The following is a 56638-nucleotide window of genomic DNA, read 5'->3' as shown; positions in this document are numbered from 1 at the left end:
CCGCTGCCGCTGTTGCGCTATCTGGAGCGGCCTCGCGTCTACTATGCGGGAATCGAGCTGGTAGTCGATTCAGACCTCACCAGCGGTTCAGACACTTATTTGCTTGACCATGTTTTCTACGGCGAGCCACTCTTGCCAGGAGTAATGGGACTGGAGGCTATGGCTCAAGCAGCTATGGCCGTTACTGGAGCGGCGAGATTGCCGACGTTCGAAGATGTGCATTTTGAGCAGCCATTGGCAATCAAAACCGGGACGCGGGTTACGCTCCGGGCCGCCGCGTTGGTTCGCGATGATGGATCAGTAGAAGTGGTGCTCCGGAGTTCCCAGACGTCTTTTGCGATGGACCATTTCAGGTGCATCTGCCGTTTCGCGGATGGCCCTGATATGGCAGCAGACGCCATTGCCGTGTCTGCATCGCGCATTGCAGTGGACCCGGAGCGGGACCTGTATGGCTCTTTGCTGTTTCAGGACGGGCGCTTTCGACGCTTGAGCGGCTATCATAGTCTGAGCGCCCGGCATTCGTGGGCCGAGATTACACCTGCCCGGAACCAGACGTGGTTCAGCCCATATCTGCCGGGCACGCTCATGCTGGGTGACGCTGGAGCGCGTGACGCCGGCCTACATTCCATCCAGGCTTGCGTGCCACACGTGTTATTGCTTCCAGTGGGGATCGACCGTGTGCTGCCGGGCTATCTTGAGGCAAGTGAACCGCTACTGGCGCGCTCGCGCGAGAGATGGCAGCAAGGCAACACGTACTGCTACGACCTTGAATTTCGCGACTCGGCCGGCGTGTTACGCGAATCCTGGATCGGATTGAGATTGCATAAGGTTGCCGATGCTCCGGGACACGCATGGCCAGATGCCTTGGTAGCTGCTTCCCTGGAATGGCGTGTTCATGAGATGGGTGCGACCACTGAACTGGCGGCGGTTTTCGACAGAGACCAAAGTACGGACCGCAAGCGCCGCAGCGACCGCGCGATCCAGAAGGCGTTGAAGTCGCCGCTACCGGTGGAGCGGCGCGCCGATGGAAAACCGGAAGTTCAAGCCGCAGTGTCTGTCTCCGCGGCGCACATGAATGGCCTTACTCTTGCGGTAGCCGGACACGGACGGTTGGCATGCGATCTGGAGGCGATTTCGGCGCGAACCGATGAGGTCTGGCGTGATCTTTTGGGATGGCAACGCTGGCCCCTGGTGGAGTTGATCGCCAAGCAAACTGGAGAAGATTTGCACACAGCGGCTACGCGCGTTTGGACTGCGATCGAATGCTTGAAGAAGGCGGGCGCTCCGGAGGACAGTCACCTCGTCTTTCATGCCTGTTCCCTCCAGGAACCGAGCTGTGTTTCCCTTGCCATGGACAACCTGAAAATCGTGACTGCTGTAGTCCGTTTTCGTGACGACCCGATGCCCGCAGCAGTTTCCATTCTCACGGGGAGCTAATAAATGCGTTTCTACGAATACCGGCACTGTGTTTGCTTTGAAGAAACCAATATAGTCGGCAACGTCTATTATGCGCATTACGTGCGCTGGCAGGGCCGTTGTCGGGAAATGTTTATACGCGATCACGTGCCCCAGTTGACTCAAGAGTTTGCCCAAGGCCTAACCCTGGCCACCACTCGCGTTTCCTGCTCTTATTACCAGGAGCTTTCGGCCTTTGATGAGGTTTTGATCCGCATGAGCGCAGCGGCCATGAGCCCCGGTCGCCTCACCATGTTGTTCCAATTCTTCCGTGTCCTGGCCGACGGCGGGGAGACCCTGGTAGCAGAAGGTGAGCAAGAGGTAGCGTGTGTTCAACGATCGGGTGTGCATCTGCAGCCCGCCCCCCTCCCCTCCGCCCTGTGCCATGCGGTGAAGAAGTACATTACCCCGAAAGAGCCAGCCGCAAGCAATTGATTTCAGGACACCAAGGTGGACACCTAGCCGCTAAGTTATTGAGAAGAAAAAGTTGGTGCCGAAGAAGGGACTCGAACCCCCACACCCTTGCGGGTACATGGACCTGAACCATGCGCGTCTGCCAATTCCGCCACTTCGGCAATGGGATGCGCCAGTAGTCATACCGGCGCGGGCGACGGGAACAACTCTTCTATTGTAGCGGGTCTGCTGAGGCTGTCAAACGCGACGGTCGGGCGTCTGCAGGTTGGCGATTCGCTCACTGAATTTGGTAATTGAGTAACTTCGTAATCGGGTAATTTGAAAACCCTCAAGACAGAAGCTCAAGCAGACGAGGCTTTCTCCCATCTCTAAGGTTTGCGTTGGAACAATTACCAAACTACCAATTGCCGAATGCTCTCAGCGTTTTGGTGCCCCGCTGGAGCCAGATTCACCGCTGGTGTTCGCCGCGACGGCCCCGCTCTTGGTGGGAGTATTGAGCAGTTGTGCCTGGGAGTAATTCGGCCCCAGGCCCAGTTTGATCAGGGCGCGGGAATCGGGGGTGACTTTGGATTGCCATCCGTTGTCGGCTTGATAGCGGGTCATGGCGGCTTGGGTGCGCGCGTCCCATTTGCCGCTGGGTTCGCCGGTCAAGTATTTCTCGCGGATGAGGGCTTCCTGGATTTCAGTCACGCGTTCCGGCTTGATCGCCTGTTGTCCTTTGCGTTTCCAGGCGCCGCGGCGGGAGCCTTTGCCCTTTTTGCGCGAGCCTGTCTTTCCCTTCGTGGACGCCGGTTTGCTCGCCGACGGACTGGCCGCAGCTTTGGGAGCCGCCGTCTGGGCTTGGCTGACGCCGGCCAGGGCGTAAGCTAACACGCTGATGATAAACAACTTCCAGCTTGGAAAACGCAAAAACCTTCACCTCAAGTACAGAAGTAGCGCTCGCGACATCATGCCATGTTTCGGCAATCCGGCGCTAGGGGATATTTGTAGGGCCCGGGTTACGGAAGAGTACCGGAAACAAAGATGTTACCGCCACCCGCGTTGCGTGGCAGGCGTACGAAGAAGACCACATCCTGCCCGCTTTTGAGCTGCGAAGTGATTTTCTTGAACTCTTCTTCGTTACTCACCGACTGGCGGTTGACCTTCAGGACGACCATACCTTGCCGCAGGCCAATGTCGTCGGCAAAGGAGTCAGGCTTGACCTCCGTGACCATGACCCCGCGAGTCGAAGTCACCCCCATTTGCTCGGCTTGCTCGTCGCTGAGCGAATGGACGGTCACACCCAGCTTGGAGGAAACCGGCTTAGGCTCTTCAGCGGAGACGTCTTGCGCGGCATCCGCGCTGTCAATGAACAGCTTGGCGCGGTCAGCCACGCCAACGTTGGCGTGTTTTTCCTGGCCGTTGCGGACGTAATCCACGGCGATCTTGGTGCCTGGCTTGATGGCGGAAATCACACCCACCAGCTCGTCGCCGGACTTGACCGGCTTACCGTCAACTTGCGTGATGGTGTCTTCCGGTTGCAGGCCGGCTTTCTCCGCGGGGCCTCCAGCAGTGACGCCGGAGATGGTGACGCCTTTGGCGCCGTACATCCGCGCCAGCGCCGGAGTGGCCTGGTTGAACACCACGCCGATGGAACCGCGCTCCACGCGGTGTTCCTTGCCTTCTTTCAACTGGTGATAGACGTTATTGACCACGTTGGAAGGCAGAGCAAAGCCCACGCCCTGGTAGCCATAACCTTGGGTGTAAATGGCGGTGTTAATGCCGATGACTTCGCCGGCCATGTTCACCAGCGGTCCGCCGGAATTGCCGGGATTGATGGCAGCGTCCGTCTGTATAAACGACTGGAATTGGCGTCCGCCGCGCAAGTTGCGTCCTTTGGCGGAGACGATGCCCGCGGTCACGGTTTCCTCCAGATCAAAGGGGCTGCCCACGGCCAGCACCCAATCGCCCACGCCCATGGCGTCAGAGTTGCCCAGGCTGGCTTTGGCCAGCGGCTTGTCCTTGGGAGGATCAATCTTGATGACCGCCAGATCGGTCTCGGTGTCGGAGCCGATGACTTTAGCGTCATGCAGTACGCCCGGCGGATCGTCCATCAGCTTGACGCGGATGCGGTCGGCTTTGTCCACCACGTGCAAGTTGGTGATGATGTAGCCGTCGCTGTCCAGGATCACGCCCGAGCCCAGCGATCGCTGGCGGCTGCCGGGACCGTCAGGAGAGACAAAGGGATTCTGATCATCGTCGCTGCTGCCGTTGCCGCCGCCTTGGCCGCCGCCGAAAAAGCGGTCAAAAAAATCCTGGAAAGGATCGTTGCCGTCCTGGCTGCGGTTGTTGCCGCGCGCGCGGCGCCGCGGCCGGGGATTGGATTCCGTGCTGATGTTCACCACCGCCGGTTCAATCTGCTTGGCCACCTGGCCAAAGGTGTTGCTCAACTGCTGCGGGGACTGCATCGGCATGAATGCCGTCCCTGCTTTGGAAGAGTATCCCTTTACGCCGCCCCGGCTCAGCACGGTCCCAATCAGGATTCCCACAGTCAACGTCAGCAGAACTACCAATGTGGAAAGCGCCTGCTGGTTCTTCATCCGGGCAATCAAAGCGGCAAAACGAGAATTCATACTGGGTTCTTCCTCCGGGCAATGGCACCACTAAAATTATAGAATGGAAACTTGTCGTGGCGACGCTCTTGTTTCAGGTGAGTGCAAACTATTAGACGCAGAACTTGCGGTTTGCGTTATCCGCCCAGGCCAGCGCCGCCGGGGCCGTTCGCGGGCTCCGGGCCCCGTTCCGGATCAGGAACGGCGACGTCTGGACGGGAAACCGCGCCCAGCAGTTCAGACACCAGAACACCACTGAGAATCAGCAGCGCCCCGGCCCCGCCGCGAAGCCCAAGTCGTTCTTTTAGATAGAGATAGGACGTGACCCAGGCAAACACCGGCTCCAAAGTGAAAATCAGTGCGGTATGGGTGGCCGGCGTGAATTGCTGCGCCCAAGCTTGTACGGTAAACGCCACGGCCGTACCCAGAACTCCGGTAATGAGGATGGCGTACAGCACCGTCGGCGAAAAGTGAATGTGCGGCCGCTCCAAAAACGGGGACGCCACGCTCATCAGCAGCGCAGCCACAGCGATCTGCAAAACCGCCATCTGCTCGAAAGGGAAACGCTGGGTTGAGCGTCCCAGAAAGATGATCTGGAAAGCGAAGCCGAACGCGCAGCCGATGGTCAGCACGTCGCCGAAATTCACGTGGGCAAAGTCGGCCAGTCCCTGGCGCCCGCCGGGGACGGTCATCAGGAAGAGTCCGCACAGCGCCAGCGCAATTCCCACCACGCGCCACGGATGAATCCTCGCCCGCCAGAATGTGACCAGCAGCAACGGCACCAGCACCGTGGAAACGCCGGTCAGAAATGCCGACTTGGAAGGTGTTGTGTGTTGCAACCCAGTGGTCTGCAGTGCGTAACCCAGAAAAAGGAACATGCCGACGACGCAGCCGGCAAGAATGGCCGGGCGGTCCACCTTGGCCAGGTCGCGCCGGTAATACCCGGCCAGCACCACCGCCGCCAGCGACATGCGCACCGCGTTGAGCAGCAGCGGAGACGATTCCGCCAGCGCCTGCTTCACCAGCACAAAGGTGCTGCCCCAGACCAGGGTGATCAATACCAGCAGAAGATGGGCTTTGAGGGAACGCGGCACGTTGGGCGAAGATCTTATCTTCGCCGACTATCTTAACCGGGCCGCGCTGCTTCTGGCCACGCAGCTTGCACTGCGCAGCTTCTTATCGCGCGGCTTCTTGCCACACAGCTTGTTACCGAAAACTAGCATCCTCGAATCGTGGCGTTGTGGATTCTAAGGCGAGTGATCTCTGTAAAAAGAACGCGGCGCTGTGCAAGAATTGTTTCGCCGGAAGAGCAAGGGGTATCGCCATGACCAGGGTCGCGGGAGAAAAATTGCTCAGTCAAGTGGTCCAGGAACGCCGCGCCACGCCAAGCTTTGAAGCAGTCCCCATTCACAGCGCCGACCTGGAGAAGATCATTCGCGCCGGACTGGCCGCGCCCAGCGCTTACAATCTGCAGCCCTGGCGATTCGTGGTGGTGCGCGATCGCGAACAGAAAAAGAAATTGCGCCAGGCGGCGTTTGGCCAGAAGAAAGTGGAGGAAGCCAGCGCGGTGATCGTCGCCTGCGGCGATCCCGAAGGCTGGAAGAATGGCGACCTGGAAGAATCCTTGCGCCTGGGACGTGAGCACGGCTATGGCGACGACGCCAAGCGCGACAAAGACCGCGCGTCGGTGCAGAGATTTTTGGGCGGGAATCCGGGTACGTCCGGCGGGCTGGCCCCCAGCGTGGACCTGTGGGTGAACCGCCATGTGATGATCGCCTTCACCACCATGATGTGGACGGCGGAAACGCTGGGCTACGACACCGCTCCCATGGAAGGTTTTGAAGAAGACAAGGTCAAGGCCCTGTTGAAGATTCCCGCTCGCATTCGCGTGGTGGCGTTTCTGGCCATTGGCCACAGAAACGGTGCGGACAAAGGTTTTGCCGGCCGCTTTGAACCCGCGCGGACCGTCTTCGCCGACGAGTGGGGCAAGAGCCTGGACTTTTAGCGGCATAAGCTCTGGCGTTGCTAATACGGCCGCAGCAAGATAGATGAATACACAAGAGGAGACGAGCATGGAGTATCCATCCGTCAGGCATCTCAAACTCAGCGACGCGCTCAACGCCATTCCCAGCCGGGAAGGGAACCTGTTCGCCCAGATGTTTCGCTACGGCACCCTGCAAGTGGAGATCTACACTCCCCGCGGCGTGGACACCCAGGAACCCCACACGCGCGACGAACTCTATGTTGTGGTTTCCGGCAGCGGCTGGTTTTTCAACGAAGGCCAGCGCGTGCAGTTCACTCCTGGCGACGTGCTCTTTGCCGCCGCCGGTGAAGCCCATCGCTTTGAAGATTTCTCCAGCGACTTGGCGGTCTGGGTCATGTTCTACGGGCCAGAAGGCGGAGAACGTGAAAGATAGAAATATTTCTGAAGCCGGCAGAACGAAACTGTTGAAGGTCTCTTTCGCCCCTCCGGCTTTAGCACCTGCGCTGTTCGCCTTCACGCTGATTGTCACCGCGTCGTTGCCGATGTTCGCCCAGAACAAAGACAAAGACAAAAGCACAGCCTCGGACAACGACATTGCCCGCATCGCGTCCCACCTCCTCCGCCAAATTCGCGAAGGCCTTGAAGGCCGCAGCCCAAAGAAAATGCTGGCCGCCTTTGACCTGGCCAAAATGGAAAACGGCCAGAACTTCAAACAACAAATCGCCGGCTTGTTCACCCGCACCGAAGCCATCCGCGTGCATTTGAATCTGGTCGAAGCCGTCGGCGAAGAGCAACACGCAACCATCCTGGTGGATGCCGAGATGGAAGCCGAGCCCCGCGACAACTCCCTTCTCGCACGCAAGCACGCTCGCCTCACGTTGACCGCGGAGAAGACCGCCGCAGGATGGAAGTTCACCAGCGTCGAGCCGCGCTCTTTTTTTTCGCTTGAGCCATGAGCGCGAGGCAACCAACGTGAGCGTGAGCGAAACAGAAGAATGATCAAGCGCGAATATCCTGAGTTGCCCATCGTCGGCGCGGGCGCCGTCATCGTGGACCAAGGCCGCGTCCTGCTGGTCAAGCGCGGACGCCCGCCGCTGCTGGGCGAATGGTCGCTGCCCGGCGGCGTAGTGGAAGCCGGAGAAACCTTGCGCCAAGCCGTTGAGCGCGAGGCAAAAGAGGAAACCGGACTCATCGTCACCGCCGGCGAGGTGCTGGAAGTTCTGGACCGCATCATCCGCGACGCTGAAGGCCGCGCCCACTATCACTACGTGTTGATTGATTTTCTCTGCCGCGTGACCGGCGGCGAACTATGCGCCGGGGGCGACGCCGCCGCCGTGGAATGGGCGCGCGAAGACGAACTGGATAAGTTCAACCTGGAGAAGCCGGCAATCGAGGTAATCCGGAACGCCTTCACCGCGGAGGCACGGAGACACGGAGAAGACTAAGGATCCGGATAAGAGTAGCAGCCAACATTTCGAAGGGGAGCAACGATTGTCTTGACCGGGATCGAATATGTCGGCCCGCGCATGGCCCTTTTGACGTTTCGCGTGATGTTATCCCGTGTCCACATGCCCCACAGAGGATCAATAAGTTCAACCTTATCCGGCCTGATCACAAACCCGGCATTGTTATCGAGATGGAACTCCACCTTCCCTTTGGCGTATTCACGTGAATAGACCAGGATGTCGCCTTCTGTCGCCGACTTGTACAGAACAATGAAGAATTCATCCACATAGGGCTCAGTACGTACTTTGTGCGCCCATGCTACCCGAAGTATGCCGTCCGGCTTTGCGACTGGCTGCAGCAAGCCGAATTTGTCCGTTTCGGCGCAATGCAATATTTGCAGCAATACTTTGGGCGGCTTGGCTTGAGGAACAGCCAACGGCGCCAAGAAGAGAAATCCCAGAAGGAATAAGCCCCGTGTTGCTCTCATTTGACTTTCTCCGTGTCTCCGTGCCTCCGTGGTGAAAATCTTTTGCACGAAAAGTCACTTTCCCCACACGTACGCATCTTTCTGCGGCAGTCCGATAAACTTGAGCACGCGGCACGCGAACTGATGGGCCATGGCGTCAAAATTCTTGGGATGGTTGTACAACGTGGGGATCAGCGGATAAATCGTCGCGCCGGTTTCCGCCGCGGCTGCCATGTTGCGGATATGGATCAGGTTGAGCGGCGTTTCGCGCACGCACAGCAGCAGCGGCCGTTTTTCTTTCAGGCAAACGTCGGCCGCGCGCTGGATCAAGTTGGCCGCCATGCCGTGGGCGATCCCGGCGAGCGTCCCCATGCTGCACGGCAGGATGATCATGGCGTCGGTGGGATAGGATCCGCTGGCGACGTTGGCCCCGATGTCGTCGTTGTTCTGCTGATGAATCTTGGCCGGCTTCCTGCCGAGCAACTGCTGCACCAGGTGGGCGCGCCCCTTGATCTTGAGTTCTTCGGCAAACACCCGCAGAGCATTATCGGACGCAATGAAGTTGACTGCCGCGACGCGCGCGTCCCGCTCCGCCGCCAGCAACAGCGCGCGCGTAAAGATCGCGCCGCTCGCGCCAGTGGCGGCGATGGTGAGGGTCTGCCCGGTGAGTGGCGGATTTGCCATGAGCTAACAGCTTACAAGAACTAGGTACGGATTGAGTAATTTGGTAATTTGGTAATTGGGTAATTTGAATACGGAACGGTTTGCACTTACCCGATTACCAAATTAAATCAATCACCAATCTCCAACATGGACGCCACCTCGCTCAAAAAACTCTTCGCCCAGGTCCGCGCCGGCGCGCTTTCGCCCGACGAAGCGGTGGCCCGCCTGCGTCACATGCCTTTTGAAGATTTGGGCTTCGCCAAAGTTGACCATCATCGCCGCTTGCGCGCGGGCATGCCGGAAGTGATTTTCTCGCGCGGCAAGACGCCCCAACAAGTCGCGCAGATTTTCAAGAAGCTCGCGGCCCACGGCGGCAACGTGCTTGCTACCAAGGCTGACCGTGAGCATTTTCGCGCCGTCAAGAAACTCACGCCGAAAGCGGAATATCACGAGCTGGCGCAAGCCATCGTCCTCAATTGCGATAAGACGGTTTACGGCAAGGGGACCATCGTGGTGGTTTCCGCCGGAACCAGCGACATTCCAGTGGCGGAAGAAGCCCTGGTCACCGCCGAAGTCATGGGCAACCAGGTCGCGCACCTTTACGACGTGGGCGTCGCCGGCATCCATCGGCTGCTATCGAACAGGAACGTGCTGGACCAGGCCCGGGTGGTGATTGTGTGCGCAGGGATGGAAGGCGCGCTGCCCAGCGTGGTGGGCGGGCTGCTGAGCGTGCCGGTGATCGCTGTGCCCACCAGCATCGGCTACGGGGCCTCATTCAACGGCCTGGCGGCGCTGCTGGGGATGTTGAACTCCTGCGCGTCCAACGTGAGCGTGGTCAACATTGATAACGGCTTCGGCGCAGGATATGTGGCCGCCATGATCAATCGCAGCTAGGGTTCAAGCGAACAGACCATCGCACCGCTCGGACCTTGGCAGATTCATGTTCCGTAATCACCTTCACCCGACGCCTTTCCCCGTCGTCCGCTAGCACTTCAATGGCCGCTCAAGCCCTTTACAGTTCACAATATTCTTCGCGATGCAAGCAGTCTTAAGTACATCGGTAACTTATTTTTCTGAGCAACGTTGAATTCGCCAAAAGCGTCTTAGTGGCAGGTGTACAATTTGCGCAAGCATTGAGGGCCTACGGACCTTCTGGTGGGATTGACTCCCAACGCCGAGGCACACATGAACGTTCATTTGAGCTACAAGGCAAGCAAGACTCCTGAAGTCGAACGCGAATTCCAGCACCAGATAGAAAAACTGCAAAAACGTCTGCACGTCTTCAAGCCTGACCTCATTCATTTGCACGCCATTATTGAGCCGGTGAACGGACGTAGCACCGTGGTGTCGTTGAACCTGCGCTTGCCCTCCGGACAAATGACCGCCCAGAAGCCGGGCGAAAGGCCGTTGACCGCGGTGAAGGGCGCATTTGCCGACCTGGTGGCCCAGCTCACCAAACACAAGGAGCTGCTGCGCGGCCAGTGGACGGGCAAATCGCGCCGCTCGGCGCGCGAGCAGGGCGCCGCCAACGCCGCCGCTGCGCCCGCTGTTTTCGCTGTGCCGGCCCCCGAGGCATCTCGCGTCCCGGCTGGGCCTGAAGCGCCGGGCGATGTGGCGCACTGGGTCAGCGCCGACTGGGTCAGCGCCAACATGGAGCGGGTGCAGCGTTTCGTGACGCACGAGCTGCGGACCCGCGTGCTTGCCGGACAGATTCGCGAAGACCAGATCAGCGCGGAAGAAGTGATTGACGAGGTCATGGTCAGCGCCTTGTCCCAGGACCAGGAACAGGACGCGCGCGCCGATTGGCTGCCGCGCGAAAGCTGGTTCCACCGGCTGGCCATGCTGGCCATCCGCCGGCTGGTCCATTCCAATGCCGATACGGCCGCTGTTTCTCTCGACTCCTCCGCCGGGACCCAGAACGTGACCGGCAGTGACGAGAACAGCTTGCAATTCCACCAGCCGGATGACAGCACTTCCGAAGAAAGCGTGATCCGCGACCGCAGCGCGCGCACGCCGGAAGAAATCTTTGCCAGTGAAGAAATGGTGGCCCAGTTGAACCTGGTGCTGCTAGGGCTGGGCCCGCAGGACCGCGAGGCCTTCGTCCTGTACACGCTGGAAGGTTTCACCGTGGACGAAATCGCCCGCTTGTCGGACCGCGCTCCGGACCTGGTCCGACAATCCATCCACCACGCGCGCGAACGGGTGCAGCGGAAATTACCGGAGCAAAATGAGTTCCGCCGCAGCCTGCTGGGCCGCTCGCGCGTCGCCTGACCCCGCAGTTTCCCCCGCTAGTCAACAGTGTCCGCAGACCAGGAGGAAAGCAAATGATCTCGCGTGAAGAACTTCTTCAACTTGCTCAAGTTGAATCCAAAGAAGGATGTGCTGTTAGTTTTTATTTCCAGCCGCAGACGCCGCAGGACAGATCGCACCGTGAAGAGGCCATCCTGGTAAAAGACCTGGTGCGCGAAGCCCTGCGCAAGGACGAGCGCAATGGCAATCATCCGTCGTTAAAAGAAGACTTGCAGAAGATTTTGCAGGCCGCTGAAGGCCTGCACGGCAACCACTCACGCGGCAAAGTGATTTTCGCCTGCCGCGAGCAGGGGCTGTGGCGCGAACTTGACGTCCCGGCGCGGCTGGGCCGCTCGGAGATCACCGTGAATTCCCGCTTCCATCTCAAGCCGCTGGTGGCCGCGCAATCCGGAGTGCCCCATACCTGCGTCGCCCTGGTAGACCGCAAGAAGGCGCGCATCTTTGAGCTGGCGCAGGACGTGTTGAAGCAGAAGTCGGACCTGGAGTTTGGTCCGCTGCCCAAAGCCGGCCGCAGTGACGGCTACATGGGTTACGACGCCGGACATCGCGAGCGGCGCATGGACAAGGAAGTGAGCGACCACAACCGCATGCTCGCCGAATCGCTGCAATCGCTCATGAATCGCGACAAGCTGGAAATCCTGCTGGTGGGCTGCCGCGAGGACGCCTGGGCGGAGATGGAGCCGCACCTGAAGATTTATCTGAAAGGCCGGCTGGCCGGACGCTTCCTGCTGGATCCTATCGCCGCCACGCCGGATGAAGTCCGCGAGTTTGCTCTGCGCATCCTGGAAAAGCGGAAGATCGCCGAGCAGCAGGAGATGATTCGGGAAGTGGTTGGCGAAGCCCAGCGCAACGCCCGCGGCGCCGTAGGGTTGCGCCACGTGCTCACCGCCCTGGAACGCCAGGAGGTGCAGACGCTGCTGGTCAGCCGCGACTTCACCGCGGAAGCCGTGGAGTGCGGCAATTGCCGCCATCTGGACACTCGCATGGTCGCCCAGTGCGCCGTCTGCGGCCAGGCAACGCACCCGCTCGCTGACGTCTCTGACACGCTGGTCGGTTTGGCGCTGCGCAACGGCGCGGAAATCCGCTTCATTGACAGCGACCCGGAACTCGAAAAAGCCGGACGCGTCGCCGCACTGCTGCGTTTCCGCGGCGACCAAAGCACACCGGGGAAATTGGCGGTGTAGCTCTAGTCATTCACCGCAATGGACGCAAAGGACGCGACGCAAATTCGGCCATTGAACGATTTCGGAATCTTACTGCACGCGATCGCTGGCTAGGTTCTTGCCGACTAGCCTAGTCTGCGCCCCAACTCCTTTGCGCTCTTTGCGACCTTCGCGGTAAATCTGCTCTACATTCTCCCGGCTGAGTGTTATCCTTCTGCGTTTCCTCGCTTTCAAGAAAACGGAGGCTCCATGAAGCGCAGAGATTTTCTTTCCGGACTGGCCGTCACGTCCGCCACGCTGGCCGCCGGCCAGACCGCCAAGCCGGGCGAGCCCGTGCACATGCCCAACCCCAGCAAGCAAGTCCCGCGCATGGACCGCCCCAAAAACATCATGATTTCAGCGGCCAACGGAATCACGTCGCGGGGCAATCATCTTGAAGCCGGTTACAAGAAGCTTCTCGCCGGCGCGGACACGCTGGAAGCGGCCATCACCACGGTCTCCGGTCCGGAGAACGATCCTGAAGATGACAGCGTTGGACTCGGCGGCCTGCCCAACGAGGATTGCGTGGTCGAACTGGATTCGTGCTGCATGCACGGGCCCACGCGGCGCGCGGGCTCGGTGGGCGGCGTGCGCGACATCAAGAACGTCGCCTCCCTGGCGCGCACAGTCATGGAACACACCGGCCACGTAATGCTGGTGGGCCAGGGCGCCACGCGATTCGCCGAGCTGATGGGTTTCCCCAAAGAAAACCTGCTGACTGAGCATTCGCGCAAGATATGGCAGTTGTGGAAGGAGTACCACTCTGACCGCGACTGGTGGGGCCCAGGGCTGGCCGATCCAAATCTGAAATTGCCGGCCAACCTGGAGACCAGTTCGCTGGCAGACCAGCCGCAGCCCGTCCAGCGGCTGTACGCGCTGGCCGCCGAGATCGGCATTCCGGAAGCAAGCCGGCTGGACGCCATCCAGAAAGTCCTCTACCCGCCCACCGGCACCATCAACTGCTCCGCGTTGAACGAAAAAGGCGAGATGTCCAGCGTGACCACCACCAGCGGCCTGGCCTGGAAGCTGGCAGGACGGTGCGGTGATTCGCCCATCATCGGCGCGGGCTGCTATTGCGACCAGGACATAGGCGCGGCCGGGGCAACGGGCAGCGGTGAAGAGAACATCAAGGTCGCCGGAGCCCACACCATCGTGGAGAACATGCGCCACGGCATGTCACCCGAGGAAGCCGGCATGGACGCCCTGAAACGCGTGGTGCGGAATTACAACGGCGACATGTCCAAGCTGGTTTACGTCAGCATGCACTTCTACATCCTGCGCAAGGACGGCGCCTACGCCGGCGTTTCCTTGTGGTCGGGTCCGGCGGAGCATCCCGCCAGCTTTGCCATCGCCGACGGCAACGGCCCGGCCCGCCACGAGACGGCCAAAGCGTTGTTCCAGGGCAATGCCAGGAACTGGCCGCCCATGCCGCGAGGGCCAAGATAAAGAGAACACTGAGAACTACTAATTTAATGAACCGTCATCCCGACGGACGTTAGACGAGCGCGCGTTTTTGCCAGCGCGCGAGTAGGCCGGAGGGACCTTGTGCTTCACGAGAGAAGAAGACGATTCTCACGTGCCCTCTCCAAACCCCTTGAAGCCGGTGGTCTCGGGTGAGGAGCCGGTTTCAGTCGCGCCGAAAAGTTTGTACAGCCCTACTTCCGCGCTGGCCGGGGTCAATGAGAAAATATCAACCGTAAGGGACGCGTCGGCGCCCAGTGCTCGATCCTGGCCCCCCGGCCGATCGCATATTATTGGAGGAGATCCATGAGAGCGCACGACGCACAGCACAGCCTTGCCTCTATTTCGTCAAAAAAGATTCAAGCACGCAGCATAACCGGCCTGAGCGTATCCCTTCTGTTGCTTTTCCTGGCGCCCGTCGCGGCCCAGGCCCAGTACACGGGCTCTTTCGGCATCAATTACACCAACCCGGTGGCCGCTTCCATTTCCAACAGCACCTGGAGCAACTGGGTTGTCTATCAAGCCCAGCAGAAAAAGGCCCAGGGGGCCCAGGGCTCTGGGGCCGCCGCTTCGTCGTCCGCGTCCGCGCCGTCACAGAGAAGCATCCAGACCACGGAAGCGGCGTTGCGGTTCCATCCAACCGGCACGCGACTGCTGGCCCCCAAACTGGTGGACACGCTGGGAAAAACGCAGCAACAAAAAGACCAGGTTTCCGCCATCTTGACCACGCTTTTTCAGGAGTTCGACAAGCAGGCCGTGAAGCTGGGCAAACCCAACGACCTGGCCTTTGCCCTGAGCTATTTCCTGGCCCAGAACGCCACGGTGTATCGCGGCAAGCCGGACCCCAAGGACGAACAGTTCGTGCAGTTGCGGGAAACCATCGTCTTCGCCATGGCGCAAAACCAGAGCTTCGCCAAAATGACAGACCGGCAAAAGCAGGAGATGCATGAGATGCTGGTGTCTTACACCGGACTGGTCTATCTGACCTACCAGGACGCGAAGAAGCGAGGCGACGCGGAGAATGCCAAGGCCATGCGCGAACTGGCCGGGCTCAACCTGAAAGCTATCACCCATATTGATCCTGCGCGGATCAATTTCACCGAACAAGGCTTTACCATCAAGCCGCAGTGAGAGGGCCGCGATCAGAAGAAGTCAGCCGCGAATTTCCGCGCAAAAAAAGCGAATTGAGCTTTGGATTTTATGATTCGGGTTCATTGATGGGATTCGCGGCTGAATTGCCCGACTTTCATCGCCGTCAAAATCGGCGCGGTCATGAATGTTGTCGCCAGGGCCATCATTACCATCATGGTGAATAGCGCCGGAGAGAGAGCACCCAACTCCAGCCCTGCATTCAGTACCACCAACTCCACCAACCCTCGCGTGTTCATCAATACTCCCAGCGCGATGGAGTCTTTCCATGCCATTCCTGAAACGCGCGCGGTGAGGGCCGCTCCCGCCAGCTTACCCAGGATGGCAATGGCGATAATCGCCAGGGCGTAGCCCCACATGCGTCCACCGGCGAGCAGATCAAGCCGCGTGCGCAGGCCGGTGAGTGCAAAGAACAGGGGCAGAAGCAGGGAAAGAGTGAGGAATTCGATTCTTTCCGTGGTTTCGGCAATCAGCCGTTTGTTCTTGGGCACGATCAGGCCGGCGACAAAAGCCCCGAACAGCGCATGCACGCCCAGCCTCTCGGAGGTCCAGCTTGAAGCCAGCATGATCAGAAGAAGAATGGAGAAGAACCCGACGCCCGCACCGCGCCGTTCATACATCGTTTCCAGATAGACGGCCGCGCGCCGGACCGGGAGCAGCATCACAGTCACAAACCCGAGCAGTCCAAGCAGAGTCAGCACCAGATGATGCCAGCTCTGCGCGGAGTGGACCATGGCGGTAAGAATGGCCAGCAGCAGCCAGGCGCTCACATCGTCAATGGCGGCGCAGGAGATGGCCACAGTCCCCAGATCGGTCCCCAGCAGGTTGCGTTCTTGCAGTATCCGGGCCAGTACCGGAAAGGCGGTGATGCTCATGGCGACTCCCATGAACAGGGCAAAGGAAGAAAACGACGCGTGCTCTCCAGCAAGTTCCGGGTAAACGGCGGTAGCCAGTCCGATTCCGAGTAGGAGCGGCAGAAGAATGCTGGCGTTGCTGGTCAGAACTACTAGACGGCGCCGCTGCAGGATTCGTTTGAAGTCAACTTCCAGGCCGACCACGAACATGAACAGCACAAGCCCAACCTGGCTCAGGGCAGTGAGCACCGGCACCGATCCGGAAGGAAAAACATAGGCAAATGCAGCAGGGAAGAAGCGTCCCAGAAGAGATGGGCCTAGAGCGATGCCCGCTGCCATCTCGCCCACCACCCGCGGCTGCCCCAGGCATTGGAAGATCCAGCCCAGCAGGCGCGCGGCCAGCAGGATGGCGCCAACCGAAAGTATCAGTTGGTCAATGCTCACGCGTGGAGCGCCTCTTTTCCAAGCCGCCTTTGCCCCAGTAAACCATGCGCAAGCCGGCGAACACCAGGTTGATGCCTACAATCATGGGAACGAGAAACGTTCCGTGCGAGTGCCACTCGATCCAGAAACAAGGCAAGCTCAAGGCCACCAGGCCCCAGCCCAACAGCGCCCGCTTGTTGTCCGCCTTCTCGTGGACTTTATTTACATAGGTCAGCATCGGCCGCTTGGATTTGCCGGTGTGGTCGTAGATATCACAGCGCAAATTGGAAATCTCATTGACCTTGGCTTCGCAATAGGCCTCAGCTTCAGAAAGGGAGTCGAAGACCAGGCAGGTGCTGTCCTCGCCGGCGGCGAGAAAGTGGCCGTCCGCCTTCTTCTCAATGTCGCTGCGCACGTCGGAATGAAAGACGGCGTATTGACCTTCATGAACCAGCCCGGTCCATTCGTTGGGACGCCGGTCGGGATCGCAGAGTCGAAGTTCCTGCATGATCGAGCAATGCGTCGAAAAAGCAGTTAGCGGAGGCCAGTTGGTAGCAGCGTTCTCGGTTGGGCCAATTGCCAATGAGAGCAGTTGCTTCTTTTAAAACCTGACCTTCACATCCGGCCGCTTGGCCAGGTGAATGCTCTCCACGAAGCGGACTTTGCCGCTGTGCCGCGTCATCACGATGGATGAAGTGCGCGTACCTTCGCCAAAGAAGCGTACGCCTTTCATCAGCGCGCCATCGGTGACGCCGGTGGCGGCGAACACCAGGTGGTCGCCGGGCGCAAGCTCTTTGGAGTTGTAGACCTTCTTCTTGTCGGCGATGCCCATCTTTTTGATGCGCTCTTCAAGTTCGGGAGTGTTGATGACCAGGCGGGCCAGAATTTCTCCGTTCAGGCAGCGCATGGCCGCGGCGGTGATGACGCCTTCCGGCGCGCCTCCGCTGCCCATCACCGCATGCACGCCGGTCCCGACCACGGCCGCTGCGATGCCGGCGGAAAGGTCGCCGTCACCGATGAGCTGTATGCGCGCTCCGGCGGCGCGAATTTCTCCGATCAGTTTCTGATGGCGCGGGCGCTCCAGCACTACCACTACCAGATCGCTCACGTCGCGATCCAGCCGCCGCGCCATGGCTTTCAGGTTGTCGGCCACCGGCGCGTCCAGGTCCACCACGTCTTTGCACGTCGGGCCGACCACCAGCTTTTCCATGTAGCAATCCGGCGCGTTAAGCAGGCCGCCCTTCTCGGAAGCCGCCAGCACGGTGATGGCGCCGGGCGCTCCGGTGGCGCACAGGTTGGTGCCCTCCAGCGGGTCCACGGCGATGTCTACTTTCGGGAACCTGGAGCCTTCCTTCCAGCCCGCGCCCACTTGCTCGCCGATGTACAGCATGGGAGCTTCGTCGCGCTCACCTTCGCCGATCACGATGGTCCCGCGCATGGGGACCTTCTCCATGGTGGCGCGCATGGTCTCGGTGGCCACGTGGTCGGCCTTGTGGCGGTCTCCCAGGCCCATGGTGTGCGCCGACGCAATGGCCGCGTCTTCTACCACGCGGACAAATTCCAGCGCCAGCTCAAATTCCATGATGTTTTCCAGGTTGTTTGCGGCTGTGGTCTTCTCTGCTGCGTGGCTCGCCATATGCGCCTCCAAATTCCTTTGAGCAAATACCATCTCTGAGATTGTCATCCCGAGCGAGTCCCAGTTCCGCTTCTGGGATTGTCATCCTGAGCAAGTCCGAGTTCCGCTGCGCGGAACGAGGGCGAGTCGAAGGACCCCGAGGATGCTTCCCCTACAATGCCGCTGCGGGATTTCTACCCAGATTTCGGACTCTTGATCTATTTCACGAGCGCTCGGTATCCACGAACGCCAACATTCTAGAACCAATAGCTAAGAGCCAATGGCTAACGGCTAACGGCCGCTTTTCTAGAAGGCCCCGATCCCCGTGATGTGCTCGCCCAGGATCAGCGCGTGAATGTCGTGCGTGCCTTCGTACGTCTTCACCGACTCCAAATTCATCATGTGGCGCATCACCGGATAATCGTCGGCAATGCCGTTGCCGCCCAGGATGTCGCGCGCCATGCGCGCGCACTCCAGGGCCATCCATACATTATTGCGCTTGGCCATGGAGATATGCTGGTGACCCGCCTTTTCCGCGTCCTTGAGCCGCCCCACTTGCAGCGCCAGAAGCTGCGCTTTGGTGATCTCGCTGATCATCCACACCAGTTTTTCCTGCACCAGTTGGTGTGAGGCAATGGGCTGGTCGCGGAACTGCTTGCGGATTTTCGCATATTGCAGCGCTGTGTCATAGCAGGACATGGCCGCGCCAATCGCGCCCCAGGCGATCCCGTAGCGGGCCTGGTTCAAGCAGGCGAGAGGGCCTTTGAGGCCGTCGGCCCCGGGGAGCATGTTTTCTTCCGGAATGCGCACGTCCTGCAGCGACAACCCCGACGTCACCGACGCCCGCAGTGACCACTTGCCGTGCACGTTGTCCGCCTTGAAGCCGGGACGGTTGGTTTCCACCAGGAAGCCGCGAATCCGGTTGTTGTGTTCCTCTGACTTGGCCCACACCACGGCCACGTCGGCGATGGTGCCGGAGGTGATCCACATCTTTTCGCCGTTCAGGACGTATTCCTTGCCGGCCTTCTTGGCCTTGGTCCGCATGCCACTGGGGTTGGAGCCGAAGTCCGGCTCGGTGAGTCCGAAGCAGCCCAGCTTTTCTCCCTTGGCCATGGCCGGCAGCCACTGTTCTTTCTGCGCCTCGCTGCCAAAGGCGTAAATCGGATACATGCACAGTGACGATTGCACGCTGCAGAACGAACGTATGCCGCTGTCGCCGCGTTCCAGTTCCTGCATGATCAGCCCGTAATCAATGTTCGACATTCCGGCGCAGCCGTAACCTTTCAGGTTGGGTCCGAAGAAACCCAGTTCAGCCATGGGTTGGACAAGTTCACGGGGAAAGCGGCCGTCGCGGTTGCACTGCTCGATGATGGGAACGACGTTCTCTTCGACGAAGCGGCGCGTGGTCTCGCGCACCAAGCGTTCGTCTTCACTCAGCATGGAGTCGAATTCGATGAAATCCACGCCCTTGAATTTGAAAACGGGCATAAAGCTCTCTTTCTTCTGATGAACCCTTCATTCACCGCAAAGGGCGCGGAGGACGCAAAGGGAAGTTAGCGGTTACGGGGGCCAAACCCTACAAGCTAGCAGAGCGGGACGGAGGGGTCAAACGAGCCGCCGGGTTCGGTTTTCTGGTCCCCGCGCGATGCCGTCGATGACTGCGACCTCGTGTGGCGTCGCCGCCCGCGGGCGGTGCGATTTCCCGCCCACTGATTAACCGTATCGCCATCAACCTTTTGATTAACCCCCACTCCCACCCCTCCCCAAACACGTTTGTTGCAAACAAAGGCATTTGCGCCATTCGACCCAACGGTCACCCAACTGTTAACTAACTGATAAAATTCCATCCTAACCATCTGATTCTTTACGATTTTAGAGTCCCTTGAGATAAATCCGATGTTTTGCGGGTTTTGCTTTTGGCTGACTGCTGAATGCTGGTTTCTGACAGCTTCTTCCAAAGATCTCTGCCAGGCACTTCGCCGCACCTGGTCGCCACTTTGGCGATAACGAAAATACATCTATAATAACCTATTTTGTTCGCCATAGCAAGCAGGAAAGAGGACATTGGCTAAAGATCCTGCGGACCACAGGCAGCCAAAATCTGCGCGTAGAGACGTAGCATGCTACGTCTCCGTTCCTGAGAATGAGAGACTACCCGCCTATCCACACTCCAGCCCCACCAGGGGCGGTTGATAGTAGCCCAGTACGTTCCCGATGCGAGGTTGCGAGCTGAGGGATAAGTGCTGGGTAAGCGAAGAAAGAATTTGAAACCTTGCGCCGCAGGCCGGAGCGCAGCCGCAGGCGGAGCGACATCAGACTTTGATCCCGTACCTTTTAAGGATCGCCTTCCCTCCAGGCGTCAGAGAACCAAGGCTGGCGCCTCTGGTCAACCCACCCTCATATGGCACGATGTTCCGTGACTTACTCTCGCCCAAACCCCACACTTTAGACTGTCGCGTGACAATAATGGTGACATCACCCTTTTTGGCCCGAGGGGCGAGTTCGGCTTGGGCGAATCGTCGTGCTTGGTTAATCGATGGCAGATCCTTCAGTAATCCGTGATCTCGAAATGAAATGGAATGATACGGTATGAGTTCTACAGCCGCCACGCGATGAGCTAAATCTCGAAGCGCGTCGAGATATCGGCCACCAAACTTCTCGGCTGCGATCTTTGTGGCCACATCGCGAAACTTCTTTTCCCACCAAACAAACCCACCATGCCAACAGAACTCCGGGTCAAGATAAAGGAAGGGGAACTCAATTCCGTCAAATTCTTGCCGGAGGTTCTGTTTGATCCGCTGCCTAAACTCGAGGACGCGCGACTCACCATAGTAGTCCACGAAATCGAACCCCGGATTCAGCAACAGGATGAAAATGTCGGCTTTCGCCAGATTCCCGGCGTAGGGCACGGGGACCAGAGAGAGATGGAATCGATGATCTTCGAACGCTCCAAATCGCGTACTTCTCACGAAGCCATCAAAGTCATATTTCGCCAGGTCACTACCTTGGCGTTTGTGGCGTTCTATCGCCGGCTTGTCATCGGGGTGGATAAAGGGAGGATGGTTAAGCCCGAGTTTGTCCCAAAACTTTACAATTTCCATCGTGCTATTCAGTTATCTGGGATTTACAAAGGCCGGACAAGTCTTAACCCATCCGGCCTCGCTTGCAGAATTATTACGGTTGCAGATCAATCTTGGTCACCGTCATGCTGTCGCCCGTGACCGCGCCGGTCACGGTGACTTTGACGTCTTTCTTTTTGTCGGGCAGGCCGGCGATGAACTTCTTGGCCGCGGCATTGCCGGCGGCATCAAACGCGATGACTTTCTTGTCGGGGGTCATCACACCGTACCCGGACTTCTCACATTCCTCCATCTGCAGGCAGCCCTTGCTGTGCTTGGCGGGGAAGTCGGCTTTGGCGCCGTCTTCCCGGGCGCAGGCCAAATCAACCAGATGGCCCTTCACAGTGGTGTCGGCGGCGAAAGCGCTTATGGCCAGGGCGGCGAACAAAATCATGACGAATTTTTTCATGGAGCTCCTCGGGAGAAATTTAGAGTTTTCTTACCCAACATGCATTGAGTGATTTCAGCCTTATCAGGTTACATGCAATGCGCAGGAATTTAAAGCCGCGGGCGGCGGCAACAGTACAAGCACCTTGGGTAGACGTTCATCGCTCAACCTGCTGGCGGCTCATCGGCGCTACTCGCCCACCTCGAGTCCAATGGACTTCATCAGCTCCAGGCCATTGCTGGTGGTGACCACGCCTGGGCGCAGAAGGTAGTCGAATGAAAGCTTTCCCGCCGCCAGCTTTTCCTGGAAATGTACGTTTACCATTTTGTCGGGGAACTTTTCGGCCAGTTCGGTCAGCGCCAGATCGTGGGTGGTGACCAGCCCCAGCGCGCCGTTTTCCAGCAGGGTATGCAACACGCCTTGCGCGCCGATCTTGCGGTCGTGGGAATTGGTGCCCTGCAGGATTTCATCGAACAAGAAGAGCGACGGCCCTTGCGATGACAGCTCCACCACCTGCCGTATCCGCTGGATCTCCGCATAGAAGTGCGAAACGCCCTGCTGCAGCGAATCAGAAACGCGCATGGAGGCGCCCACCGCCAGCGGCGAAAGGTGAAGGCTCTGCGCCCGCACCGGCGCGCCCGCCATCGCCAGCACTGTGTTGATCCCGACGACGCGCAGCAGCGTGCTCTTGCCGGACATGTTGGAGCCGCTCACCAGCAGGATCTGGCTGGCCGAGCCCAGGGCCACATCATTGCGGACACATTTCTCCGCCGGCAGCAAAGGATGCCCCAGCGCTCGTCCGTGAAACTCAGCGCCGTGCAGGCCTGCGGGTTGTTGAGCTGCGGAAAATTCCGGAAATACGTCTTGGGGATGTTCGTAGCTGTAAGTGGCGACGGAGATCAGCGCTTCCATTTCCCCCACCGTCTGCACCCAGCGGGCAACGTTGGCGCCGTACTTGGCCCGCCAGCGCTGCAGGGCCAGCGCCACTTGTACGGAATACATCACCGGCAGGTCAATCAGCCGGACCATCATGTTGTGGCGCGAGTCGGCCAGGTCGGTGACCGTGTCCAGCCGGGCAATGCACTCTGAGGCTTTCAGTCCGCTGAGGAACAAAGCCTGCTGCAAAGCGCGCAGGCGCGGGCTGGAAAAAGCTTCCGCTTCCAGGCGGCGAAGGAAGTCAGCGAGGGAATCCAGGTTGTGGCTTGCTTGGTCCAGCCCGTTAAGCAGCTGTTCCAGCCGGTGACGCAGCACATACATCACGCTGCCGTTGATGATCAGCGTCAGCAGGAAGGGAGTCCACAGCGCGCTGCCTCGCAGGGCCAAAGTGGTTAGCGCATAGCTCAGCGCGCTTACACTCAGCGCCGCCAGGGCCAGCGCCCACGGCCACCAGCGGCCGTAGTCCAGATCAACCGCAGTCGCAACCCAGCGCAGCAACTTTGCTGGATCAGCGTTGATCGCGTCGCTTTCGCCGGCCAAAGCCAGGTCTTCGCGCAGGTCTGTTTTTCCGGCGAGTTCGCGCACCGCCGCCTGGCGTTCCAGAATCTCTTCGCGCCCCGCCGGCTGCAGCAGCCATTGCGCCAAGCATTCCTTGCCCATGCGTGAACGGGCCACGCAGAGCAACTGGAACAGGCTGCCTTTGCCCAGAATGTCCAGGTCATCGGCGTAGAGGTGATGAGGATCGGCAAATTGCTCCCCGGTTTCGCCTTGCCCGATCCAGCGGTCTTCCATCCGCGCCTGCCCGCGCTGGTACATGGCGACGGCGCGTTGCGCACGATCCTTGGCCTGCAGAATCCGCCGGTGCCACACGCCCAGAAAGACAAACGCGGCCACTGGGGCAAGGAGCCAATAAAAAGAAGGCGAGCCATCGCGGACGATCTTCCAAACTAGAGCGGCGGTCAGCAGGAACACAGCCAGCCGGGCGTAGCCCATCCACTCATGCCGGCGCTGCAACGCGCGGGCCGCCGCCTCATGGCGGCTGAGGCGGACGGCGTATTCCTCTGCCGGCGAGTTGGGCTGTGCGGTTGGGCTTGCCATGCTTTGGTTATATTTGCTTGAGGACGGAAAAACCAGTAGCCGACGAAGTGCTGTGAGGCGCACTGGCGGGGCAGGGCAGCCGGTTTGGAGCGCGCCGCCAGGATGATGCTAGAATTGAAAATCAATCAACCAGGAGCGTATTAAGACAATGGCCAAGATCGCCAAGACGGCAGATCGCAAGAAGATCATGGACACATCCAAGAGCACGGATTGCCCCAAGTGCGGCAAGCCCACCCGCATCGTCAAGCGGGTGAAGGACCGCGAGCGCAACACGCCCGGCGGCATCTTCATCTCGTGCTCCGTCTGCGAATTCTTCGAGAAGCTCTAAAGACAACGACGGCTGCCGCTTTCGCATTGCGTGAAAGGCTGGCAGCCGCGATTCCCTTTTCCAATCGAAAATTTGTAGTTACCTGGTCTCTTTCGCAAAATTCCTTGGCGCTCTAGTCCTTGTGACTCTTGTGGTCATGGTGATGCTCAGCCTGCCCCGCATCTGCCGCCGGCGTGGCCGGCTGCGTCTGCACCACCACAGGCCTTCCTAGCGATCCTTTTACTCCGGGTGAAATCTTGTCAGCATTCTTGAGCAGAAGGCTGACCTGCCACATCTGCGGCTCGGTCAGCATTTCGCCAAAGCCCGGCATGCCCGTCATGCGGATGCCGTTCTTCACCTTCCAGTAGATCTTGCCCACCGGATCGTCGGTGACCATTTCGTCATGGCTGAAGAGCTGCGGGGGCAGCGGGAACATTCCTTTGGCGGCCTTGGTAGCGGCCTGGTCGGGCAGGCCATGGCAGAAAGCGCAGTTCTCGTTGTAGATCACGGCGCCTTGCGTCAGGTTGGTTTCATCGGCCTGGACCGGCGGGTCCTTCTGCGGCGCTTCCTTCTTCATATGAGCGCGCAGGATCATGTTCGCCGCCGTTTGTTCAAACGGCATCGGCTTGGCGGACGTGGCGATGGGCGCGAAGCCGAACGCCAGGTAACAGTAGCCGGCCACCGCCGGAATCAGCAAACCGAGAATCAGCCCGAAGATAAATTTTTTCACGCAGGATCTCCTTGAGGTAGTTCGCCGCGACGGCTTCAGCACGGCGCAAATGAGTTTATAACTTACCGGCCGGCTTTCGCCAAGATTGCCGCAACTTGCGTCTGCCAGGCGTCATGGGATGAATGGATGGCCCGGCCCAGGAAGGCGGCGCGGACTTCGCGCAACTCCGGAATGCGCCGGGCGGCGATGGCGTAACGATGAAATTTCGGGTCGCGTTCCAGGTCGTCGTCCGAAAGATAGATCGGACGCCGGCGGAAATTGAGCATGCCCAGCACCCGGTTCAGCCGTCGGACGGCCCCGTCCAGTGCTGCCGCCGAACGCGCTGGATCACGAAGCTGGCCGGCCTGCGACGGATCCAGCAAGCGGAAGAAATAGGTCGCTCGTCCGGAACGAGAGCTGGCCTCCCACGCGACGATATTGGCAAGCTGCGCTGGGTTGGCAAGCTGCGCTGGGTTGGCCAGTTCGGCCGAACCGGCTTGCGCAGCCAGCGGAAAGAAAAACCAGTAGAGCGTCTCCGGAGCGCCGGCATCAGCGTCGGGGGCGGCGTCTTCTTCGCCAACGGTCGAAGCTGCCGTCGCTGTGCCCGTCGCATTCTCCTGTTCTGGCGACTCGCCCCCGCCGTTTTGGTCTGTCGTGGCGTCGTCCGCGCGAATCAACTTGAAACCCGCGTACAGCGCGTCTTTGGCGGTGCGGGCCAGCAGGTCGTCGTAATAAGGTTTCAAGTCTTTGTCCACGGCGTTGGCAGCCAGCGCCGCCGGAAGCTTAGAGTTGATGGCCGCCAGTTTGGTTACAGGCGCGGAGCGGCCCTCGCGGAGAATGTTGGCTGCCGCCTGTAGCTGGTCAGGATCCAGAAACGGAAATGCCGCGTGCAGTGCCTGCGCGCTTTGCGTAGCGAGGACGTTGATGGCGTCCTTGACTTTGGAGGCGAATTCTTCAGTGCGTTTGGCCAGCTTGCCGGCCTTGAGAATGTCCGGGCCGGCCCGCAGCGTGACTGCATATGTGGCGGGATCAAAACTCACCGCATCCACATCAGCCAGTCGCCACTGAAAGCCTTGCGATGCCGTGGGCAAGACGCCCAGATTGCTCTTGAAGAGCCGAAACTCGGCCGGCCCAGAACGCGGCGGCGCACCGGCCACGGCCAGTTCAAAGTTTCCATCGAAACGTGCGATCTCTTCCAGGTCTTCCAGCAACAGGCACTCCAGCGTGCGTTGCCGGAAAGACTCGAGCAGGTCGTGACTCAGCGTTTCATAAGCCTTGCCGAACTGGCGCAGAAGGATGGCGTTGCCGGTGTAGAGTGGCAGCTTGATTTCCCAGTCGGCGGCGACGATCGAGTCCACGTCGCCAAGATCGCAGACGATGGGAGCTCCGGATTCAGGAGTCAGCGTGAAGGTTTGCCGGTCAAAATGAACGCGGCAAGCGCCTTCTTGCGAAACCACGCCGCCCGCCGCGAGATATTGGAATTTGCCGTTGAAGTCGGCCATTGAATTGTCCGCCGGAGCCGGGGTCAACCGACCTTGTTGCCGCACTCCGGACAGAACTTGGTCCCAGCCTCAAACTTGGTCCCGCACTTGGAGCACTCGTTCTTGGGCCGCAGCGGTTTGCCGCACTCCGGACAGAACTTTGCGCCTTGCGTGCGCGCGCCGCATGCTGGACAAAGGGCCGCGGCCTCGCTGGTCACGTCCAGGTCCTTGGTCAGGTCCTGCTGCTGGACTTTCTGCTTCATCTGTTCCACGGTGGTCTGGGCTTGCGCGGAAGCCAGTTCGGTCTCCACGTCCGGCGCGCACTCGTAGCACAGCGACCTTTTCGCATTCCAACAAGATGCCTGGCACACCCACTTGGTGCACTTAGGACACTGGCGGAAATTGGGCTTGGCTTCTTCAATCGCCGCGCGGAAAGCCTTGTCGTGCGCCGGGCCCTGGACGGCGCGCTCAATTTCGTAGGCGCCGGAGCTGGCCCGGCCCAGGATCCCGCCAAAAAGGTTTCCGGCGGTTTGCAGGGCGCTGGCCGCCATGCCTGCCGCCGAGGCCTGGAACTCGCTCATAAAGCCGTTGCCACAGCGGTCGCAAAAGAATTCGAACTGGAAGCCTTTGTCAGTGGAGTGGTCGGTGTGGTTTCTGGTGAACTGGATCAGTGCCATACGTTGTCTGACTCCCGGAAGCGCGTGAAAGCCGTGTGAAAAGGCGATTCTAGCGGATGACGCGGGGAGCGTCCAGCAGGCAACGCAGTTGTTGGCACACCAAGGTCACATCGGCGGGGTGATGGCGATGGGAGGGAAGCGTTGCCAGCTAGTCCGGCAGCGTCTGCAACAGGAGGCGTGCCACGTTGCCGCCCATGATCAACTGGATGTCATGTTCGGAGAAGCCTTCCGACATCAGCGCTTCGGTGACCAGCACGAGCCCGGTGACGTCAAACGGCTGGGTAGTGCCGCCGTCATTATCCGATCCCAGAGCCACACGTTCCACGCCGACGATCTTTGCCGCATAGGCCATGGCGCGCGCCGTGGCGCGGGCATCGGTTCCGCAGGTTGCGGTTTCCCATAGCCCGATGCCGATCACGCCTCCGCTGCGCGCAATGGCCCGCAGTTCGTCGTCCGTGAGGTTGCGGTTGTTGTCGCACGTGCCTTTTACGCCGGTGTGGGAAATCAGAAGCGGTCGTGTGGCCATGGCGGTGACGTCGGCCAGCGTGGCGTGCGAAGCGTGCGCCAGGTCAATGATCATCTTTCTGGATTCCATCTCTTTCACCCAGCGCCGGCCAAAATCGGTGAGCCCGCTTTTCTTCATGCCGGCCGCGGCGCCACCCACCGCCGTGTCAGTGAAGTGCGTTGGGGCCATCATGCGGATGCCGGCAGCGTACAAGTCGTCAAGGTTTGCCAGGTCGCCCTCCAGAGGCTGTGCGCCTTCAGCTCCCAGAAATCCTGCTACTTGCCCCGGATGGCGCGTGGCCAAAAAGTTTTGCAGATCGGCGCGCGATTTGATCACCACCAGCTTGCCGCCGGAGCTGGCTGCAAACTTCTCCAGCTTTTCCGCTTGATAGATGGCGCGTTGCTTGGGGCTGTTCCACGTGCGCGGTGGCCAGGTCTGGGCTAGGGCTATGTTGCGGATTTGGTCTGTGTCGTCAGAATTGCGGACAATATTCAACTTTTTTGGAGCGGTGGTGACGATGGTGAAGGCCTGCAACGCCACATTGGCCTCCCCGAGCCGCGGGATGTCCACATGCCCGTGGGTGCTGCGCTTGAGCAGGTTGCGGTCCCACAGCAGGCTGTCAGCGTGCAGGTCGGCGACCAGCAACTTCTTATGCAGGGCCTCCGCTTGCGGTGACGCCCGGTACGGCCCCGGACGCAGGACCTTGTTGTGGCTGTCTTCCACCATGCCGGGCACGATCATCCGGGCGGCAATCAGTCCGATGATCACGACCAGCAGCACCCAGCGCAGGATTCTCATGCGGGAAGGCTAACACTTTTCGTACGGCAATAGCGGATTTCAAACCTAGGATATGACCGCAAAGGACGCAAAGGGCGCGAAGGAATCGAGGTACTGTTCATGCTTTGACTTTCAAGACGTCCGAAGGGGAGTTCTTTACCGCGGTTCGTCTTCAGTTCTTTGCGTCCGTCGCGACCTTTGCGGTGAAAGCCCCTCGCTCCGCTCGGGACGAGAACACGGCCCCTATATACTGTTGACCGGAAAAATTTCCATGTCCAAACTCACCTCTATGCGCCAGGCCATCGCCCAGCACGTCCCCGACGGCTCGAGCGTCGCCCTGGGTCTGCAGATGGAGCAGATGATCCCCTTTGCCGCCGGGCATGAGATCATCCGGCAGAAGAAGCGTGATCTGCGGCTGATTGGGCCGATCTCGGACATTCTGTTTGACCAGCTCATCGGCGCCGGCTGTGTGAAAGACGTGGTCGCCGCCTGGGTGGGCAACGTGATGATGGGTTCGGCGTACAACTTCCGCCACGCCACGGAAGTGGAGAACCCGGGCACGCCGGGTGAAAAGCTCCGGGTCTTCAACATGACCAATTTTTCCATCGCGCTGGCGCTGCAGGCCGGGGCGCTGGGCGTGCCGTTCTTGCCCACGCGTACCGCCATGGGCAGTGACGTCCCCAAAGGCAATCACTTTTTCTACCAGATCATCTCGCCGTTTGAGCCCAAGGAGACGCTGCATGCGGTGCGGGCCATCGTGCCGGACGTAGCCGTTGTCCACGTGCAGCGCGCGGACCAGCACGGCAACGCGCATTGCTGGGGAAATTTTGGCGTGATGCTGGAAGGCATGCGCGCAGCAAAGAAAGTAATTCTCTGCGCGGAAGAAATTGTGGACGAAGCGGTCATCGCCAGCGACCCCAACCGCACGGTGGTTCCCGGCTTCCTGGTGTCGGCGGTGGTGGAGTGCCGTTACGGCGCGCATCCTTCGCCGGTGCAGGGCTATTACAAGCGCGACGACGCTTTCTTTCAGGAATATCACGCGGAAACAAGAAACCAGGGGGACTTCAACGCCTGGGCGCAGAAATGGATCCACGGCGTGGCCGACTGCGCCGAGTACGCCCGACAGTTGGGCGATGCGCGACTGGAAGAACTGGGCGTCAAGAACCACGCGTATGCAGCGCAGACGGATTACGGCTACTAGGGCCGAGGGGTGGATAATCTGTGTGCGACAAGGTATTCTGTAGGCTCAGTTGGATTTAACGAACGTCCGTTCGGTTTTTGGTTAACAGTTAGCAGCTAAAAGCTAGCCGCCAGCAGCTACGTGATGAAAAAAGAACTCATCGAACTCCGCGTGAACGGCCGCCGCCACGAACTGGCGGTGGAGCCCAGCGAACTCCTGCTGGACGTGCTGCGCCGCGACCTGCAGCTCACCGGCTCCAAGCGCGGCTGTGACGATTCCTCCTGCGGCGCGTGCACGGTGCTGGTGGACGGCGTCCCCACCCTGAGTTGCACCATGCTGGCCATGAGCGCCGCGCCCAACGGTCCGGTCACGCCGGAGGTGACCACGGTGGAGGGCATCGCCCACCACGGCGCGCTGGCGGCCATCCAGAAAGCCTACGGCGACTGGGGCGGCGCGCAGTGCGGCTATTGCACGCCCGGCTTCATGATCACGGTGAAAGCGCTGCTGGACCGCAATCCCGACCCGACGGAAGATGACATTCGCAACTCGCTGAGCGGGAACCTGTGCCGCTGCACCGGATACACCCAGATGTACCAGGCGATCAAGGCGGCGATTGCCGCGGAACGTTTGTCTTCATCCCGAACGGAGTGAGGGATCCCTATGGCTAGAACGGATCAGAGGGTTGTGAAGGCAAAGTGGCGGGGTGCTCGATGATTGAAACTCCTGATTTTCTGGACTGAAACAAAGTTTGACTGGTTTGAGGTTGTCTTTTGGATCGCTCTAGGTGGCGTAGCCTTTATCGTGGTGGGATGGTTCATTAGCCACGAAGAGATCAGCCGGGTTCTGATCATTGCGGGCTGGGTGCTGATCGTTCCTTTTTTGCTGCACGCCAATTTGCTGGCGATTTGGCATTGGAAGAAGCGCTACCGAGGGGACCACAGCAAGCTCTGGGGTGCGCTGATGGTGTTGGAGACTACGGGTTGGTTCAGGATGGTTTACTTGATCAAGCACGTGGTTCCAGACCGGAGAAACAAAGGACGCTATTTCCGGACAGTGATTCGCGAAACGCCTACAACTCAGGGATCGGTGTAGGAGTCGGTCCTTGTTCTCGCTAGCCGCTAGAAGCTAGCCGCCAGCAGCTTCGTGGAAATAGGGATCCCTCGCTCCGCTCGGGATGTTAGAAACGAATCTTATGTCAGATTTCTCAGTGATCGGCAAACCCGTCGCGCTGGTTGACTCGGCGGGCAAGACCACCGGCCAGGGCAAGTATGCGGACGACCTGTCCCTGCCCGGCATGTTGTACGGCAAGATCCTGCATTCGCCCTACCCGCACGCAAAGATCAAGAGTATTGACTCCTCGCGCGCGGAAGCGCTGGAAGGCGTGATCTGCGTGGTCACCGGGCCGGACGCGCCCAACAAGTACGGCATTCTGCCCGTTGGCCATGACGAAACCGCGCTGGCGGTGGAAAAAGTCCGCTACGTGGGCGACAACGTGGCCTGCGTCGTCGCCACCACAGAAGCGCTGGCGGAGCAAGCCGCGGAACTGGTGGACGTAGAGTATGAGTTGCTGCCCGCCTGGTTTGATCCGGAAGATTCCATGAATGCGGGAAAAACGACGGCCGAAAAGGATTGGATCCATCCGCAGCGGCCCAACAATATCGAAAAGGATTATCACCACGTCTTCGGCGATCCCGAGAAGGGCTTTGCCGAATCGGACTTTGTCACCGAACGCCGCTACATTGCCGCGGAAGTCACGCACGCCGCCATGGAGCCGCACTGCACGCTGGCGTCGTTTGAGACCGATTCAGGGACGGGCAAGCCGGGCCGGTTGACGGTGTGGTCGTCCACGCAGGTGCCGTATTACCTGCAGCACAAGTTGTCCATCGTGCTGGAACTGCCCATGTCGCAGATTCGCGTGATCAAGCCGCTGGTGGGCGGCGGGTTCGGCGGCAAGAGTGAAGTGATTCCTCTGGAGATCATTGCGGCCGTAGCGGCGCGCAAGGCCCAGGCACCGGTCAAGATCACCTACACGCGGGAAGAAGTCTTCTGGGCGCATCGCGGACGCCCGCGCACCATCATTGATCTGAAAACCGGCATCCGCAAAGACGGACGCATCACCTCCGTGGCGGCCAAAGTGATTCAGGATGGCGGCGCATACTGTTCTTACGGCGTGGTCACCATTCTTTATTCCGGCGCGCTGCTGGGCGCGCTGTATGACATCCCGAACATCAAGTATGACGGCTATCGCGTGCTCACCAACAAGCCGGCCTGCGGCGCCATGCGCGGGCACGGCACGGTAAACGTCCGCTTTGCTTTTGAGTCGCAACTCGACGAGATGGCCGCGGCCATCGGCATGGACCCGGCGGAGGTCCGTCGCGTCAACCTGCTCAAGCCGCCGTGCGTCACGGTGAACAACCTGCGGGTGCAGAGTTACGGCCTGCCGGAGTGCATTGAACAAGTTGTTGAGCGTTCCGGATGGAAGAAGCGCCGCGGCCACCTGCCGCCCAAGCGCGGGCTGGGCATCGCTTGCAGCCACTACGTGAGCGGCGCTGCCAACAGCATTATCCGCTCAGACATGCCGCATTCCACCGTGAACATCAAGATTGATCGCGACGGCGGCGTGGTGGTGTACACCGGCGCGTCGGACATTGGCCAGGGATCGGACACCATGGTCGCCCAGATCGTGGCGGAAGTGCTGGGCATCAGCCTGGCGCGGATCAAGGTTGTCGCCGCCGACACGGACCTTACGCCGATTGACATTGGCTCTTACTCCAGCCGCGTGACGTTCATGAACGGCAACGCGTCCCTGCGCGCCGCTGAAGACGTGAAGAAAAAGATTGTGGCTGCGGCGGCCAAGAAGATGATCTGCGCGCCGGAACATGTGATCATGCGCGGCGACATGGTCTGGAAAAAAGGCGGGCCGGAACCTGGCGCTGCTGCTGCGCCTTCGACGCCGGAGGGAGTTGCTGCGGCGGGTGAAAAAGTGGTCGAAGGCAGCGTGCAACAGGTCAGCGGGCGGGTGGAAGGCCAGACGCTGCGCGGTTCGCTCCAGCAGAAGCGCAAAGATCAGGGACCGCGCGACCACATGAGTTTTGAAGAAGCTGTGGTTTCAGCCATTGACTTCACAGGATCGCTCACGGGTACCGGCTCGTATGCTCCGCCCAAGGAATCGCGCGGCGGGGAATTCAAAGGCGCCGGCGTTGGCCCTTCGCCCGCGTATTCGTATTCGGCACAAGTGGCCGAAGTGAGCGTGGACGAGGAGACCGGCGAAGTCACCGTCCACAAAGTCTGGGCCGCGCACGATTGCGGGCGCGCGTTGAACCCGGTATCAGTCGAAGGCCAGGTCATCGGCTCGGTGTGGATGGGGCTGGGCCAGGCGATGCAGGAAGAAATGGTGTGGAAAGACGGCCTGCTGATGAATCCCGGCATGCTGGAGTACAAGTCGCCGTCGGCGGTGGAGTCGCCGGAAGTTGAGTGCATCATCGTGGAGTCGGTGGATCCCGAAGGCCCGTTCGGCGCCAAGGAAGCCAGCGAAGGGTCGCTGGCCGCGACCATTCCCGCCATCGCCAACGCCATCTATGACGCCGTGGGCGTTCGCATGAGAGAGACGCCGTTCTCGCCGGAGCGCGTGTTGGCTGCGCTGCGCAAGAAAAAACTTGAGTCGAAAGCCCTGGAGATCACGCGCGGCGCAGATCCGTCCGCGCCCACCACGTTCCGCGAACACGGCGGGTCGCTGTGGTACAAGGGCAAAGGTCCGGACCGGCATGTGGATGATCCGTCGCGCCGCGAATCCGTTTCCGTGGAGGATGAAGCATGATCGCGCGGTTCGTTCTGCTGATTTGCGCGGCTAGCTCAGCTTTGCTCCTTTCGGGGCAGAAAGCCGCACCTGCCGCATCCGTCCCGGCGTTTGGGACTGAGGGAGCTTTCTGGGCCATCGTGGTGGCGGACCTGGACGCCAGCGAGCGCTGGTATTCGGAGAATCTTGGATTTCGTCGGATAAAGAAAAGCACCGCACCCAACGGCGCGGCGGAAACGTCTGTCCTGGAAGGGCACGGTATCTACGTGGAGTTGGTCCATTTCCTGGATGGCAAAAACACGCCTTTGGCGCAAGTCGGCCCAAAAGAAGGCCAGCGGCTGGGCCTGGGTATTTTCAAAACCGGAGTAACAGTGAGCCAGGAAGTGTTCGACCAACTCATACCTGCGCTGCGCGCTCGCAACGTGCAATTTGTCGGCGGCGTCTTTGAGGACAAAGAGATGGCCGTGCGTTCATTCATCGTGAAAGACAACACCGGCAACCCGATCCAGTTTTTTGCCAGATCAGGCGACCGTAAGTAAACCATGACCTTACCCGCATTCAAACTTCTCCGTCCGCGCACCATTGATGAAGCCGTGGCCTGCATGCTGGAGCACAGCACGCACGTGAGCATCCTGGCCGGCGGCACGGATCTGCTGCCTTCGATGAAGCAGAAGCTGTTTGCGCCCGAGTACGTCATGGACATCCGCGGCATTGACGAAATGCAGGGCATCCAGGTCCAGCCCGGCATGGGCGTGGAGATTGGCGCACTCACGCCGCTTTCCGCCATTGAAGACTCCGAGTACATTCGCCGCAACTATCGCGTGCTGCATGAAGCGGTCAAGACCGTGGCCTCGCCCATCCTGCGCAATATGGGCACGCTGGGCGGCAACATCTGCCTGGACACACGCTGCGTCTGGTACAACCAGTCGCTGCAGTGGCGGCGGTCGTGCGGATTTTGCATCAAGAAAGATGGCGATCTCTGCCACGTTGCTCCCGGCGGAAAGAAATGCTGGGCTACGTTCTCTGGGGACACGCCTCCGGCGCTGCTGTGCCTGAACGCCGAACTGGAAATTGTTGGGCCGGTGGGCGTGCGCCGCATGCTGATCAAGGACTTTTACACCAACGTGGGCGATGCCCGCATGCGCTTGGAGCCGCATGAAATGATCACCCGCGTGTTCCTCCCGGAATCAACCAAGGGATGGAAGGGCAGTTACTTGAAGCTGCGCGTACGCGGGTCCATTGATTATCCGCTGGCCGGCGTGGCCGTTGCGATCAAGCAGAATGGCGGCCCGGTGGAAGCCGCGCGCGTCGCGGTGACGGCGGTGAATCCCGCGCCGCTGCTGGTTCCCGGTGCAGAAGGCGCGCTGATCGGCAAGAAGATCAACGAGGCTTCCGCGACGACCGTCGGCGAGTTGGCCGCCAAGATCGCCAAACCGCTCACGACTTCCGGACTGACGCCGGAATATCGCCGCGAGATGGTCAAGGTGTACGCGAAGCGGGCGGTGATGGCGGCGTCCTCCTCATAGTCCGCTGCAGCTGATTCACCACGGAGGCACGGAGACACCGAGGAAGAAATTCACCGCAGAGAACGCCGAGAGCGCGTTTCAAAGAGGATTTAGAGTTGTCATTCCGAACCGAAGGTGAGGAATCTGCTTTTGCTAAAGGCCAATGGCCAACGGCTAAGGGCCTGTGCTCCGATGAAGACGGTTTTCGAGTCTATAGGGCTCCCTCACTGCGTTCGGGACGTTGGAACAAATGCTAATCACTGACTGCCACATCCACATCCAACCGGTTGAGATGTTCAAGGCCGGGCCGCTTGAGGTGATGAAGAAGGCCCGCGGCCACTATGACGACGTCCTAGAGTACTGCCGCTCGCCTAAGGCGCTGCTCAAGTATCTGGATTCCATCGGCGTCGAACGCGCGGTGCTCATTAATTATGTGGCGCCGGAGACCATGGGCTTCACCCATGAGGTGAACCCGTGGGTGGCCAATTACTGCAAGGAGGACCCGCGCCGGCTGATCCCCTGCGGCAGCGTGCATCCCCGGCACAGCTTGAACGTGCAGAAAGACATGGACGAGCTGGTGCGCCTGGGCATCAAGCTGATCAAGATCCATCCGCCGCACCAGTTGCTCTACGCCAACGACTACATGAGCGGCGTGAAAGAATTGGAAATCATCTATCGCGGCGCAGAGGCCAACGGCATTCCGGTGATGGTGCATACGGGGACGTCCATTTTCCCGGCGGCGCGCAACAAGTACGGCGACCCCATCTACCTGGACGACGTAGCCGTGGATTTTCCCAAGCTCAAGATTCTCATGGCCCACGGCGGACGTCCGATATGGATGCAGACGGCGTTTTTTCTATTGCGACGCCACCGCAACGTGCACCTGGACATCAGCGGCATCCCGCCCAAGCTGTTGTTGACTTATTTTCCGCGGCTGGAAGAGATTGCGCACAAAACGCTGTTCGGCACGGACTTTCCCAGCCCGGGCGTCCCTACCATCGAGCAGAACCTGGACCAGTTCCGGGCGTTGCATCTGCCGGCAGCGGTGAAAGAGCAAATTCTGAGCAAGACGGCACTGGGGATCTGGCCCAGCTAGAATGAACAGCCCAAACCAACACAGAGAACCATGAAGACAATTCTATTGCTGGTCGCCGCGATATTCGGCCCGCTTCAGGGGCAGCCGCCCTCTCATCCCCCGAAGCCGGCCCCACAGATTTACGTGAGCCGGAAGTTTGGGCTGGTGATGAAAGTTCCCGCGGGACTGAGCATCTGTCCCTTGCCAAGGAATTGGTCCGGATCAGAGGAAGGTACGGTGCTGTTTCTTGAGCCGCCTTCGGGCTGCTTAGACACGCAAAGCACATCTTCAGCGATTCGCGTTCCTTTAGGATCTGTGCCTTCCATTACTGTCCACTACCTCGCGAACGCGGGCCGCTATGACAATTACGACGGCCACATTTCGGCGCCGCGCTCGTCTGAGGAACTGGCCCGCCAATTTTGTCCCCAGCCTGAGGTCTCAACGAAATCCAAGCTGTTTGACCAGCCGGCAATCACCTGCCGGTCTGGCATGTCGGGAGACAAAGTGCGAGTCGTGCTGATGGCGATTTATGGTTCTGGCCGCAACGTATTGTTGGTGAGCCTGCAGACCGCGCAGGACCGTCTCGCCAAGGACGAAAGTGTCTTGACCAACCTCGCCGCTGCGATCACAGGTTGCAAGGTTGCATCCGACAGCAAAGAAGAGTTACCGGCGTGCCCCAAGGAAACCGTGTGGTAGACGACTTAAGAGGGCGCGGGGGATCTGGCCGGAGTGAGCCAAATCGGGTGATCGGGAGATCCGGTGATCGGGTGATCGGAATGCCGCGATAACCCTGAACCATCACCCAAATCGACAGCAATCCCCATCAAACCTTACGCGGCAGAAACTCCTTTAGCGGGCACTCTTCACACTTCGCCGTCTTGCGGCAATACTGGTTCCCGACCCGCACGATCAGCGCGTGCAGTTCGTTGTAATGCTGGGCGAGTTCGCTGCGCGCCGCGCTGCTGATGCGGGAAACGGGATGGCGCGGGTCATTCCCTTGCAGATCATTCCCTTGTGGATGGACCGCCAGAGATTCCGGTTTCGCGCCAGCGCCCTCCTGCTCCGCCATCACCATCGGATCCGGCACGCCGCCGCTGATCTCCTGCTCCACCAGCAGACGAATCTCTTCATACTTCGCTTTTGCCGGAATGATGCCGTGGCGTTCGAAGACGCGGTGGGTGTAGGCGTCCACCACAAACACGTGATGGTTGCCGGCATAGAGCAAAATGGAATCCGCCGTCTCCGGGCCCACGCCGTTGAGCGCCAGCAGTTCTGCGCGGAGTTTTTCTGTGGGCTGGGCGAACATGCGATCCAGTGAGCCGCCGTAATTCTCGTCAAGATAGCGGATGAACGTCTTCAGCTTCTGCGCCTTTTGCCGGAAATAGCCGGACGGCCGCACCAGCTTTTGCAACCGCGCCAATGGAATCTCGCGCAGACCCTTCACGCTGAGCACGCGCGCGCGGCGCAAATTGGCGATGGCTTTTTCCACGTTGCTCCAGTTGGTGTTTTGCGTCAGGTAGGCGCCCACGATTACTTCCAGCCGCGACTCGGCCGGCCACCAGTTCTGCGGACCCCAGCGAAGGAGCAGGCGCCCGTAGTAGTGGACGATCTCGGCGGATTGATTCACCACGGAGACACGGAGGCACGGAGAAGATTGGGTAATTGGGTAATCGGGTAATCGGGTAATTGAGAGGCTGAGGGGCGTCGCATCAATTATCAAATTACCAGATTTCCCGATTACTCAATTTGGTACTGGGCTTGCAGGTCGCAAGACTCGCGGCAGGGACGGCAATAGTACTGGCCGTCTTCGCACAGGCGGACGTCGTAGTATCCGCGGCAGAGGATGCAGTACTTGGTGCAGGAGCAGCGCCGCTCCACCTGGTCGCAAACCGCGCAGATGAAATCCTTGGGCATACGCGGAGATTACCTCGATTTGGAGCAGCGGGCAATACGCCGTTCGTGCTGAGACCTTCAGCGACAAAGCTTTCAGTCGGCCAGCGGCCCCTGCTTGCCGCTTGATCTTCTCGCGGCCTTCATTGACCCCCGCAAAACGCCGATGTTAACCTACAAGGTTGCTTACGGCCCGGCGGCGGGCCCTTGTCTCCTGATCACAATTTTGCTGGAAGGGAAACCAAGCTTGTCCTCAACCGTGGAAGGCCAGACGCTCCGGAAGACTGCGCTCAACGCTCTGCACCGGCGGCTGGGCGCCAAGATGGTGGACTTTGGCGGCTGGGACATGCCGGTGGAGTATCCCGCGACCGGCGGCCTGATGAAGGAACACCTGGCCGTCCGCACCGGCGTGGGGCTGTTTGACGTTTCCCACATGGGCGATATCCTGCTGCGCGGGCCGGACGCGCTGGCCGCCACGCAGTGGATCAGCATGAACGATGCGTCCAAGCTGCAGGAAGGCCAGGCGCACTACTCGGCGTTGCTGTACCCGGAAGGCACGTTCGTAGACGACGTGATCGTCCACAAGCTGGGCCAGAACGATTACTTGCTGGTGATCAACGCCGGCACGCGGGAAAAAGATTACGGCTGGGTCAAGAAGAACGTAAGCCGCTTTCGCTGCCACGCGGACGATGTGGGCGACTACTACACGCAAATCGCCATCCAGGGTCCCAAGGCCGAAGCCACCTTGCAGAAGCTGGTCAACGTTGACCTCTCGCAGATGAAAAACTACTGGTTCAAGCACGGCACGGTCTGCGGGCTGCCCAACACCATGATCGCCCGCACCGGATACACCGCGGAAGATGGCTTTGAGATTTACGTGCCGTCGGACGTCCCGACCAGCGAGCGTGTCTGGAATGAAGTGATGGAAGCCGGAAACCCATTTGGCGCGATACCCTGCGGACTGGGGGCGCGCAACACGCTGCGCTTGGAAGGCCGCATGGCGCTCTACGGCCACGAAATCTCAGACACCATCAACGTCTGGGAAGCCGGCCTGGACCGTTTCTGCAAAATGGACAAAGGCGACTTCATCGGACGCGCGGCGCTGGAAAAGGCCAAAGCCGCCGGACTGAAGCGAACGCTGGTGGGGCTGGAAGCGGTGGACCGCGGCATTCCGCGCGATGGCTACAAAGTTTTTGACGCCGCCGGCGCGGAGATCGGCTACGTGACCAGCGGATCGTACGCTCCGTTTTTGAAAAAGAACATTGCTCTGGCCTACGTCCCGTCGCAGCATTCGGCGCTGGACCACGAAGTTTTTGTGGAGATCCGCGGCCAGAAGGTGAAGTGCAAAGTGGCGCCAACCCCGTTTTACAAGCGCGCGAAGAAGGCGTAGAAGTCGTGTGACGTTGTTGGGAGCAGGGCAAAAATAAGCCGGGTGAAATGCGGAGTGAGCGCTCATCCCGCGCGAAAACCGCCCCAACGGGCCAACAGCGGGCCCGTCGGGGGCCCCAAGGAGCATGAGGGCGAAGCAGGCAAGCAGCGGAGCCCTGGAGAGCGGGTGAAGTGCGGAGAGAGCGCTGACCCGCGCGAACGCAGCACGAGGGCGAAGCAGCTAAGCTGCGGAGCCCTAGAGAGAAGACATGGCATATCCCAAAGATTACAAGTACACCAAAGAGCACGAGTGGATCCAAGTGAGCGGCAACGCCGGCACGGTGGGCATCACCAGCCACGCCCAGGAAGCGCTGGGCGACATCGTTTTTGTCGAACTGCCCAAGGTCGGCGCACAGTTGCAACAGGGCAAAAGCTTCGGGACGGTGGAGTCGGTGAAGGCTGTGTCTGAACTTTACGCGCCGGCTTCCGGCAAGGTGACGGCCGTCAATGACGCGCTCAATCAGACTCCGGAGAATGTGAACAAGGATGCGCACGCCGCCTGGATGATCAAGATCGAGCTTTCCAATCCAGGCGAAGTCAACGCGTTGCTCTCCGCGGACGACTATGAGAAGTACGTGGCGGAAGAGAAGTAAAAAGAGATTGGTAATTGGGTAATTTGGTAATTGGGTAATTTTGCAGTGGGCCAAGCAAGGCCCTCTGCTGCGAGCCCGAAAACGGTATTACTCAGCTGCCCGATGATTCAATTGCCGAATCACCCAAATTTACCCATTTACCAAATTAGTCATTTACCCAATTCACTATGCGCTATCTTCCCAAATCACCTGCTGACCGCGAGAAGATGCTGGCTGACATCGGCATCAAGTCCATCGACGAACTGTTTTCGCCAATTCCGGCGCAATACAGGCTCAGCCGCGACCTGAAAGTGCCGCGGCAGATGGGCGAGTCAGAGATCATTGACTATTTCCGCGCGCGCGCTGCGGAGAATGCGGAAGGCTACGCGTTTTTTCTAGGCGCGGGAGCGTACCGCCATTACCGTCCCGTGGTGATTGACGCGCTCATCTCGCGCGGCGAGTTCTTTACCGCCTACACGCCGTACCAGCCGGAAATCGCGCAGGGAACACTGCAAGCCATCTTTGAATTCCAGACCATGATTTGCGAACTCACAGGCATGGAAGTGGCCAACGCTTCCATGTATGACGGGTCCACCGGCGCGGCGGAAGCGTTGTTGATGGCCGTCCGCGTGACCGGACGCAAATCTGCTCTGGTGGCGCGCACCGTGCACCCCGAGTATCGCGAGGTCATTAATACTTACGTGCAGCACCAGGGGCTTCCGGTGAGCGACTTCGGCTACCTGGAAAACGGCCGCGTAGATTTGGCCGACCTGGAAAAGAAGATCACCGGTGATACCGCCTGCGTGCTCATCCAGTCGCCCAATTTCTTTGGGACGATTGAAGATGTAGCGGCGGTCGCCGATCTGGTGCACAAGAAGGGCGCGCTGCTGGTGGTGTCCATTGCCGAGGCGCTGTCCCTGGGCGTGGTCAAGCCGCCGGTGGAAGCCGATATCGTCAGCATGGAATCGCAATCGTTCGGCGTGCCGCTCGGTTACGGCGGACCTTACGCCGGAGTGCTGGCGACGAAAGAGAAATTCGTCCGCCAGATCCCCGGCCGCCTGGTGGGACAGACGGTTGACCAGAACGGCAAGCGAGGCTTTGTGCTTACACTCTCCACGCGCGAGCAGCACATCCGCCGCGAGAAGGCCACGTCCAACATTTGCACCAACCAGGCGCTCATCGCGACCATGGCCACCATTTATATGACGATTTACGGGCGCGAAGGCTTGAAGGAGTTGGCGTCGCAAAACCTGTCCAAAGCAGCTTACGCCGCAGGTGAGTTCGCGAGGAAGGGCAAAGTCCTTTTCGGCGGCGCGCCGCGCTTCCATGAATTTGTGGTGCAGACCAAGGAAGACCCAAAAATAATTAACGACCGGCTGGTGGAAAAGAAGATCATAGGCGGGTTCCCGCTCGCCCGGTATTACCCGGAGCTGGGCAACGCCGCGCTGTGGTGCTGCACGGAATTGAACAGCAAAGAACAGATTGATACGGCAGTCCAGGCGGTGGGCCAATGAGCGATAAGGACATCAAGAAAGCTACGCGGCACATCAGCCAGAATGAAGGCCTGATTTTTGAAAACTCGTCGCCGGGCAAGCGGGGCTATCGTCTGGCGCCGCTGGACGTGCCGGCGGTTGATCCGCAAAAGGCGTTGGGCGCGGCCGCTCGCAAGGACCTTGGCAACATGCCGGAAGTAAGCGAGATGGAGATCATCCGCCACTTCACGCGTCTCTCCACATGGAACTACGCGATTGATCTGGGCATGTATCCGCTGGGCTCGTGCACCATGAAGTACAACGCGCGCGTGAATGAAGTGGTGGTGCGCATGGGCGGGTTGGCGGAAGCCCATCCTTATCAACCGGAGAAGACCGCCCAAGGCGCGCTGCGGGTGATGAAGACCCTGGCCGATTGCCTGCTGGACATCACCGGCATGGACGCCATCACGCTGCAGCCGGCGGCCGGCGCGCACGGCGAGATGACCGGCATCTTGCTGATCCACGCGTGCCTGAAGTCGCGCGGCAATCCGCGCAAGAAGATCCTGATCCCGGATTCAGCGCACGGCACCAACCCGGCCACCGCGGCCATCTGCGGCTACGCCGTGGAGAACCTCAAATCCAACGCGCAGGGCATGGTGGACATCGCGTCTCTAGAGGCGCAGATGAATGAAGACGTCGCCGGGCTCATGCTGACCAATCCCAACACGCTGGGGATTTTCGAGCAGGAGATCCACACGATCGCCGAGATCCTGCACAAAAAAGGCGGACTGCTGTACATGGACGGCGCCAACATGAATGCGCTCGTCGGCAAGACCCGTCCCGGTGACTTTGGCGTGGACGTGATGCACCTGAACCTGCACAAGACTTTTTCCACGCCGCACGGCGGCGGCGGTCCGGGATCAGGTCCCGTGGCTTGCAAGAAGATACTGGAGCCGTTCCTGCCCAAGCCGGTTGTCGTCGCGAAATCGGACGGCACGCTGGCGCTGGACTACGATCGTCCGCAGTCGGTGGGGCGAGTGCGCATGTTCTACGGCAACTTTGGCATGCATGTGCGCGCGCTGGCTTACATCATGGCCAACGGTCCTGACGGCCTGCGCCAGACCACGGAAGACGCGGTGCTGAACGCCAACTACATTCGCAAAAAGCTGCAGGGCGCGTACGACCTGCCTTACGCCACGCCTACCATGCACGAAGTGGTCTTCAGCGACCACATCCAGACGGAAAAAGGCATCAAGACCGGCGACATCGCCAAGCGGCTGATTGACTACGGCTTCCATCCCTATACGGTGTCGTTCCCGCTGGTGGTGCACGGCGCGCTGATGATTGAGCCGACGGAGAGTGAATCGCTGGAAGAACTGGACTTGTTCATTGACGCCATGAAAGCCATCGCCCGCGAGTGCCAGGACGATCCGGAGATGGTGAAGACCGCGCCTCATAACACGCGCGTCTCCCGCCTGGATGAAACGGCGGCGGCGAGGAAGCCGGTGCTGCGGTGGAAGCCTTAGCTCTGGAAAAAAGATTGACCGCAAAGGACGCAAAGGCCGCTAAGAACGAAAATGAGCTGAGCAAGCTTATCCTGGATGCTGCGTTTCGCGTGCACTCGGCGATTGGGCCGGGTCTGCTGGAGAGTGCATATGAGGCTTGTCTGGCCTATGAGTTGCGTAACGAAGGCTTGACGGTGCTGACGCAAGTTCCTTTGCCGCTTGTCTACCGAGAGGTAAGGCTTGACGTCGGTTACCGCCTTGATCTCCTGGTTGAAGACCTAGTCGTAGTCGAGGTGAAATCAGTAGACGGACTCGCGGCAATCCATACCGCCCAGGTTTTGTCTTACTTGAAGCTCAGCACCAAAAAGCTGGGAATCCTCATCAATTTCAATTCTCTGCACTTGCGTGACGGTATCCGGCGGGTAGTGAGCGGCTTGTGATCCCAATTCCTTTGCGCCCTTTGCGTCCTTTGCGGTGAAATTGGCTGTTACCGAACATCGGTAACATTCCCCGCCCCTACCGCTTAATGTAAACTCATAGCTACCATGTCTTCTTTCAAGTCTTTATTCCTCGGACTGGTATTACTGGTCCTGCCCGTTCCGGCGGTTTTTGCCCAGGCCGGCTCCAGTTCCACCCCTGATCCGGTTTTGCTGCGCACGCTGCAGCAGGAGATGGACCGCGCCATGACGTCGCTGAGCAAGGCGGACCCGGCGCCGTACTTCATCAGCTACGCGGCCAGCGACGATTCCAGCCTGGTCATTGCCGCCAGCAACGGCGCGCTTCTGGCCAACGCCAACCGGCATGAACGCTCGGTGGATATTTCCGTGCGCGTGGGCAGCCGGGACCTGGACAACACGCACGGTGAGAACCGCTTCCATTCGGTGGTCACCACGGCGTTGCCGCTGGACGACCGGGCAGACGCCATTGCGCGCGTGCTGTGGCTCAACACGGACCGCATGTACAAACGGGCCGCCCAGGCTTATCTGGAGGTAAAGACCAACACTAAGGTGCGCGCGGAAGAAGAAGATGCGTCGCCGGACTTTACCACGGAAAAACCCCAGGTATTCGCGGGCAAGATGGCGGCTGCGCCGGTGTTTGATCATCGCGAGTGGGAAGACCGGGTGCGGCGGTTGTCAGCGATCTTCTCCAAGTATCCAGACATTGAACGCTCCAACATCATACTGCTGGTGCAGGACGGCAAACGGTATTTCGTCTCCAGCGAAGGCACCAAGATTGTGGACGGGCGTGTTCTGATTCGCGTGCTGGCCCTGGGCAGCACGCGATCGTCGGACGGCATGGACCTGGCGCGGTCGGAAACCTTTGACGCTTCGACGTTTGACAAGCTCGCGTCCGAGCAAGTGATGGCCGCCAAGATCGAAAAGATTGCGCAGGACCTGCAGAAGCTGAAGAAAGCGCCCATCGTAGAGCCGTTCAACGGCCCGGCCTTGCTCTCCGGACGCGCGGCCGCCGTGTTCTTCCATGAAGTGGTTGGACACCGCCTGGAAGGGCAGCGCCAGCGTGGCGAAAATGAAGGCCAGACGTTTACCAAGGACGTGGGCCACAGCGTGCTCCCAGCGTTCCTGAGCGTGGAAGATGATCCCACTCTGGCCACGCTGGGCGGCGTCGAACTGAGCGGCCAGTACGGCTACGACGAAGAAGGCGAGAAGAGCCAGCGAGTGGAGCTGATCTCGAACGGCGTGCTGAAACAGTTTTTGATGTCGCGCATGCCGGTGAAGGGTTTTGAGCATTCCAACGGCCACGGGCGCGCGCAGGATGGCATGATGCCGGTGGGCCGGCAAGGGAATTTGATCGTGCGCTCCACCAAAAGCATTCCTGACGACCAGCTTCGCCAGGCTCTGATTGACGAAGTGAAAAAACAGGGCAAGCCTTTTGGGCTGTACTTTGAAGACATTGCCGGCGGGTTCACGCTGACCATGCGCAACATGCCGCAGGCCTTTCAGGTGATGCCGCTTATGGTTTGGAAAGTTTATCCGGATGGCCGTCCGGACGAACTGGTCCGCGGCGTGGACATTATCGGCACGCCGCGCAACGCGCTCAGCCGCATTGAATTGACGGGCCAGAAGATGGATGTGTTCAACGGAGAGTGTGGCGCTGAATCGGGCTCGGTGCCGGTGGCTGCCGCCGCTCCCGCCATGTTGTTCTCAGAGATTGAAGTCCAGAAAGTCGCGCAGGGGCATGACCGGCCTCCGGTCCTGCCGCCACCGGGGCCGGAAAAAGCTGGTGACGGCGACGCGAAAAAGGAGGCCCGCTAATGCGCAAATCCATTTTGATCTTTGCTCTGCTCGCGGTTTCGCTGACCTCGCTGGCTTTGGCCGACGACAAATCGGCCATCGCAACCGATGATCATGGCGATCCGGTGCTCAAGGCCATGCTGACCGAACTGAGGCGTTCCCAGGAAAAACTACAACTGGGCGAGATGCAGCGTCCTTACTACATTGATTATCAAGTGACTGAGCTCAGAGATTTTTCCGCGGAGGCCACGCTGGGAGCTTTGCGCGGCGACCATACCAACCTGGTCCGCGTGGTGCGTGTGGTGGTCCGCATTGGCGACTACAAGCAGGACAGCTATTACGGCGAAGGCGTGGGCACGGTGGAAGGGCTGCCCATTGACAACCAGGAAATGGCGTTGCGCCGCCAGCTCTGGCTGGCCACCGACAAAGCGTACAAGTCCGCGCTGGGCGGGCTCAGCGAAAAACAGGCCGCGCTGAAAAACCTGCAGACGGAAAGCGAAGTCGCCGACTTTGCCCAGGAGAAGCCCACGCCGTCCGTCCACGAGCCGGCCAAGCTGGACTTGGATTTTAGCGCGTGGAAACAGCGCGTTCGCGCCAACTCTGACTTGTTCCGTCGCGACCCAAGTCTGGACAACTCCAGCGCGTTCTTCAATGTCCGGGTACTGAACCGTTATTACGTAAACACGGAAGGGGCCATCACGCGCAACGGCAAGGCCGTTTATACCTATGGGTTCTCCGGCTCTGCCCAGGCGGACGACGCTATGCGCTTGGAGCGCAGCCAAGGATACGTGGTCACCCGGCCGGAAGAACTGCCCAAACCGGAAGAAGCGGAAAAAGATACGCAGCGGCTGATCGCCACCTTTGCCGCGCTGCGCAAGGCGCCGCTGGCGGAAGATGAATATCGCGGCCCGGTGCTGTTCTCAGCCGACGCGGCGACCGCACTGTTTGAACGCCTGATCGTCCCCAACGTGCTGGGCATCCGCCCGGAGCTGGGGAACTCAGCGCGCACCCGCGGCGATTTTGCTTCCGCGTACAAGAGCCGGGTGCTGCCGGACTTCTTTACCGTGGTGGACGATCCCCGGTCGAAGAAAATTGACGGGCAGACGCTGGCCGGCAGCTATGACGTGGACGATGAAGGCACGGCCGCCCAGACGGTCACGGTGATTGACAAGGGCGTACTGACCAACTACCTGCTAGGACGGGAGCCCATCCGCGACTTTCCGCATTCCAACGGCCACGGGCGCACGTCGCTGGCCGGACCGCCGCGCTCGCAAATCTCCAATTTGATTTTCAGCGCCGCCAACGGGGTGAGCTTTGAAGAACTGAAGAAAAAGTTGATCGCCATGTGCAAGGACCAGGGCCGTCCGTACGGTTATTACGTGGAGACCACCGGGCCGCAGTTGACGCCGCGTCTGCTGTGGCGCGTGTACGTGAACGATGGCCACATGGAACTGGTCCGCGGCGCGGTCTTCCACCTGCTGGATACGCGCGCTTTGAGGACTGGTATCGTCGCCGCCGGCAATGACGTCTATGTCTACAACCGTTCGGAGCCGTTGCCCAGTTCCATCGTTGCGCCGTCCTTGCTGTTTGACGAATTGGAAATCCAGCGCTCCAACCGCACCAAGGAAAAACTGCCAAACTATCCGGCGCCGGCGCTGGCGGCAAAGTAGAGCCTTCACCACAGAGGACACAGAGGGGCACGGAGGCGAGTGCCCCCTTTTTTCTTGTAGACTGCACGATCCAGCTGTGCGCAAAGCCGTCTCGGATTCGAGTTGCAAATGCATCTTGCTTAAGTTGGCGGAGCCGCGTAGCAGCACGCGCCGCGTTTGCCTTCTTTGTGTGCCTTCGTGTCCTTTGTGGTTAAATTAAGATTCACATGGGCCGCATCCACGTTCTTTCAGAACACGTCGCCAACAAAATCGCCGCCGGCGAAGTGGTGGAGCGTCCCGCGTCCGTGTTAAAGGAGCTGCTGGAAAATTCTTTGGACGCCGGGGCCACGCGCATCCGCGTGCAAGTGGAAGCCGGCGGACGGAAGCTGGTCCAGGTCACCGACAACGGCTGCGGCATGGTGCGCGACGACGCACTGCTGGCCTTCGAACGGCACGCGACGTCCAAGATCAAAGACGCCGAAGACCTGCTGAACATCCACACGCTGGGCTTCCGCGGGGAAGCGCTGCCCTCCATTGCCAGCGTCTCGCGCATGCTGCTGGAGACGCGCGCGCCGGAAGAAGACAGCGGCACCGTGCTGGAGATTGCCGGCGGCAAGATCCTCCGGGTGGAAGACGCCGGGCTGCCGCAGGGGACGTCCATCGCCGTGCGCGATTTGTTCTTCAATACTCCCGCGCGCAAGAAATTTCTGAAGGCCGAGTCCACGGAGCTTTCGCACATCGCGTCGCTGGTCACGCACTATGCGCTGGCGCATCCGGAAAAACATTTTGAATTGCATTCGGCCACCAACGCCATGCTTGTGGCGGCGCCGGTGGAGTCGCACGCGCAGCGCATCTACCAGGTCTTTGGCCGCGAAACCCTGGACCAGCTTGTTCCTCTTGCGGCGACCGTGAAGCTGGAGCGGGTGGGAATCCCTGAACCGCCGCCCTGGCGCCGCGACGAAGATTACCAGCCGCCAGTGCCGGGTGACATGCGCCTGCACGGTTTCATCTCCAAGCCGGAAGTGCAGAAGCTGAACCGCAACTCGATCTTCATTTTCGTGAACAACCGGCTGATCCGCGATCGCCTGGTGCAACACGCGCTGACCGAGGCGTACCGCAACATCCTTCCGCCCACGGTGTTTCCCGTGGTGCTGCTGTTCATCGAGCTGCCTAATGCGGAAGTGGATGCCAACGTCCATCCGTCGAAGACGGAGGTGCGGTTCCGCCAGCATTCCCTGGTGCATGATTTTGTGCGCGACTCGGTGCGCGCGGCGCTGATGAAGGCGCGTCCGGTGCCGGAGTTCACCCGCGAGATTCACGCGCAGCCCACGGCGGCTCCGGGACTGACGCCGGGAGCACGCATGGCCGATGAAGGCGTGGCCGGCGGGCCGGCGGACAACGCTTCCTTGCCATCCGGCGCGCGCGATGAGTTCTCCCTGCAGGCCCCGGCGCAGCTTCCAATGAGCGGGCGTTTGCAGTTTGCCGGCGCGCCGATCCCCATTGAAGCCAACGCCGCGGTGAGCGGCTTTGGCCCGATTGCCGCGCCGGTACTTACGTGGAAGACGAACGGCCACGGCGATGCCTGCGGCAACGTGCTGGCCGACGAACCGCAGGAAATCCCAGACGCGCTGGTGCTCGCCAGCCTGAAACCGCTGGGCCAGGTGCGCGATTCGTTCATCCTGGCCGTGAACGCGGACGGCCTGTGGATCATTGACCAGCACGTGGCCCACGAGCGCGTCCTGTTTGAACGCATCCTGCGCGAGCGCAGCCGCAGCCAGGCGTCGCAGGAGGGCCAGCGCATGCTCATGCCGCTGATCGTGGAACTCTCGCCCGGCCAGCAGGCGGTGTTTACTGAAATCTCTGAAGAGCTGCGCCGCAACGGCTTTGAAGCGGAGCTGTTTGGAGCGCGCACGGTGGCCGTCAAGACTGCCCCGGCGGGCGTGCCGCCTGCGGACGTCGAAAAGATGCTGCTGGAATTGCTCGACCAGTTCCAACAGGAAGAGCAGGCGCTGAACCTGGAGAAGATCCGGGCGAGGATCGCCGCCAGCATCGCCTGCCACGCGGCCATCAAGATCAACATGCCGCTGGAACAAAACAAAATGGAGTGGCTGCTGCAGGAACTGGCCAAAACGGAGTGTCCGATGACGTGTCCGCACGGGCGTCCGGTGGTGCTGCGGTATTCTGTGAAAGAGATACAGAAGGCGTTCAAGCGGATTTGAGGTCAGCGGGCCGTTTTTAAAGCGAAATGACGCGATCAAGGTGGCATTGATGAGAAAATTCAAGCTTGCAAAATGGCTTGCGGAGGTCGGAATATTGTTTTTCGTCTTCATTGCTTTCGATTCACTCCGCAAACTCCACGCACTTGGCCAGCCGATCTTGGGGACAATTATCGAGTCATTGGCAATCAGCGCAATTGCCAGTGTCTTCTTATATTTCTGGGAGGACCGCTCCAATGAGTAGGATCCCAAAACCGCCCACACAGGAGAGAGAGGGAGTGTGCGTCGTGAGAACTCACTGAAGCCGCATGGTCGGGGAAGGATTCTCGGGGTCCTTCGACTGCGCGACGCCATGCTGCGCAGCGTCGCTCCGCTCAGGATGACACAGCCTAGAGTGCATGATGGTCCTGAAGAAAATGGTCTTGAAGAAAATCTAGCCAGAATTTGAATTGACCTACAGCCGAATACGGAGCCGGTGTTTCCTCCGCTCCCGTTCGTCGTGGTGTATCGTGTAAAGGAAAGTGTTGTTGAAATCGTCAGGATGCTGTACGGGGCGCAGCGCTGGCCGTAAGTCGAACGCACAGCAAGGGCGTCGATCATCAACCTATGACTGAACCAGAACTGCAACAGCAACGGGCGCACAAATGGCGGCTCCAGGGCGATCCGGTCCGCACGCTGGAGCAGGCGCGCGCTTTTCTTGAGGACGTGGGTTTTTGCCTGTTGTATCCCGAACGCACGCTGCCCGCGCTGCCAACGTTCATGGGCGCCTACGTGGGTACGGCGGACGGCCTGCCAGACGCCAGGCACGCCTTCGCTGATCCGCGCGCGCAGCAAGCCACGGAGTTGATGGTCCGGCTGCTGCGGGAGCGGGGTGCGTATGAGCTGCACCTGTTCGGCGACGCCAGCCTGATCGTGGCCGCTTCGCTGTTTCCTTTCTTCTATGCGCTGGTGGGTGACCGCAATCCCAAAGCGCCGCCCAAGACCAAAGCCCAGGGCGCCGCGGTGTCGCAACTTTCCGGACGCGTATTCGAAGCGCTGCAGAAACACGGTCCCCTGAGCAAGGGGCAGCTGCAGGAAGCGGTGGGCCGGGAGACGAGCATCGCCGCGCTGGACAACGCGCTGAGCGAGCTGTGGACCATCTTGAAAATCACCCGCGTGGATTACAACGCCACGGAGGGTTCGTTCTGGGACGTGTTTTACCGCTGGTCGCCCGGCGCGGTGCGGGAAGGCGTGGAAATTTCCGCGCCGGAAGCCGTGTCCGCGTTGCTGTGCAAGTATCTGGAGACGGCGATCGCCGCCACGCAGGATGAGCTCGAACAGTTTCTTTCTCATCTCACGCCGCGGTCGAAGGTTCGCGAAGCCATGAACGCGCTGCTGGCTGCGCGCGAACTCAGCTTCATCACCGTGGGCGCCAAGACTTTCATCCAACTGGCGCCGGTTGTGGAACCGCGGAGGCGGACGCATGTCTAGCGCCAAGGACCGCGCGCCCAGCGAAGTTGCGCCTGAGGCCTCCGCTTCCGCGCCACGCAAGATGGTGATCGCTATTGACGGTCCCGCCGGCTCGGGCAAGAGCACGCTGGCTGCGCTGCTGGCCCGCAAGTATGGATACGTGAATATTGAGAGCGGCGCCATGTATCGCGCTCTGGCGCTCAAGGCGATTGAAACCGGCGCTTCGCTCGATGACGGAGCTGCGCTGGCTGAACTGGCGCAGGCGTCCCAGATCGAACTGCTGCCGCGTGCGGAAGGCAACCGGGTTGTGCTCGACCGCCGGGACGTCACCGACCGCGTGCGCCAGCAGGACGTGACCGACGCGGCCTCAAGAGTCTCCGTGCATCCGCCGGTGCGCGAATGGATGGTGGCCCACCAGCGCGCCATGGGCGAAGGCGGGGGAATCGTCATGGAAGGGCGCGATATCGGAACCAAAGTCTTCCCTAACGCGGAGGTCAAGATATTCCTTGACGCTGAACCGGAAATCCGCGGCTCACGGCGCTTTCAGCAGAATCGGGTCGCAGAAGAACACGAGACAACGGTACTGGTGGAGTTACACAAGCGCGACCATCGGGACCGCACCCGCGCCAGTTCGCCTCTGGAGCCCGCGCCGGACGCCGTGCACATTGATTCCACGCATTTGACGCTCGACCAGGTGGCGGAACGGGCGTGCGAAATCGTAGACTCCAAGCTGGCGGAGCGGAAGAGCAAGTAGTTGGTACTTAGTAATTGGTACTTAGTAATTAGTACTGGCAACTGGCTATTGGCTTTCGGCCTTTGGCTCTTAGCTAAAGCGCAAAGACAGCAACCTTCGCCAAATACCAAAAAGCCAACAGCCAACAGCCAACAGCCAACAGCCAACTACCGTTCTTCTACTGTTTCCTGATCTGAATGGTGCCGCGATCTGATCGCAAGCGCATCGTGGGCCCGCCCTTGCCGACCGTCCCGCGGGCCGTGGCATTTCTTTGCTGGCTATCCACGTTGATCCCGGTAAACTCCGCGGTAATGTTGCCGTTGGTGCTTTCCGCATCCAGTTGGAAGCCCGCACTGGCCGGCACGTCCACGGTAATATCGCCGTGGCTGTCGGTCACGTCAATGCTCCCCAGCGGAGCTTTGGTCCTGACTTCCACAATGCCGTTGCGGTTGTCCACGTGGACGTCGCCGGAAGCGTCTTCCAGTCGAATGTCGTTGGACCGGGTCTCCAACCGGAAGGGGCCGGTGACGGAGCTGCCGCGGATGTTGCCGCGCGACATATTGATTTCGCCATCAAGTTTGGGCGCCTGCAAGGTGGTCCGCACGGATTTGAAATGAAGCTGCTTGCCGATTTTTGCGAGCTGGATCTCGCCGTTGTAACCGGCATTAAAGTCCAGCGACCCTCCCACGCCGGAGACACTGCCGTCGTCTACCGTGCCGTCAACCTGCACGTCGCCGCTAACGTCCTTCACCGTGACTGTGCCGCCCCTCATGTGCAGTGATGCGTTGCCTTTGATCTGGTCCAGGCTGACGTCACCGTGGTCGGTGGAGATGTCTAGCGCGCCGTCGCGATTGGAGACGGTGATGTCACCGCGGCGCGTGGAGAGCGAGAGCGCGGCGTTGCGCGGCAATTGCAAGTCCAGGTCAAAACGTCCGCGTTCAAAGTTGCTGCCGGTGGCGTCCAGAATCCACAGGCTGCCTTGCTGGACAAAGCTGGGACGCGTGGATGTATTGAGACTATCGGCGCCCTCCTGTGTATCGGTTCTCAGCGTCTTATGGACGACCAGATGGGCCTGGGCGTCAGCGCTGGGTGTGACTTTGATGCTGCCCCGGCGCGCCAGCACTTTGAACTCTGTTCCACCGGCAACCGGCTGGGCCAGAGTGTCAGTGAATTCATAGGAATTTCCCATGAGGCCGAAGAAATCATTCGTGTCGTCGTCAATATTGAACTGCGAGTGCAAGCCGTGCCAGTCCACGCGCGACAGGCTGGTGGCGCTGATGCCGATCAGAACAAAGAACACAACCAGCACGATGCTGCCGGCCCCCAAGCGCGAAGGCTGCTCGCCTTTTTGCCGGGCCCAGGAGTATTCCGCCAGCTTGACCGCGCCCCAGACAATGAGCACTGCCGGCCAGTAACGGGCAAACCAAATCCCAAAACCGCGGAGGGAGATCATGCCCATGGTGCCCAGCATAAGGAGCACGCCCAGAGCGATCAGGATCAGCGGCCCAACCATGGAACGCGATTTCTGCGGTGGCGGCGGATATTGGGGTACGGGACTGAGAGTGCTCATGATTTCACCTGTGGGTCGTTCATGTTTGCGTCATTGGCTGGCGTCCCGGCCGAAGCCGGAGGCGGCGGAGTGCCCGGCCCGCTCCACTCCTGCGGAGCGTATCCCGGCGGTGGAGTCGCCAACGCGGTCTGGCTCACCAGAGGAATATGGCCTTCCGTGGAAGCGGTACGGCCCAGCAGCATCATCGCCCCGACCACCAGCAGATAAACCGGCGAAAGCTGGCCAAAGCTAAACCGGGTCGAGTAGTGCAGCAGGCCCAGCACGCCCGTGGTGATGATCAAAGCCGCTCCCATGAGCCCTTGCAGCCGGCATCGGTTGCACGAACAACTTCTGTTGTAGGTGTAGGTCGGCATGTGATTATCCTTTTTGCGCCGTGCGCTTGTAGGCGATCCACAGGCCCAGGGCGATCAAGAACACCGGCAAGATGCGGTGCATCTCAATGTAAAAAACGGTCTTGAACAGGAAGATCGCTCCCAGGGCGATCAGGACGATCGCTCCCGTCGGCGCGCCCGACAGCGGATCAGACTGTGGCTGTGGCGTACCCGGGAGTGCGCCTGTTGCGACCGCGGCCGTCGCTCCCGGCTGCGGCTGGGGTTGCGATTCCTGCAGGCCAAACATCTTGTCAATCCCCAGCAGGTCCGGCGCCGGCAAGCCCATCTGTTTGGCTTGCGCGGTCTTGAACGCGTCAAAGACCATGTAGAACACAACGCAGGGGATGGCGAAACCGAACCAATCGGAGATGTTGCTGGTGGCCACAATCGCCAGCACGAACATCATTACGTGGATGAAAGCCTTTGCGAACTGGCCGTTGTACATGGCGCCCACGCCGGGAATGAATCCCAGAAATGCCGCGATGCCGGGATTGGGTGCGCCGGGAACAGCCGGCACCACCACGGGAACAGGAGGCGGCGGGGTCTGCAAACGGACGGCGATGCAGGGTTCGCAATAGACGGCTCCCATCACATCGCGCTTACAGTTTTCACACAGCGCCTTCCCGCAAGTTCGGCAGAACGCTACTGCCGGGGTTTCAGAGTGTACGGCGCAGTTCATAGTGAGGCTCCTTCATCATTTCTGGTTGTAGATTTGGCCATCAGGCTGCCACTGGGCGTCCTGGCGAGTCCGGTCTGGGCCAGCTGGGGCGTGCTGTCACGCTCCTGGCTGTAGGTGTCATGGGGCTGCGGTTGCCCGCTGGTATCAGGAGGCGTGTTGCGGTTTTGCTGCTCCTGTTTGTTGGTGTCGTCGTCGTCTTTCTTGCCTTCGCCGCTGGGCGCGACTGCTTTCTTGAGTCCCTGTACGCGGGACTCAACTTCATAGACCAGCCGCATGTTGTCGTAATAGCGCGCGACCTTGGATTCCACCTGGGTGTACTGCAAGACCACGGATTTGCGCAGCGCGCTGGGATGCCAGTCAATCTTGCCGATATCGCCCACCCGCACACCCGCCAGGCTCAGCGTCACGCTCAGCGAGAAAAACGCCATCACAAAGGAAGTGGCAAAGCGTGAACGCATGAGCATGGGCGCGTAGCTCAGCGAACGGCGGATGCCGGCCAGCCAGCCGGCCTTCTCGCGCGGGGCATCCGTGGCGCCGAGTACCACCTTTTCCTTGCCTTCCAGGCTGGTGGTTGCCAGGATGTTGTGGACCAGGTTCCGGGGCGGCTCCACAGTTTCCATGGAGCGCAACAGCATCATGCCGGCCCGGGTCTCAGCGTACAGCGGACCGCATTGCGGGCAACTCCGGCTATGAGCGTCAAAGGCCTGCCGGACGCCGGCCGGGAGAGTGCTGCTATCGCCTTCGCCGTGGCCGACGCTATCGAGAACGTCGGCCAGCAGCGCCTCGAACTGGCTGCACTGAAGCTCGTCTTGGAAATTCTTGGTCATTGGCTTGCCTGCTTCTTATTACGAGAAAGTAATCGCGCTAGTTCCATTCTTCCCCGGTTGATGCGCGATTTTACGGTGCCTTCCGGCACCTTGAGCACCTGGGCAATGTCTTTGTAATCCATATCTTGCAGGTCGCGGAGGATCACCGCCTCGCGCAGGTCAGGGGACAGCCGGCCCAGGGCCAACTGGACCATTTTTTGCGTCTCTTTGCTGGCCAGGCGGTCGTCCGGGGCGGGACCGCGGTCGGGAATGCGGTTGAGCATGGTGGGCGAATCTTCTTCTTCCGTGATGCCAGCGTCGAGGGAGTCGGTCACGCGGTCCTGCTTGCTGCGCCGGAAGTGGTCCACCAGAAGGTTGCGGGCCAGGGTGGTCAGCCAGGTGCTAAATGCCCCTTTTTCAACATCATAGCTGCCCAGCGTGCGGTACACGCGGATGAAAACTTCCTGCGTGAGGTCTTCGGCGTCATGGGGAGAGCTGGTGAAGCGGTAGCACAGGTTGTAAATCCGGCGGTTCTGCAGGCGGACGATCTCCTCCCAGGCGGCGGAATCGCCGGCCAGACATCGGCGGACAAGTGCCCCTGTTTGTTGATCTTCCAAGCAGTCTCTCCGAATACCTGCGTTGACGAGTATAGCTTGCGCTGACAGTGTATCCGCCCCCAACGGCCTTCTGGCGTATCAGATCGTGTTCTGGCCTGCCTTTGATACGCAGAGGATCGCGGTGGTGTTCCCAGCAGAAGCGATCTTCGACGACTCGCCGCACCCAATCCCGGCGATCTTTGGCAGTTTTGGCATTCTTGGCAATCTCTTGCCCCCCTCCCCTCCCCTCCCCTCCCCTCCCTCTCCATCCCAAGATCTAAAGGGCTTACGCGACACATCCCAATTTGGCGCGGGTTTAAGGTTCTCCGATCACCCGATGACCCGATCACCAGATCACCCGATTCTTCTCCCTCCCCCTGCCGCCTCCCTTCAACTAGGATTCCAAAGGCTTTGTTCGATTCATCCCAATGGCATCCCCTGGCTGTTCGCCGAGTCGGGCACGCCCCAGGCCTTGGCCGCACGCAGAACTCAACATGGCAAAAGCCGGTTCTGAGAAAATCCACCCATTATACTGTATTTTGTTCGCTATAGCCAGCAGGAATTAGTACATGGCTTGATTGGCTCGTGTGGCACAGCCGCCCTCGGCTGAGTGTTGGTCCGATTTATTGCGACTGGAGAGGGCTCAGTGCTTTGCGGCAACGGGCTCCCCCGCCAGCGCCAGGTCCATCGCCGCCAGGGCGTGGATGAGCGTGGTGTCGAACACCGGGACCGCCACGTCTGCCTGCTGTATGAGCAGGCCGATCTCCGTGCATCCCAGAATGATGCCTTCCGCGCCGCGACCGGTGAGCCCGCGGATGATCTCCAGGTAGTCGGCCTTGGACTGCGGCAGGATTCTTCCGTGCACCAGTTCTTCAAAGATGATGCGGTTGGCCGATTCGCGCTGCGCGGCGTCGGGCGCCAGGACTTCCAGATTGAATCGGCGTTCCAGGCGCGAAGAGATGAAGTCTTGTTCCATGGTGAAGCGCGTCCCCAGCAGACCGACTTTTTTGAGTTTGCGCGCGACGATGGCTTCACCGCAGGCGTCGGCAATGTGCAGGAAGGGAAGGCGCGTGGCGCGTTCAATTTCGCCGGCCACTTTGTGCAGGGTGTTGGTGCAGAGCAAGAGCAGGTCGGCGCCGCCGGCTTCCAGGCGACGGGCCGCGTCCACCAGGATGCGCGCCGCGTCGGCCCAGCGGTCTTCACGCATGGCCGGCTCAATCTCCTGGAAGTCCACGGAATAGAGAAGGACCTTGGCGGAATGCAGGCCGCCCAGCCGCGCATGGGCCGTCTGGTTCAGAATACGGTAGTACTCAATGGTGGACGCCCAACTCATGCCGCCGATCAGGCCAATGGTTTTCATAGGACTCGCTCTGATGACGATAGATCTCCCGAAAAGAAAAATGGTAGCACGCCGACGCGGGCACGTATCGCAGGCGACGAAAAGCAAAAAACCTTACCGCAGATGAACGCTGATGACACTGATCGGAAGGCAAAGCAAGAGGAAGAATCGCCGTGATCGCGGAAATCGCGCGTTATCGCCGGGATCGGAAAAGCAGAAACCTCACTGCTGATCCACGCTGATGACACTGATTCCGAATCGTGGATCGGAAGGGAGAGCTGAGAGCAAGGCGCGATTCGCGCCCACTGCACCCTTTGTGCTACACTGTATTTGCTTTAGGTTCCTGGTTTCAGGGCTGCCGAGATCGAGATCTGGTCCGGAACTTCCCCGATTCAATTTTCCCCGGGTATCTTCAGCAAACAAATCAACTTAATCGGCATGAGATCACTCTGCCCAGACGTTTGATAACGTCTCGCCGGACCGGCGCCGACCAAGAGAGCAAAACGAAACGAATGGTTCGCTTTA

Annotated in this window: 56 protein-coding genes and 1 tRNA gene (2 of these 57 cut by a window edge); 32 read left to right on the top strand and 25 right to left on the bottom strand. The window is 60.0% G+C overall.

Translation table 11 applies throughout. The features are described from left to right. Positions 1-1437, top strand: the final stretch of a protein-coding gene (locus LAO20_07380) for an SDR family NAD(P)-dependent oxidoreductase (protein ID MBZ5531235.1). It extends 4329 nt beyond the left edge of the window; the window shows 1437 of its 5766 coding nt (coding positions 4330-5766); its start codon lies beyond the left edge, outside the window; it ends in the stop codon at positions 1435-1437. Between the two features lie 3 nt (positions 1438-1440). Further along, a complete protein-coding gene (locus LAO20_07375) occupies positions 1441-1890 on the top strand; it encodes an acyl-CoA thioesterase (GenBank protein MBZ5531234.1) in 450 nt (149 codons plus the stop codon). A 53-nt stretch (positions 1891-1943) separates the two neighbouring features. Here LAO20_07375 and LAO20_07370 read toward each other — a convergent pair. From LAO20_07370 to LAO20_07355, 4 genes are all read right to left on the bottom strand, one after another. Continuing rightward, positions 1944-2030: transfer RNA gene (locus LAO20_07370), tRNA-Leu, on the bottom strand. Positions 2031-2286: 256 nt separating this feature from the next. Then, positions 2287-2727, bottom strand: a complete 441-nt coding sequence (locus LAO20_07365) for a peptidoglycan-binding protein (GenBank protein MBZ5531233.1) — start codon at positions 2725-2727, stop codon at positions 2287-2289. A 140-nt stretch (positions 2728-2867) separates the two neighbouring features. Next, positions 2868-4481 (bottom strand): Do family serine endopeptidase, encoded by a 1614-nt coding sequence (locus LAO20_07360; protein ID MBZ5531232.1) that lies wholly within the window; start codon positions 4479-4481, stop codon positions 2868-2870. A gap of 116 nt (positions 4482-4597) precedes the next feature. Then, positions 4598-5431, bottom strand: a complete 834-nt coding sequence (locus LAO20_07355; protein MBZ5531231.1) for a DMT family transporter — start codon at positions 5429-5431, stop codon at positions 4598-4600. Positions 5432-5784: 353 nt separating this feature from the next. On the opposite strand from LAO20_07355, the gene LAO20_07350 reads away from it, so the two are divergent. The 4 genes from LAO20_07350 to LAO20_07335 all read left to right on the top strand — a co-directional run bounded on the left by LAO20_07350 (position 5785) and on the right by LAO20_07335 (position 7889). After that, the gene (locus tag LAO20_07350) at positions 5785-6465 is read left to right on the top strand and encodes a nitroreductase family protein (protein ID MBZ5531230.1); all 681 of its coding nucleotides are present in this window, start codon (positions 5785-5787) and stop codon (positions 6463-6465) included. Positions 6466-6532: 67 nt separating this feature from the next. Next, a complete protein-coding gene (locus LAO20_07345) occupies positions 6533-6877 on the top strand; it encodes a cupin domain-containing protein (GenBank protein MBZ5531229.1) in 345 nt (114 codons plus the stop codon). Next, positions 6867-7400 (top strand): hypothetical protein, encoded by a 534-nt coding sequence (locus LAO20_07340; protein MBZ5531228.1) that lies wholly within the window; start codon positions 6867-6869, stop codon positions 7398-7400. Before LAO20_07345 ends, LAO20_07340 begins: the two co-directional genes overlap by 11 nt. A 42-nt stretch (positions 7401-7442) precedes the next feature. Then, positions 7443-7889, top strand: a complete 447-nt coding sequence (locus LAO20_07335; protein ID MBZ5531227.1) for an NUDIX hydrolase — start codon at positions 7443-7445, stop codon at positions 7887-7889. Here LAO20_07335 and LAO20_07330 read toward each other — a convergent pair. Both LAO20_07330 and LAO20_07325 read right to left on the bottom strand, forming a co-directional pair. Next, on the bottom strand, positions 7886-8377 hold the full coding sequence (locus LAO20_07330; protein MBZ5531226.1) for a hypothetical protein: 492 nt from the start codon (positions 8375-8377) through the stop codon (positions 7886-7888). The genes LAO20_07335 and LAO20_07330 overlap by 4 nt on opposite strands. 54 nt (positions 8378-8431) lie before the next feature. Beyond that, positions 8432-9040 (bottom strand): UbiX family flavin prenyltransferase, encoded by a 609-nt coding sequence (locus LAO20_07325; GenBank protein MBZ5531225.1) that lies wholly within the window; start codon positions 9038-9040, stop codon positions 8432-8434. Positions 9041-9166: 126 nt separating this feature from the next. On the opposite strand from LAO20_07325, the gene larB reads away from it, so the two are divergent. The 5 genes from larB to LAO20_07300 all read left to right on the top strand — a co-directional run bounded on the left by larB (position 9167) and on the right by LAO20_07300 (position 15123). Then, on the top strand, positions 9167-9913 hold the full coding sequence (gene larB / locus LAO20_07320) for a nickel pincer cofactor biosynthesis protein LarB (protein ID MBZ5531224.1): 747 nt from the start codon (positions 9167-9169) through the stop codon (positions 9911-9913). Between the two features lie 291 nt (positions 9914-10204). Beyond that, the gene (locus LAO20_07315; protein MBZ5531223.1) at positions 10205-11290 is read left to right on the top strand and encodes a sigma-70 family RNA polymerase sigma factor; all 1086 of its coding nucleotides are present in this window, start codon (positions 10205-10207) and stop codon (positions 11288-11290) included. Between the two features lie 53 nt (positions 11291-11343). Continuing rightward, positions 11344-12513, top strand: coding sequence for a hypothetical protein (locus tag LAO20_07310; protein MBZ5531222.1), 1170 nt, complete (start codon positions 11344-11346; stop codon positions 12511-12513). A 228-nt stretch (positions 12514-12741) separates the two neighbouring features. After that, positions 12742-13977, top strand: coding sequence for a N(4)-(beta-N-acetylglucosaminyl)-L-asparaginase (locus LAO20_07305; GenBank protein ID MBZ5531221.1), 1236 nt, complete (start codon positions 12742-12744; stop codon positions 13975-13977). A 321-nt stretch (positions 13978-14298) separates the two neighbouring features. Next, positions 14299-15123 (top strand): hypothetical protein, encoded by an 825-nt coding sequence (locus LAO20_07300; protein MBZ5531220.1) that lies wholly within the window; start codon positions 14299-14301, stop codon positions 15121-15123. 80 nt (positions 15124-15203) lie between these two features. Here the strand turns inward: LAO20_07300 and LAO20_07295 are convergent, their stop codons facing one another. The 7 genes from LAO20_07295 to LAO20_07265 all read right to left on the bottom strand — a co-directional run bounded on the left by LAO20_07295 (position 15204) and on the right by LAO20_07265 (position 23574). Beyond that, positions 15204-16439 (bottom strand): cation:proton antiporter, encoded by a 1236-nt coding sequence (locus LAO20_07295; GenBank protein MBZ5531219.1) that lies wholly within the window; start codon positions 16437-16439, stop codon positions 15204-15206. Beyond that, the gene (locus LAO20_07290; GenBank protein MBZ5531218.1) at positions 16429-16926 is read right to left on the bottom strand and encodes a hypothetical protein; all 498 of its coding nucleotides are present in this window, start codon (positions 16924-16926) and stop codon (positions 16429-16431) included. Before LAO20_07290 ends, LAO20_07295 begins: the two co-directional genes overlap by 11 nt. A 93-nt stretch (positions 16927-17019) precedes the next feature. Continuing rightward, a complete protein-coding gene (gene glpX / locus LAO20_07285) occupies positions 17020-18000 on the bottom strand; it encodes a class II fructose-bisphosphatase (GenBank protein MBZ5531217.1) in 981 nt (326 codons plus the stop codon). Between the two features lie 339 nt (positions 18001-18339). Continuing rightward, positions 18340-19521, bottom strand: a complete 1182-nt coding sequence (locus tag LAO20_07280; GenBank protein ID MBZ5531216.1) for an acyl-CoA dehydrogenase family protein — start codon at positions 19519-19521, stop codon at positions 18340-18342. 824 nt (positions 19522-20345) lie between these two features. Continuing rightward, positions 20346-21134, bottom strand: a complete 789-nt coding sequence (locus LAO20_07275) for a hypothetical protein (GenBank protein MBZ5531215.1) — start codon at positions 21132-21134, stop codon at positions 20346-20348. A gap of 73 nt (positions 21135-21207) precedes the next feature. Next, positions 21208-21561, bottom strand: a complete 354-nt coding sequence (locus LAO20_07270) for a hypothetical protein (GenBank protein MBZ5531214.1) — start codon at positions 21559-21561, stop codon at positions 21208-21210. A 168-nt stretch (positions 21562-21729) separates the two neighbouring features. Further along, positions 21730-23574 (bottom strand): mismatch repair protein, encoded by a 1845-nt coding sequence (locus LAO20_07265; protein MBZ5531213.1) that lies wholly within the window; start codon positions 23572-23574, stop codon positions 21730-21732. Positions 23575-23722: 148 nt separating this feature from the next. On the opposite strand from LAO20_07265, the gene LAO20_07260 reads away from it, so the two are divergent. Beyond that, positions 23723-23902, top strand: coding sequence for a hypothetical protein (locus LAO20_07260; GenBank protein ID MBZ5531212.1), 180 nt, complete (start codon positions 23723-23725; stop codon positions 23900-23902). 112 nt (positions 23903-24014) lie between these two features. On the opposite strand, the gene LAO20_07255 is transcribed toward LAO20_07260, so the two are convergent. From LAO20_07255 to LAO20_07240, 4 genes are all read right to left on the bottom strand, one after another. Then, positions 24015-24611 (bottom strand): cytochrome c, encoded by a 597-nt coding sequence (locus LAO20_07255; protein ID MBZ5531211.1) that lies wholly within the window; start codon positions 24609-24611, stop codon positions 24015-24017. A 62-nt stretch (positions 24612-24673) separates the two neighbouring features. After that, the gene (locus LAO20_07250; protein ID MBZ5531210.1) at positions 24674-26092 is read right to left on the bottom strand and encodes a hypothetical protein; all 1419 of its coding nucleotides are present in this window, start codon (positions 26090-26092) and stop codon (positions 24674-24676) included. A gap of 23 nt (positions 26093-26115) precedes the next feature. Next, complete coding sequence (locus tag LAO20_07245) at positions 26116-26748, bottom strand: zinc ribbon domain-containing protein (GenBank protein MBZ5531209.1); 633 nt, start codon at positions 26746-26748, stop codon at positions 26116-26118. A gap of 148 nt (positions 26749-26896) precedes the next feature. Next, entirely contained in the window at positions 26897-28051 is a 1155-nt protein-coding gene (locus tag LAO20_07240) for a membrane dipeptidase (protein MBZ5531208.1), read from the bottom strand. Between the two features lie 250 nt (positions 28052-28301). Here LAO20_07240 and LAO20_07235 point away from each other — a divergent pair, with 250 nt between their 5' ends. From LAO20_07235 to LAO20_07200, 8 genes are all read left to right on the top strand, one after another. Next, positions 28302-29231, top strand: a complete 930-nt coding sequence (locus LAO20_07235; GenBank protein MBZ5531207.1) for a CoA transferase subunit A — start codon at positions 28302-28304, stop codon at positions 29229-29231. Positions 29232-29354: 123 nt separating this feature from the next. Further along, the gene (locus LAO20_07230; GenBank protein MBZ5531206.1) at positions 29355-29861 is read left to right on the top strand and encodes a (2Fe-2S)-binding protein; all 507 of its coding nucleotides are present in this window, start codon (positions 29355-29357) and stop codon (positions 29859-29861) included. A gap of 63 nt (positions 29862-29924) precedes the next feature. Continuing rightward, positions 29925-30302 carry a hypothetical protein gene (locus LAO20_07225; GenBank protein ID MBZ5531205.1) on the top strand — a complete coding sequence of 126 codons (378 nt, stop codon included), beginning with the start codon at positions 29925-29927 and terminating at the stop codon, positions 30300-30302. A gap of 100 nt (positions 30303-30402) precedes the next feature. After that, positions 30403-33027: a molybdopterin-dependent oxidoreductase gene (locus tag LAO20_07220; GenBank protein ID MBZ5531204.1), complete on the top strand. Its 2625-nt coding sequence runs from the start codon at positions 30403-30405 to the stop codon at positions 33025-33027. Then, positions 33024-33545, top strand: a complete 522-nt coding sequence (locus tag LAO20_07215; GenBank protein ID MBZ5531203.1) for a VOC family protein — start codon at positions 33024-33026, stop codon at positions 33543-33545. The genes LAO20_07220 and LAO20_07215 overlap by 4 nt, the downstream gene beginning before the upstream one ends. Positions 33546-33548: 3 nt before the next feature. Next, positions 33549-34532, top strand: a complete 984-nt coding sequence (locus tag LAO20_07210; GenBank protein MBZ5531202.1) for an FAD binding domain-containing protein — start codon at positions 33549-33551, stop codon at positions 34530-34532. Positions 34533-34761: 229 nt separating this feature from the next. Continuing rightward, entirely contained in the window at positions 34762-35607 is an 846-nt protein-coding gene (locus LAO20_07205; protein MBZ5531201.1) for an amidohydrolase family protein, read from the top strand. Between the two features lie 30 nt (positions 35608-35637). After that, positions 35638-36282, top strand: a complete 645-nt coding sequence (locus LAO20_07200; GenBank protein MBZ5531200.1) for a hypothetical protein — start codon at positions 35638-35640, stop codon at positions 36280-36282. A 127-nt stretch (positions 36283-36409) separates the two neighbouring features. Here the strand turns inward: LAO20_07200 and LAO20_07195 are convergent, their stop codons facing one another. Together LAO20_07195 and LAO20_07190 are read right to left on the bottom strand one after the other, a co-directional pair. Further along, the gene (locus tag LAO20_07195; GenBank protein MBZ5531199.1) at positions 36410-37216 is read right to left on the bottom strand and encodes an endonuclease III domain-containing protein; all 807 of its coding nucleotides are present in this window, start codon (positions 37214-37216) and stop codon (positions 36410-36412) included. A 107-nt stretch (positions 37217-37323) separates the two neighbouring features. Then, positions 37324-37500 (bottom strand): hypothetical protein, encoded by a 177-nt coding sequence (locus LAO20_07190; GenBank protein ID MBZ5531198.1) that lies wholly within the window; start codon positions 37498-37500, stop codon positions 37324-37326. Between the two features lie 142 nt (positions 37501-37642). Between LAO20_07190 and gcvT the strand changes: the two genes are divergently transcribed. The 11 genes from gcvT to cmk all read left to right on the top strand — a co-directional run bounded on the left by gcvT (position 37643) and on the right by cmk (position 50773). Next, positions 37643-38866, top strand: coding sequence for a glycine cleavage system aminomethyltransferase GcvT (gcvT, locus tag LAO20_07185; protein ID MBZ5531197.1), 1224 nt, complete (start codon positions 37643-37645; stop codon positions 38864-38866). Between the two features lie 247 nt (positions 38867-39113). Beyond that, positions 39114-39497 (top strand): glycine cleavage system protein GcvH, encoded by a 384-nt coding sequence (gcvH, locus tag LAO20_07180; protein MBZ5531196.1) that lies wholly within the window; start codon positions 39114-39116, stop codon positions 39495-39497. Between the two features lie 167 nt (positions 39498-39664). Further along, positions 39665-40990 (top strand): aminomethyl-transferring glycine dehydrogenase subunit GcvPA, encoded by a 1326-nt coding sequence (gene gcvPA / locus LAO20_07175; GenBank protein ID MBZ5531195.1) that lies wholly within the window; start codon positions 39665-39667, stop codon positions 40988-40990. Further along, on the top strand, positions 40987-42474 hold the full coding sequence (gcvPB, locus tag LAO20_07170) for an aminomethyl-transferring glycine dehydrogenase subunit GcvPB (GenBank protein ID MBZ5531194.1): 1488 nt from the start codon (positions 40987-40989) through the stop codon (positions 42472-42474). The genes gcvPA and gcvPB overlap by 4 nt, the downstream gene beginning before the upstream one ends. A 14-nt stretch (positions 42475-42488) precedes the next feature. Continuing rightward, positions 42489-42893 carry a GxxExxY protein gene (locus LAO20_07165; protein ID MBZ5531193.1) on the top strand — a complete coding sequence of 135 codons (405 nt, stop codon included), beginning with the start codon at positions 42489-42491 and terminating at the stop codon, positions 42891-42893. 105 nt (positions 42894-42998) lie between these two features. Continuing rightward, positions 42999-44726, top strand: a complete 1728-nt coding sequence (locus LAO20_07160) for a peptidase U62 (GenBank protein MBZ5531192.1) — start codon at positions 42999-43001, stop codon at positions 44724-44726. Then, complete coding sequence (locus LAO20_07155) at positions 44726-46375, top strand: peptidase U62 (GenBank protein MBZ5531191.1); 1650 nt, start codon at positions 44726-44728, stop codon at positions 46373-46375. The genes LAO20_07160 and LAO20_07155 overlap by 1 nt, the downstream gene beginning before the upstream one ends. A gap of 206 nt (positions 46376-46581) precedes the next feature. After that, on the top strand, positions 46582-48573 hold the full coding sequence (gene mutL, locus LAO20_07150; protein ID MBZ5531190.1) for a DNA mismatch repair endonuclease MutL: 1992 nt from the start codon (positions 46582-46584) through the stop codon (positions 48571-48573). Between the two features lie 49 nt (positions 48574-48622). Further along, positions 48623-48814, top strand: a complete 192-nt coding sequence (locus LAO20_07145) for a hypothetical protein (GenBank protein ID MBZ5531189.1) — start codon at positions 48623-48625, stop codon at positions 48812-48814. 362 nt (positions 48815-49176) lie between these two features. Further along, positions 49177-50040 (top strand): winged helix DNA-binding domain-containing protein, encoded by an 864-nt coding sequence (locus LAO20_07140; protein ID MBZ5531188.1) that lies wholly within the window; start codon positions 49177-49179, stop codon positions 50038-50040. Further along, the gene (cmk, locus tag LAO20_07135; protein MBZ5531187.1) at positions 50033-50773 is read left to right on the top strand and encodes a (d)CMP kinase; all 741 of its coding nucleotides are present in this window, start codon (positions 50033-50035) and stop codon (positions 50771-50773) included. The genes LAO20_07140 and cmk overlap by 8 nt, the downstream gene beginning before the upstream one ends. A gap of 157 nt (positions 50774-50930) precedes the next feature. Here cmk and LAO20_07130 read toward each other — a convergent pair whose 3' ends face one another. The 6 genes from LAO20_07130 to LAO20_07105 all read right to left on the bottom strand — a co-directional run bounded on the left by LAO20_07130 (position 50931) and on the right by LAO20_07105 (position 56134). Continuing rightward, entirely contained in the window at positions 50931-52322 is a 1392-nt protein-coding gene (locus LAO20_07130) for a DUF4097 family beta strand repeat-containing protein (protein ID MBZ5531186.1), read from the bottom strand. Beyond that, positions 52319-52675 carry a hypothetical protein gene (locus LAO20_07125; GenBank protein MBZ5531185.1) on the bottom strand — a complete coding sequence of 119 codons (357 nt, stop codon included), beginning with the start codon at positions 52673-52675 and terminating at the stop codon, positions 52319-52321. Before LAO20_07125 ends, LAO20_07130 begins: the two co-directional genes overlap by 4 nt. 4 nt (positions 52676-52679) lie before the next feature. Beyond that, entirely contained in the window at positions 52680-53372 is a 693-nt protein-coding gene (locus LAO20_07120; protein ID MBZ5531184.1) for a hypothetical protein, read from the bottom strand. Continuing rightward, positions 53369-54199: a hypothetical protein gene (locus tag LAO20_07115; GenBank protein ID MBZ5531183.1), complete on the bottom strand. Its 831-nt coding sequence runs from the start codon at positions 54197-54199 to the stop codon at positions 53369-53371. The genes LAO20_07120 and LAO20_07115 overlap by 4 nt, the downstream gene beginning before the upstream one ends. Next, a complete protein-coding gene (locus LAO20_07110) occupies positions 54196-54795 on the bottom strand; it encodes a sigma-70 family RNA polymerase sigma factor (protein ID MBZ5531182.1) in 600 nt (199 codons plus the stop codon). Before LAO20_07110 ends, LAO20_07115 begins: the two co-directional genes overlap by 4 nt. 622 nt (positions 54796-55417) lie before the next feature. After that, positions 55418-56134, bottom strand: a complete 717-nt coding sequence (locus LAO20_07105; GenBank protein MBZ5531181.1) for an aspartate/glutamate racemase family protein — start codon at positions 56132-56134, stop codon at positions 55418-55420. A 491-nt stretch (positions 56135-56625) separates the two neighbouring features. On the opposite strand from LAO20_07105, the gene LAO20_07100 reads away from it, so the two are divergent. Next, positions 56626-56638: the 5' portion of a DEAD/DEAH box helicase gene (locus tag LAO20_07100; GenBank protein ID MBZ5531180.1), read on the top strand. 1217 nt of this gene lie beyond the right edge of the window; 13 of the gene's 1230 nt are visible here — the first part of the coding sequence; its start codon is at positions 56626-56628; its stop codon lies beyond the right edge, outside the window.

It is taken from the genome of Terriglobia bacterium (assembly GCA_020072815.1).
Taxonomy (GTDB): Bacteria; Acidobacteriota; Terriglobia; order Terriglobales; family Acidobacteriaceae; genus Angelobacter.
Note: the sequence above shows the minus strand (reverse complement) of the source record. Positions and strands in the feature narration are given on the sequence as shown.

Coding starts and splice junctions, on each gene's coding strand:
- gcvPA (MBZ5531195.1), top strand. CDS start 39,665: ATGCGCTATCTTCCCAAATCACCTGCTGACCGCGAGAAGATGCTGGCT.
- LAO20_07280 (MBZ5531216.1), bottom strand. CDS start 19,521: ATGCCCGTTTTCAAATTCAAGGGCGTGGATTTCATCGAATTCGACTCC.
- LAO20_07130 (MBZ5531186.1), bottom strand. CDS start 52,322: ATGAGCACTCTCAGTCCCGTACCCCAATATCCGCCGCCACCGCAGAAA.
- LAO20_07200 (MBZ5531200.1), top strand. CDS start 35,638: ATGAAGACAATTCTATTGCTGGTCGCCGCGATATTCGGCCCGCTTCAG.
- LAO20_07375 (MBZ5531234.1), top strand. CDS start 1,441: ATGCGTTTCTACGAATACCGGCACTGTGTTTGCTTTGAAGAAACCAAT.
- LAO20_07275 (MBZ5531215.1), bottom strand. CDS start 21,134: ATGGAAATTGTAAAGTTTTGGGACAAACTCGGGCTTAACCATCCTCCC.
- LAO20_07330 (MBZ5531226.1), bottom strand. CDS start 8,377: ATGAGAGCAACACGGGGCTTATTCCTTCTGGGATTTCTCTTCTTGGCG.
- LAO20_07240 (MBZ5531208.1), bottom strand. CDS start 28,051: ATGAGAATCCTGCGCTGGGTGCTGCTGGTCGTGATCATCGGACTGATT.
- LAO20_07230 (MBZ5531206.1), top strand. CDS start 29,355: ATGAAAAAAGAACTCATCGAACTCCGCGTGAACGGCCGCCGCCACGAA.
- LAO20_07105 (MBZ5531181.1), bottom strand. CDS start 56,134: ATGAAAACCATTGGCCTGATCGGCGGCATGAGTTGGGCGTCCACCATT.
- mutL (MBZ5531190.1), top strand. CDS start 46,582: ATGGGCCGCATCCACGTTCTTTCAGAACACGTCGCCAACAAAATCGCC.
- LAO20_07155 (MBZ5531191.1), top strand. CDS start 44,726: ATGCGCAAATCCATTTTGATCTTTGCTCTGCTCGCGGTTTCGCTGACC.
- LAO20_07205 (MBZ5531201.1), top strand. CDS start 34,762: ATGCTAATCACTGACTGCCACATCCACATCCAACCGGTTGAGATGTTC.
- LAO20_07260 (MBZ5531212.1), top strand. CDS start 23,723: ATGGCCAAGATCGCCAAGACGGCAGATCGCAAGAAGATCATGGACACA.
- LAO20_07315 (MBZ5531223.1), top strand. CDS start 10,205: ATGAACGTTCATTTGAGCTACAAGGCAAGCAAGACTCCTGAAGTCGAA.
- LAO20_07215 (MBZ5531203.1), top strand. CDS start 33,024: ATGATCGCGCGGTTCGTTCTGCTGATTTGCGCGGCTAGCTCAGCTTTG.
- gcvPB (MBZ5531194.1), top strand. CDS start 40,987: ATGAGCGATAAGGACATCAAGAAAGCTACGCGGCACATCAGCCAGAAT.
- LAO20_07360 (MBZ5531232.1), bottom strand. CDS start 4,481: ATGAATTCTCGTTTTGCCGCTTTGATTGCCCGGATGAAGAACCAGCAG.
- LAO20_07305 (MBZ5531221.1), top strand. CDS start 12,742: ATGAAGCGCAGAGATTTTCTTTCCGGACTGGCCGTCACGTCCGCCACG.
- gcvT (MBZ5531197.1), top strand. CDS start 37,643: ATGTTAACCTACAAGGTTGCTTACGGCCCGGCGGCGGGCCCTTGTCTC.
- larB (MBZ5531224.1), top strand. CDS start 9,167: ATGGACGCCACCTCGCTCAAAAAACTCTTCGCCCAGGTCCGCGCCGGC.
- LAO20_07190 (MBZ5531198.1), bottom strand. CDS start 37,500: ATGCCCAAGGATTTCATCTGCGCGGTTTGCGACCAGGTGGAGCGGCGC.
- LAO20_07350 (MBZ5531230.1), top strand. CDS start 5,785: ATGACCAGGGTCGCGGGAGAAAAATTGCTCAGTCAAGTGGTCCAGGAA.
- LAO20_07115 (MBZ5531183.1), bottom strand. CDS start 54,199: ATGACCAAGAATTTCCAAGACGAGCTTCAGTGCAGCCAGTTCGAGGCG.
- LAO20_07220 (MBZ5531204.1), top strand. CDS start 30,403: ATGTCAGATTTCTCAGTGATCGGCAAACCCGTCGCGCTGGTTGACTCG.
- gcvH (MBZ5531196.1), top strand. CDS start 39,114: ATGGCATATCCCAAAGATTACAAGTACACCAAAGAGCACGAGTGGATC.
- LAO20_07120 (MBZ5531184.1), bottom strand. CDS start 53,372: ATGAACTGCGCCGTACACTCTGAAACCCCGGCAGTAGCGTTCTGCCGA.
- LAO20_07290 (MBZ5531218.1), bottom strand. CDS start 16,926: ATGCAGGAACTTCGACTCTGCGATCCCGACCGGCGTCCCAACGAATGG.
- LAO20_07300 (MBZ5531220.1), top strand. CDS start 14,299: ATGAGAGCGCACGACGCACAGCACAGCCTTGCCTCTATTTCGTCAAAA.
- LAO20_07160 (MBZ5531192.1), top strand. CDS start 42,999: ATGTCTTCTTTCAAGTCTTTATTCCTCGGACTGGTATTACTGGTCCTG.
- cmk (MBZ5531187.1), top strand. CDS start 50,033: ATGTCTAGCGCCAAGGACCGCGCGCCCAGCGAAGTTGCGCCTGAGGCC.
- LAO20_07355 (MBZ5531231.1), bottom strand. CDS start 5,431: ATGTCGCTGGCGGCGGTGGTGCTGGCCGGGTATTACCGGCGCGACCTG.
- LAO20_07325 (MBZ5531225.1), bottom strand. CDS start 9,040: ATGGCAAATCCGCCACTCACCGGGCAGACCCTCACCATCGCCGCCACT.
- LAO20_07145 (MBZ5531189.1), top strand. CDS start 48,623: ATGAGAAAATTCAAGCTTGCAAAATGGCTTGCGGAGGTCGGAATATTG.
- LAO20_07125 (MBZ5531185.1), bottom strand. CDS start 52,675: ATGCCGACCTACACCTACAACAGAAGTTGTTCGTGCAACCGATGCCGG.
- LAO20_07235 (MBZ5531207.1), top strand. CDS start 28,302: ATGTCCAAACTCACCTCTATGCGCCAGGCCATCGCCCAGCACGTCCCC.
- LAO20_07210 (MBZ5531202.1), top strand. CDS start 33,549: ATGACCTTACCCGCATTCAAACTTCTCCGTCCGCGCACCATTGATGAA.
- LAO20_07265 (MBZ5531213.1), bottom strand. CDS start 23,574: ATGGCAAGCCCAACCGCACAGCCCAACTCGCCGGCAGAGGAATACGCC.
- LAO20_07250 (MBZ5531210.1), bottom strand. CDS start 26,092: ATGGCCGACTTCAACGGCAAATTCCAATATCTCGCGGCGGGCGGCGTG.
- LAO20_07245 (MBZ5531209.1), bottom strand. CDS start 26,748: ATGGCACTGATCCAGTTCACCAGAAACCACACCGACCACTCCACTGAC.
- LAO20_07270 (MBZ5531214.1), bottom strand. CDS start 21,561: ATGAAAAAATTCGTCATGATTTTGTTCGCCGCCCTGGCCATAAGCGCT.
- glpX (MBZ5531217.1), bottom strand. CDS start 18,000: ATGGAATTTGAGCTGGCGCTGGAATTTGTCCGCGTGGTAGAAGACGCG.
- LAO20_07310 (MBZ5531222.1), top strand. CDS start 11,344: ATGATCTCGCGTGAAGAACTTCTTCAACTTGCTCAAGTTGAATCCAAA.
- LAO20_07345 (MBZ5531229.1), top strand. CDS start 6,533: ATGGAGTATCCATCCGTCAGGCATCTCAAACTCAGCGACGCGCTCAAC.
- LAO20_07140 (MBZ5531188.1), top strand. CDS start 49,177: ATGACTGAACCAGAACTGCAACAGCAACGGGCGCACAAATGGCGGCTC.